Consider the following 56,388-nt stretch of genomic DNA (forward strand, 5'->3'; position numbering starts at 1 on the left):
GAGCCGCCCGTGGTGACGTACGAGCGGGCGATGGCCGCCGACGCGGTGGCTCGGGTGCTGACCGCCGAGGGGCGGCTGACCGCCGCGTTGGAGCGGGTGGCCGGCGTACCGGACCGGCTGCGGTCGATCGAGGCGTTCGGCGAGGCGGCCCAGGTCGAGGTCTTCACCGGTGAGCTGCTGCTGCGGGACGAACGGCCGGCCGAGGCGGAGCGCCTGCTGCGCCGGGTGCTCGGCGGTCTGCCGACCGGCTCCCGCCCGGCGGCCCAGGCCGCCTGGCTGCTGGCCCGCTCCCTCGACGATCTGGGCCGGTCCGCCGAGGCGGCGAAGATCCGCGCCGAATACGGCATCGAGGAGGATGACTGACTCATCCGGTTGACCGACTTGTTTCGGCCGGATGTGCCGCAACTGACGGGTAACCGAATCTCCACCACTTCGCGCCCGAGGTCTAGGCTGGCCGGGTGACGGTGGGACAGCGGTCGCGAGGTGCGGCGAACGGAGCGATGGGTACGGGTCGACGGTCCCGGCGGGACGAGATCCTGGAGATCGCGGTGGGCCTCTTCGCCGCTCGCGGCTACCACGGCGTGTCGATGGACGACATCGGCGCCGCCGCCGGGGTGACCGGTCCGGCCCTCTACCACCACTTCGCCGGCAAGGAGGCCATGCTGGTCGCCGCGCTGATCCCGGTCAGCGAGGGCCTGCTCGCCGGTGGGCAGGAGCGGTCGGCGAACCACCCGGACGACCCGCGCGGCACGTTGGAGTCGCTGATCGACTTCCACGTCGACTTCGCGCTGGCCAACCCGGCGGTGATCGCCCTGCACCTGCACGAGTTGGACCGCCTTCCCGACGAGCCGCGCCGCCGGATCCGCCGGCTCCAGCGGATGTACGTCGAGGAGTGGGTGACGGTGCTGACCGCGCTGCACCCCGGCCTGCCGGACGGCGAGGCGCGGGTGCTCGCCCACGCCGCCTTCGGCCTGATGAACTCCACCCCGTTCCTCGGCGGCGAGGTGGACCGCCGCCGCCGTGCCGCGCTACTGCGCGGCGCCACCCTCGCCGCCCTGCTTGCGCCGACCGACTCGTGATTCCCTAGCATCCGTCCCAAAGTTTGGACGCCGGGAGGAAACATGATCGAGTCACTGCTGGTCGCCAACCGGGGCGAGATCGCCCGCCGGATCATCCGTACCGCGCGGCGGCTCGGGGTGCGCGCGATCGCGGTGCACTCCGAAGCCGACGCCGGCCTGCCGTTCGTGGCCGAGGCGGACGAGGCGGTCTGCGTGGGCCCGGCCAATCCGGCGCAGAGCTACCGGAACGTCGAGGCCATCCTCGCCGCCGCCAAGAAGACCGGCGCTCAGGCGATCCACCCCGGCTACGGCTTCCTGTCGGAGAACGCCGACTTCGCGCGTACCGTCGAGGCCAGTGGCCTGATCTGGGTCGGACCCGGCGCGGACGCGATCACCGCGATGGGCGACAAGATCAATGCCCGGAACCTGATGGCGGCGGCCGGGGTGCCGGTCGCGCCCGGCACCACCGACCCGGCGGCCGACCTGGACGCGGCGGTCGCCGCCGCCGCGGCGATCGGTTACCCGGTGATGGTCAAGGCCGCGGCCGGTGGTGGCGGCATGGGCATGGGCGTCGCCGTCGACGAGGCCGCGCTGCGCACCGAGTACGACAAGGTCCGCTCGTTCGCCGAGCGGATGTTCGGCGACGGCTCGGTGCTGATCGAGCGTTACTTCCCCCGGGTACGCCACGTTGAGGTGCAGATCCTCGGCCTGGCCGACGGCCGGGTGGTCGCCCTCGGCGAGCGGGAGTGCTCGGTGCAGCGCCGCAACCAGAAGCTGGTCGAGGAGTCGCCGTCCCCGGCGGTCTCCCCGGAGCTGCGCGAGCGCTTCCTGGCCGCCGCCGTGCGCGCCGGTGAGGCGGTCAACTACCGCAATGCCGGCACGGTCGAGTGTTTGCTCGATCCCGCGACGCAGGAGTTCTTCTTCCTGGAGATGAACACCCGGCTCCAGGTCGAGCACCCGGTCACCGAGTACGTCTACGGCGTCGACCTGGTGGAGGAGCAGTTGCGGGTGGCCGCCGGCCTGGCTCCGACGTTCGACCCGGACGCGCTCGCCCCGCACGGGCACGCCATCGAGCTGCGGATCAACGCCGAGGACCCGAAGCGCTTCCTCCCCGGCCCGGGTGCGATCGCCACCTGGAACGAGCCGGCCGGCGAGGGCGTACGGGTCGACTCCGGCTACGTCGCCGGCAACACGGTGACCCCGTTCTACGACAGCCTGATGGCCAAGCTGATCGTCAGCGGCAGGGACCGCACCGAGGCCGTGGAGCGGGCGCGGGCGGCGGTGGCCCAGTTCGAGATCGCCGGCCCGAAGAACAACCTGCCCTTCTTCGCCGAGCTGCTGGAGAACGAGGAGTTCCTCTCCGGCGACTACGACACCGGCATCGTCTCCCGCATGCGCTGACCGCCGGGGGTGACATGCTGGGGGGACCCCATCGCGTAACACCGTCACAGTGAGGTGACCCCTTATGGCGGAACTGCCGGACTTCGTGTCGATCCGGGAGGTCGGACCCCGGGACGGACTCCAGAACGAGGAGCCGATCCCCACCGACGCCAAGGTGCGGCTGCTCGACGCGCTGTCGCGTACCGGCGTGCGGCGGATCGAGGCGGTCTCCTTCGTGCACCCGAAGGCGATCCCGCAGATGGCCGACGCCGACGAGGTGTGGCAGCGGGCAACCAGGGTCGAGGGCGTACGCTACTCGGCCCTGGTGCCCAACACCCGGGGTGCCCAGCGCGCCCTGGCCGCCGGCTTCACCGAGATCGAGGTGGTCGTCTCGGCCAGCGACACGCACAACCGCCGCAACGTCAACCGTTCGACGGAGGAGTCGCTGGACGACATCGCCGAGCTGATCGACCTGCTGCACGGTGCCGGCGCGCGGGCCGAGGTGATCATCGCGACCAGCTTCGGCTGCCCGTACGAGGGGGACGTCGATCCCCAGCGGGTCGCCGGCATCGTCGACCGCGTGGTCCGCGACGGCGCCGACCGGGTTGCCTTCGGCGACACCACCGGCATGGGTACGCCCCGACGGGTCCGTGAGCTGATCACCGCGGTACGCGACCGCAACGCCCACATCCCGGTGCTGCTGCACTTCCACAACACCCGGGGCACCGCCCTGGCGAACCTGCTGACCGCCATGGAGCTGGGCGTCACCGAGTTCGACGCCAGCGTTGGTGGCCTCGGCGGCTGCCCGTACGCCCCGGGAGCCAGCGGCAACCTGGCCACCGAGGAGGCCGTGCACATGCTGCACGACATGGGCATCGACACCGGGATCGACCTGGACGCCCTGGTCGAGGCGGCCGAGCTGGCCGAGGAACTGGTCGGCAAGAAGCTCCCCTCCGGGGTCCTCCGGGCCGGCCCTCGTACCCGCCTCACCCCCCTTCCCGCCTGACTCCGTCGTACCCCGACCGGCCGGCCGCCACCCCCACGGCGGCCGGCCGTCCGCGTCTCGGCCGGCCCGCGCCCGCGCCCGTGTCGCTGGTCGGGATCGGGCCCGGAGCCGGTGCAGACTTCCTGATCAACCGTTCGGGTGGGCGGGGAGGCGCCGGGTCGCCGGGACGGGCGCCGGTGCGCTAGCCTAACGATCGTTCAGGTCGGTGGGCGCGCTCACGAGGCGCGGGTGGCGAGGGAGTCGGCGTGACGCTCGACGGTGAGGCTCTGGAGCAGCTGCGCAAGCGGGCCAAGGCCGGTGGCGCGGACAAGTACCACGCGGCGAACGCCGCCAAGGGCAAGCTCTTCGCCCGCGAGCGGGTCGCCCTCCTGGTCGACGAGGGCTCCTTCGTCGAGGACGGCGTCTACGCGAACGCGATGGCCGAGGGGCTGCCCGCCGACGGCGTGGTCACCGGCACCGCCACCATCGACGGCCGCCCGGTCTGCCTGATGGCGAACGACTCCACGGTGAAGGCCGGCAGCTGGGGCGCGCGTACCGTCGAGAAGATCATCCGGATCATCGAGCGGGCGTACTCCACCAGCGTGCCGATGGTCTACCTGGTCGACTCGGCCGGGGCCCGGATCACCGACCAGGTCGAGCTGTTCCCCGGCCGGCGCGGCGCCGGCAAGATCTTCTGGAACCAGGTACGCGCCTCCGGCTCGATCCCGCAGGTCTGCGCGCTGTTCGGGCCCAGCGCGGCCGGCGGGGCGTACATCCCGGCGTTCTGCGACGTGGTCGCCATGGTGGACGGCAACGCCAGCATGTACCTCGGCTCGGACCGGATGGTCGAGATGGTCACCGGCGAGAAGACCACCCTGGAGGCGATGGGCGGGGCCAAGGTGCACTGCGCCGAGTCCGGCGTCGGGCACTTCCTCTGCAAGACCGAGGCCGAGGCGCTCGATGTCGTCCGGCGCTACCTGTCGTACCTGCCGGCCAACTGGACGCAGGCGCCGCCGGCCGCCGAGGCCGTACCCGCGTCGGAGAAGGCCGACCTGGCCGCCCTCGTACCGGCCAGCGAGCGGCAGGCGTTCGACATGCGCCGGTACGTCAAGGGCCTGCTCGACGAGGGCAGCTTCTTCGAGATCCAGGCGCTCTGGGCCAAGGAGCTGACCATCGGCTTCGGCCGGCTGAACGGCGAGGTCGTCGGCGTGGTCGGCAACAACTCGATGTTCAAGGGCGGCGTGCTCTTCGTCGACTCGGCCGACAAGGCGACCCGCTTCGTGCAGCTCTGCGACGCGTTCAACGTGCCGCTGCTGTTCCTCTCCGACGTGCCCGGGTTCATGGTCGGCAGCGCGGTGGAGAAGCAGGGCATCATCCGGCACGGCGCCAAGATGATCACCGCGATCTCCGAGGCGACCGTACCCAAGATCTGCGTGGTGGTCCGGAAGGCGTACGGCGCCGGCCTCTACGCGATGGCCGGCCCCGGCTTCGAGCCGGACGCGACGATCGCGCTGCCCACCGCCAAGATCGCGGTGATGGGCGCGGAGGCCGCGGTCAACGCGGTGTACGCCAACAAGATCGCCGCGATCGAGGACGAGTCGGCGCGGGCCGCCTTCGTCGCCGCGAAGCGCGAGGAGTACGAGCGCGACATCGACATCGTCCGGCTCGCCAGTGAGCTGGTGGTGGACGCCATCGTCGAGCCGCACGAGCTGCGCGCGGAACTGGTGCGCCGGTTCGCCGCGGCGCGCGGCAAGGACCGCCGGTTCTCCCGGCGTCGGCACGGCGTCACCCCGGTCTGACCCGGCCGCGAACCGGCCCGAGCCAGCGATTCCGTCCCGGCGTCACGAGCGCCCGGCGGCCCACACAGGAGGATCAGATGGACTTCCGGCTCAGCGAGGAACAAGAGGCGCTGCGGGAGAGCGTGCGGGACTTCGCCCGTGAGGTGGTGGCGCCCGCCATCGCCGAGCACTACGAGCAGCACACCTTCCCGTACGAGATCATCCGTCAGATGGGCAAGATGGGCCTGTTCGGCCTGCCCTTCTCCGAGGAGCACGGCGGCATGGGCGGCGACTACTTCGCGCTCTGCCTGGCCCTGGAGGAACTGGCCCGGGTCGACTCCAGCGTGGCGATCACCCTGGAGGCGGCGGTCTCCCTCGGCGCGATGCCGATCTACCGGTTCGGCACGGACGAGCAGAAGGCGCAGTGGCTGCCGAAGCTGCTCAGCGGCGAGGCCCTGGCCGGTTTCGGGCTGACCGAGCCGGGCACCGGCTCGGACGCCGCCGGCACCCAGACGCGGGCGGTCCTGGACGGCGACGAGTGGGTGATCAACGGTTCGAAGGCATTCATCACCAACTCGGGCACCGACATCACCGCGCTGGTCACCGTCACCGCGGTCACCGGGACGAAGCCGGACGGTTCGAAGGAACTCTCCACCATCATCGTCCCGTCCGGTACGCCCGGCTTCACCGTCGCCCCCGGCTACTCCAAGGTCGGCTGGAACGCCTCGGACACCCACGAACTGACCTTCGACGACTGCCGGGTGCCCTCGGCCAACCTGCTCGGCGAGCGGGGCCGGGGTTTCGCCCAGTTCCTGCGCATCCTCGACGAGGGGCGGATCGCCATCGCCGCCCTGGCCGTCGGCCTCGCCCAGGGCTGCGTCGACGAGTCGATCAGGTACGCCAGGGAGCGCCAGGCCTTCGGCCAGCCGATCGGCAACTACCAGGCGATCCAGTTCAAGATTGCCGACATGGAGGCGAAGGCGCACACCGCCCGGCTGGCGTACTACGACGCCGCCGCCCGGATGCTCGCCGGCGAGCCGTTCAAGCGACAGGCCGCCATCGCCAAGTTGCACGCCAGCACCATCGCGGTGGACAACGCCCGCGACGCCACCCAGATCCACGGCGGCTACGGCTTCATGAACGAGTACCCGGTGGCCCGGTTCTGGCGGGACTCCAAGATTCTGGAGATCGGCGAGGGCACCAGCGAGGTGCAGCGCATGATCATCGCTCGCGACCTCGGCATGTGAGCCCGGGCCGGCGCGACCAGCCGGACCAGGGTGGCCGGCGAGCCGGGTGATTGTGTCGGATATCCGCGCGGGACGGTCAGTTGGGCGACGATCGGCTGTGTACGGTCGCACCCCGTCCGTACTCTTCGTGGCCATGACTCCGGATCATGATCCTTCAGGGAGCCCGGATCGTCGTACCCTTCTGCCCGATCTGCTGCGTGGGCACCGGCTCGCCGCCGGCCTCACCCAGGCCGAGCTGGCCGGCCGGGCCGGCGTCGGGGTGCGGACCGTCCGTGATCTGGAGCGGGGCCGGTCGGCGCGGCCCCAGCGCACCACCGTCGACCTGCTCGCCGATGCCCTCGGCCTGGCCGACGACGCCCGGCGGGCGTTCCGCGCCGCGGCCCGGCCGGCCCCGGCCGGGCCGCACCTCGCAGCCGCCGCGCCGCGCCCGGCCGCACGGCAACTCCCGGTGACCGGCTCCGCCACCACCGGATCCGGTACGTCCATAGCGCTGCCGCAACCGGTCCCGCTGATCGGCCGGGACCGGGACGTCGCCGAGGTGGCCGCCCTGCTGGGCGCGGAGCGTCCGGTGGTGAGCCTGGTCGGGCTGGCCGGCGTCGGCAAGACCGCGCTCGCCCTCACCGCCGCGTACGCGGTGGCCGCCGAGCATCCGGCCGGCGTCGCCGGGGTGCTGGTCGGCGAGGGCTCGGACGCGGCCGACGTCCTCGCCGCGTCGGTGGCGGTGCTCGGCGTGAACCGGCTCGCCGATCTTGCCGGCTGGCTCGGTGACCGGCCGGCGTTGCTGCTGGTGGACGCGGTGGAACGGGCACCCGGGCCGGTGGCGGAGGCGCTGCGCGCGCTGGTCGGCGCGGCACCCACGCTGCGCGTGCTGGTGACCGGTCGGCGCCCGGTCGGCCTCCCCGGCGAGCTGGTTCGGCCGGTCGCGCCGCTCGACGTGCCGCCGGTCGGGGCGGTGCCGGCGGACCCGACCGAGCTGGCCCGTTGGCCGGCGGCGGCGCTGTTCACCGCCCGGCTCGCCCAGGTCCGCCGGGAACCGCCGACCCCGGCCGAGCTGCCGGCGCTCGCCGCGCTGGTCCGTCGCCTCGGCGGCCTGCCACTGGCCATCGAGCTGATGGCCGCACGCGGCCGGATCCTCGACGTCACCGAGCTGCTCGACCGGTACGGCGACCGGGTTCTCGACCTCGCCACGGACGGCCGCCCGGGCTGGACGCCCGCCGACCGCGCGGCGGGCACGGTGACCCTGCGCGAGGCGGTGGCGACCAGCTACCGCCTGCTCGCGTCCGGGGAACGGGCGGCGCTTCGCCGGCTCTCGACGTTTCGTAACCGCTGGTCGGTGGAGCTGGCCGAGGACCTGCTCGCCGACGGCGGCCAGCCCGAGGACGCCGTACCGTTGCTGGACCGGCTGCTCGAACTCGGCCTGCTCAGCATCCGGGGCAGCGGACCGTTCCGGTTCCGCCTCCTGGACGCGGTACGCGACTTCGCCGCCGAGCAGGCCGTCGGGGAGGGCGAGCTGAGCCGGATCCGGCACCGGCACGCGCTCGTGGTCACGGCGATGGTGGTCCGCGTCGCCCCGAACCTGGCCGGCGCGGACCTGCCCGCTGCGGCGCACCTGCTGGACGAGGCGACCAGCGACATCACCGCCGCCCTGACGCACACCGCCGAGGACGATCCGGTGACCGCGCTGCGGCTGGCGGCGGCGCTGCCCCGGTGGTGGCGGCTGCGGGGCCGGGACATCGCCGGACGCCGGTGGCTGCGCCGGCTGTTGGCCGACCCGCGTACCGCCGATGTGGACCCGGTGCTGCGGGCCTGGGCCCAACTCGGGGCGGCTCAGCTCGCCGTAGAGCACGATGCCGGCGCGGAGGAACTGCCCGGGGCCCGCGCCGCGTTGGCCACCTTCCGGTCCGCCGGGGAGGTGGCCGGGGAGTTGTCGGCCCGTACGGCGCTCGGTGCGCTGCTGCCCGCCGTCGGCGGCCACGACGAGGCCCGGCAGCAGGCCGAGGCGGTGCTGGAACTGGCCACCCGGCACGGCCGGATACGCGACATGGCCGTTGCCCAGGCGTACCTGACCTGGCACGACGTACGGGTCGGTGACCTGGCTGGGGCCCGGCGTCGACTGGCCACCATGGAACGGCTGGCCGCTCAGTCCGGGGAGCAGCGGTTACGGGTGCTGGCCCGGGCCAACCTCGCCGAGGTGACCCGCCTGGAGGGCCGGTACGTCGACGCCGTGGAGCAGGGGCGGCGGGTGGCGGTGGCCCTCGTCGAGCTGGGCGACCCGGGGCACCGCCGTCGGGTGCTCGGCACGGTGGGGCTGGCGCTCGCCCAGGAGGGGCGGGCCGCCGAGGCGCTGGAGGTGGCCGCCGAACTGCGGCCCGCCCGGCCGGTGCCCGGGCAGCGCCCGCCATCGGACGGGTCCGGTGCCGGCTCGGCCGGGGAGGGGCGGGACCGGCCCGGCTCCGGGGAGGAGCCCGACCGCCGGCCGGAGGACGCGGTGTGCGCGCTGATCGAGGGGCATCTCGCGCTGCACCGGGGCGACCGCGAACTGGCGACCGAGTGGTACGCGGCGGCGGCCGACGCGGCGGTCGACGGCCGGAACCGGCGGGACGTGATCGAGGCGCTGGTCGGGCTGGCGGCGAGCACGGCCGACCTGGCGGTGCTGGACCGGCTCGACCGGGCGCGGCGATCCAGCGGGATCGGGTTGCTGCCCCGGGAGGAGGCCCTGCTCTACGCGTTGGTGGCCCGGCGCGGGCTGCGCAGCCGGCAGGGCTGACCGGGGACGAGTGGGGCGGGGGTGGCGCGAGCGAAGAAGCCCCCTGTTACTGCCCCTCGCTCATCGCTCGCGCCGGCACCCCCCGGTGCGCCCCCCGCTTGCCGAAAAGCCTATCCGGGGAGCTTGGGCCCTTAGTACGGTTATGCAGTGGTTTGTCCCCGCTGTTCGCTGCTTCTGCCGGTCTTTCTGCCGGTGCCCGGCGTGTGATCGACAACGCCGTCGACGCCCGGGGCGCTTCGTGCCTCCGGGGTCGCCGCGCTCGTGCCTCAGCAGCCGGCCGCGGTGGTCTCGTCGGCCGGCGCGGGGCAGTTGCTCCCGGCGGTCGCCCCCGGGTGGACGGCGTCGCGAACCCGGCGCAGGCCGTCGAGGAGGGCCTCCAGCGCGGCAGGTTCGAGCTGGCCGGTGAACCACTGTTCGATGATCTGGAGGTGCCCCGGCAGGGTCTCGTCCAGCCGGGCCAGGCCGGCGGCGGTCACCACCGCGTACGAGCTGCGCCGGTCGGACGGGCAGGCCCGGCGCCGGAGCAGGCCGTCGCGCTCCATCCGGTCGACGACCCGGGTCACCCCGCTGGTGGAGAGGGACGTCTGGGCGGAGAGGTCGGTCATCCGTAGCTGATTGCCCGGCGAGCGGGCGAGCCGCGTGAGCACCTCGAACTCGACGGGCGAGAGGCCGTGCTCCTCGAACTGGGCGGCGAACCGGGCCGACAGCCCGGCGTGCGCCTCGACGAGGAGGCCGACGGCGGTGATCCGGGGATCGTCGAACACGTTCTGGTCCACGCTGTCATCCTAGCAATACTTGACACGGGAAATATTGCCGTGCCTATAGTTGCTTAGTCAGTCGTTGGGCTACTAAACAATCTTCCCCTGGAGGACAGCACCATGACCAGCAGCACCGAAGCGGTTACCCGCGAGTGGGACGGCCTCACCATCCCCGCTGCCGGCACGTACCAGCTGGACGCGGCTCACAAGCGCGTCGGGTTCGTCGCGCGGCACATGATGGTCAGCAAGGTACGCGGTGAGTTCGGCGACGCGACCGCCACGATCACCGTCGCGGAGGACCCCCTGCAGTCCTCGGTGACCGCCACCATTCAGGCGGCGAGCATCGACACCACCCAGGCCGACCGCGACACGCACCTGCGCAGCGGCGACTTCCTCGACGTCGAGAAGTTCCCGACGCTGGAGTTCCGCAGCACCGGCGTGAAGTCCCACGCCGGCAACGAGTTCGTCCTCACCGGCGAGCTGACCGTGAAGGACGTCACCCGCCCGGTGGAACTCAAGGTCGAGTTCGAGGGGGTCGGCCGCAGCCCGTTCGGCCAGGACATCTTCGGCTTCTCGGCGAGCACCGAGATCGACCGCGAGGACTTCGGCCTGACCTGGAACGTCGCCCTGGAGACCGGTGGCGTCCTGGTCGGCAAGAAGGTCAAGATCGAGATCGAGGGCGAGGCCATCCGCCAGGGCTGACCGCCCACACGACCCCACGGGCCCGCGTCGTCGACGACGACGCGGGCCCGTTCGTCGTACGTGCACCAGGTGCGAGATCCGTCACGTTCTGCTCCCCCGCCGACCCCGGGTCCGGCGGTAACCGGCGGGGTAGGAGAACAGACCTGTGCCCGGCCCTGGTACCGATGGCCCGGGCGCACTTAACGTGAAGGTTCACTATGCGTTCCGGAACGGTACGGTTCCGTCGCGCCTCGCGCCGGGAGGGCACATGGGCAGAGACGTCGAGCAGAGCGCCTACTCCCGGGAGGACCGGGTCCGCTACCGGCAGAAGGTGCGGCGATGCCTGGATGTCTTCGCGCTGATGCTGGACGACTTCGGCTTCGACGCCGACCGCCCGATGACCGGGCTGGAGATCGAGCTGAACCTGGTCGACTCCGCCGCCGAGCCGGCCATGCGCAACGAGAAGATCCTCGCCGACATCGCTGACCCGCTCTTCCAGACCGAGCTGGGCCAGTTCAACCTGGAGCTGAACACACCGCCCCGGCTGATCGAGGGCACCGGCCTCGGTGACTACGAGCGGGATCTGCGCAACAGCCTCGCCCGCGCCGACGAGCGGGCGTCCCGGTCGGACGCCAAGATAGTGCTGGTCGGCATCCTGCCCACCCTCACCGAGCGGCACCTGATCGTCGACAACCTCTCCACCGACGAGCGCTACCGGGCGCTCAACGACCAGATCGTCGGTGCCCGGGGCGAGGACTTCGAGCTGGACATCCGCGGTGTCGAGCGGTTGCAGACGCACAACGACTCGATCGCCCCCGAAGCCGCCTGCACGAGTCTCCAGTTCCACCTCCAGGTCGCGCCGGACAGCTTCGCCGACTACTGGAACGCGTCCCAGGCCATCGCCGGCCCCCAGGTCGCGGTGGGCGCGAACTCACCGTTCCTCTACGGTCGACAGCTCTGGGCGGAAACCCGGATCGCCCTCTTCCAGCAGGCCACCGACACCCGGCCCGACGAGCTCAAGGCCCAGGGCGTACGCCCCCGGGTGTGGTTCGGGGAACGCTGGATCACCTCGATCTTCGACCTTTTCGAGGAGAACGTCCGCTACTTCCCGCCGCTGCTGCCGATCGTCGAGGACGAGGACCCGGTCGAGGTGCTGCACGCCGGCGGGGTGCCCACGCTGCCCGAGCTGCGGCTGCACAACGGCACGGTCTACCGCTGGAACCGGCCCGTCTACGACATCATGGGCGGCCGTCCGCACCTCCGGGTGGAGAACCGGGTGCTGCCGGCCGGGCCGACGGTGGTCGACATGCTGGCCAACGGCGCCTTCTACTTCGGGCTGGCCCGAGCCCTCGCCGAGGCGGACCGTCCCATCTGGAGCCAGCTCACCTTCAGCGCCGCCGAGGAGAACTTCCAGGCCGCCGCCCGACGGGGCCTGGACGCCGTCATGTACTGGCCCCGGCTCGGCGAGGTGCCGGTGGACAAGCTCGTGCTCGACCTCCTGCTGCCCATGGCCGCGCAGGGGCTGGACGGGTTCGGCGTCGCCCCGGCCGAGCGGGACCGCCTCCTCGGCGTCATCGAGCAGCGCTGCCGTACCGGCCGCAACGGCGCCACCTGGCAGACCGAGACGGTGTGGGCGGCCGAGCGGCACCGGGGCCTGGACCGGCGGGCCGCCCTGCACTACATGCTCCAGCGCTACGCGCAGCTCCAGCGCAGCAACGAGCCCGTGCACACCTGGCCGGTCGACTGACACCGCCGATGCCGGGTCAGCGGCCGCGGCGGCCCTTCGGCGCGGGCCCACCGTCGCCCGGATCACCGGTCGCGGTGGTGCCGGCCGGCGCGTCCGTCGCCGGACCGCCGGATGCCCGGCTGGTGGCTGCCGGGCCGGTCGTTGCCGGGCGGCTCGCCGTCCGGGCGTCCGCCGTCGAGCCGCTGGAGGGCACCGCCGGCGGCCCGGCGTCGGCCGGGGCGCTCGCCCCGTCCGAGGAGCCGGAGGCGCGCCGGGGCGGAGCGGCCCGGCCCCGCCGGGCCGTGGCGGAACCCGACGAAGAAGCGTTTTTCGCCCCCCGGACCGGTTTCCCGTCCGAACCCGTGACGGCCGGATCTGACGACCCGCCGGCGACCGTGGTGTCCGACCCGCCGATCGCCGCCACATCGACGGTGGGCCGCCCGTCCCCCGTCGCCCCGTCCACGGCCGGACCGTCGGCTTCGGCGCTGACGAGGTCGTGCTCGCCGGTGCGTTGGCGGGGCAGGGACACCCCGGTGCGGGCGGCGACCCGGTGCTCGGCCCGCTGGGCCAGCGCGGCCACCAACACCGAGCCCCCGACCCCGGCGATCACCGCGTACGGGGCGATCAGGTGGGCCGACAGCTGCTCGGCGGCGATCGCGGCGAGCCTCGGCACGGCCAGCAGGTAGGCCAGCGCGACGAGGAGCGGCCCGGCCGCACCGGAGGCCGCCGTACCGACCCGTTGCTCCGGCACCCGGGCGGTACGCCGGGCCGCCAGCACTCCGATCACCAGGGCGGAGCCCAGCGCGAGCAGTGCCCCGGGCCAGTAGAAGTAGTCCCGGATCCAGAACCGTTCGCTGTCCGCGCTGATCTGCCAGATGCCGAGCTGGGCGGTGGTCAGGCCGCGGCCGGAGAGCACTCCGTCGACCACCGACACCACCGCGAGCAGCCAGAGCCAGCCGGTGGTGGCGACGAGGTTGGTGGCGACCGCCCGGGTGTGCAGCGCCCACATCGCCAGGAGCAGCCCGATCAGCAGCCCGACGGCGGCGTACCCGGCGGCGACGGTCTGCGGCGCGGACGTGTCCGGCACCCGTGCCGCGCGGGCCGGCACCGCGACCAGCAACACGGTGATCAGCGCGCCGGCCGTGGCACCGACCGCCAGGCCGAGTTTCCGCAGCGGGCCGCCGGGCTCCTGGGCATCCCCACCCCGCAGCCGGTGGGCGCAGATCGCACCGGCGACCACCGAGGTGGCGGAGATCCAGGTGGCCCAGGCGAGGCTCGCCACCCAGGTCGCTTCGACCTGGGCGGCACCGGCCGGCGTCCAGTTGATGATGCCCAGTCCGTAGCCGAAGCCCAGCTGCGCGGCCCCCGTACCGGCGGCGACGCCGAGCGCGGCGGTGATCGATACTCCCCAGCCCCGTCTGGCCATGCCGGGGAGCGTAGCGTCCCAGGGTCGGTGCGGCGAGTCGTGCGAGAACGATCGGCCGTGCGACGGCTGGGCGGCGCCGGATACGGTCGCCGGTGGATGAGGCGGTGGACGCGATGACGGACGACGGGTACCCGGACCGACAGCCCGGGGCGGGCGACGAACCGGGGCCGGACCGGACGAGGCTGCTCCTGGGTGGCGGCCTCGCGATGGTCCTGTTGGCGGTGATCGGGGCGAGCGGCGGCTGGATCCTCGCCGGGGAGGCGGAGCCGACCACGCCGCCGGATGCCGGCATGACCACCCTGGCGCCGCCGAGCGATGACGCCACACCGAGCGCCGCGCCGGCCAGCACGCCGCAGCAGCGCCCGACCGGCGTACGGACCACCACGGCCGCCGGACTGACCGTGCCCGAACTGGTCGGCACCGACTTCGCACAGGCCCGGCGGGAGTTGCGGGAACGCAGGCTCGGCTGGCGGCTCGTCTTCGGCGCCGGCTCGGGCCGGAGCGTCCAGCGCACCGCTCCCGAGCCCGGTACGCCGGTCCGTCGCGGCACCACGGTCACCCTCTGGGTCGCCGGTCCGGCGCCGGCCCTGCCCGTACCGGACCTGATCGCCCAGGACTGCGGCGACGCCGCCGACGACCTGGTCGAGGCGGGCCTCTACCCGCGTTACCGCACCAACCTGCGCCGAGGGCCGGTCACCGCCCAGGACCCGGTCGCCGGTGCGACCGCCCGGTGGAACGACCAGGTCACCCTGACCTGCGGTGACGAGCCGACGGCTCCGGACGCCACCCCCTCCGTGAAGCCGTGACCGGAGGCTCGCCGCGCTGATGCCTGCCGATGGCCCCCCGGACCGCTACCGTGGACGGTCGAGGGCCAGGGCGCCCGTCCCGGTGGGGAAAGGACGTGCCGTGAGCGACGACCACCAGGAGCCATCCGCCGGGGATGCCGACGCCACCCGCCCGCTGTCGTTCCGCCCGGCGAGCGGCGATGACGCGGACGCGACCAGAGCGGCCGACCCGGACGCGACCCGAGCCGTGCCGGGCCCCGGCGGCCCGGCCGGGCGCGACCCGGTGGACGTCACCCGTCCACTGCCCGGCGGCGGCGGGCCGGCTGTCCCGGCGGCCTGGTCGGGGCGGGCGGGGGTGCCCCCGCCACGGCCGGCCGGCTATGCCGAGCCCGGCACCGAGTGGTACGCCGAGGAGCAGGCCGATCGTCGCTGGTGGATGCCGATCCTGCTGGGCGTCCTCGCCCTGGCGCTGATCGCGCTGATCGGGTTGGGCGGCTGGCTGTCGTTGCGCGCGACGGAGCGGGACCCCGGGCCGGCTCCCACCTCCCCGGCCGTGCCGAGCACCGCCCCGGAGACCAGCGCCGCGCCGACCACCACCGCGCCGAGTACCTCGCCGGCGACCACCCCACCAAGTACCCCACCGGCGACAACGGCCACCCCGGTGGCGATGCCGCCGCTGGTGGGGCTGCCGGAGGCCACGGCCCGGGCGCTCCTCGACCGGCTGGACGTGCCCTACCGGGTGGAGCGGCGCACGTCGGAGCGGCCGGCCGGCACGGTGATCGAGAGCGACCCGGCGGCCGGCCAGCCGGTCGCCCCGGGTGATGAGGTCACGATCGTGGTGGCCGAGGCCGGTACGCCGACGACCGGCGCGAGCACCGCGACGCCGGGCCGGACGGTCACGCCGACCCCCTGACCGTCACCACTGGCGGCGTCTGGTGCCGACCAGACCCAGCCCGGCCAGCGAGATGGTGAGGCCGAGCAGCCCGGAGTAGAACAGCGACCGGCTCAGGCCCGTGGTGTCCCGTACGCCGCCGGCACCGGCCAGCGTCTCCTCCCCGGCACCGCCGCCACCCGCCTGGTGTGGGGTGGGCGTCGCGTCGGCGTCGTTGCCGAGGGCGGCGGAGCCCGGCGTACCGGCCCAGCCCGGTTCGTCCTCCGGGTCGGTGTCCGGCCCGGGGTTTTTGCCGGCCACGGTGATCTCGGGAGCCGGTACCGGCTCGGTCAACTGTTCGGTGGCGGAGAAGGCCGGGTGACGGACCACGAGCGCGAGTGCGGTCGCGGCGCCGAGGAGTGCGAGGAGCCCGAGGGCGTAGCCGACAGGGGACCGGTGGTGCCGCCGCGCGGCGGGCAGATTGACCATGACCATCCCAGGTTCAGGGTCCGGGACGCGCGGGGTGGAGACTTTGCCGGGGTGGGCGTACCGATTCTATGGCGGCGGCCCACTCCCCGGCCGGTCAATCGCGGGGTCAGCCCACCCGGACCGGGGTCCGGACGACCGGGCGTCGGGCCCGGACGGTGTGCTGACGCGGTGCCGGGGCGGCCTGCAACTGCCGCAGCCCCGCCTGCTGTACGAAGATCGACCGCCGGCTGACCGCGTCCCCCGCCGCGTTCAACTCGTAGCCGTCGAGCCAGAGCCAACCGTCGTAGGTCGGCCAGTCGATCACCCGGATCACCCGGAACATGATCGGTCGAAGGAACTGGACACTCGCCGCGCGATTCACGTGCAGTACGTCACCGGAGCGGGGAAGCACATGGGCTCCTGGAAAGGATCGGCCGGCGGGCGTGCCGGCGAAGGCTGATCGGGGGACAAGTCGGCCCTGGTGACGGGGGTCGCGCCTCGTGGACCGGCTGATCAGGTTGTTCGGTGGTGGTCGGGCCGTGCCCGCGGTCGCGGGTCGCCACCCGACCAACACCCGGCTGCTCCCGGTTACCGCTCCCGCCGCCGCAGCCAAACTGGCGTGCAGCGGCGAGGTCATTACCCCGGGGCAGGTCGCGGGGCGCGGGACGGCTCCCCTCCCGCCGTCCCGCGGCCCGTGGGGTCACCACGTCGAGAGATCATGCGGAGACGGTGAGTAACCCGTGCCATATCGACAGAGTGCACCAGGGAAGTGCTTCATGCAAGTTGCACGTCGAGTTTTGCCGATACGCGAGCATGACACGTGAACGTGACGCTTGAAGCCTCCGGTGCCGGGACGGCACACTGGACGCCGGTTTCGCCCGTCGCGGCCGGTCGACGACCGGCACCACCCCTGCCGCGAACGATCGCCCGCCGTAAGCCGGTCGCGCCCCCGGCGGGGGTCGAACCGGGCGCGGTCGACCGGAGGTAGTCGGGTGAGCGCGAGGAATCGTCATCCCCGTCCAGCAACCCGCGGAGCGGTGTCGTGACTGAGCGACGCAGCCCCACCATCCGGCGTCGACGCCTGGGGGCGGAACTCCGCCGCCAGCGGGAGGCCGCCCGCATCACCATCGAGACCGTGGCAGAGCAGTTGGAATGCTCGGCCTCGAAGATCTCCCGCATCGAGACCGGTCACACCACCGCCACCCCGAGGGATGTGCGGGACATGCTCCGCATCTACGGGGTGGTGGGCGCCGAGAGCGACGAGCTGGTGCAGATTGCCCGCGAGGCCCGGCAGAAGGGCTGGTGGCATCCGTACAGCACGGTGCTGGTCGGGGCGTACGTGGGGCTGGAGGCGGCGGCCAGCTCGATCCGGGCGTACGAGCAGCAGGTCGTGCCGGGCCTGCTGGAAACCGAGGAGTACGCCAGCGCAATGATCCGGGCCGCGCGGCCGGACTTCAGTGCGGATCAGGTCGCACAACGTGTCCGTGTCCGTCTGGGCCGTCAGTCGTTGCTGACTCAGAACGATCCGGTCGATCTGTGGGTGGTGCTCGATGAGGCGGTGTTGAGCCCAGGGCTACTGCAAGATCGAGATATGACCGGTCTGCCGGCTTCGGGGTAGTCACGCCGGTTGCGGCTGTTACATGAGGTAGAGCGCGGTCTTCGGCTGATCATTCAGGTGTCTAGGCCAAATGATCGAACTCGAGGACCGCGCTCGTGGAGCCATCATCGTTGATCGGCGGGCTGTCCGCACGCCTGCACCGCGTGTCGGATGATCCGCATCGTCATGCCGCCGGCCTGTTGCAGGCTCTGGCCCGGGTACCCGACCCGCGTGACCCACGTGGCCGGGTCCATTCGTTGCCCAGCCTGCTCACGGTCGCGGTGAGCGCGGTGGCTGCCGGGCAACGTTCGGTGTCGGCCATCGGTGAGTGGGCGGCCGACCTGCCGGTATCGACACTGGACCGGTTGCAGGTCGCTCGGGATCGGTTCACCAACGCCTATCTGGTGCCGAACGCGTCCACGATCGGGCGGGTCCTGGCGCGTGTCGACGCCGATGCTCTGGACACGGCGATCGGCCGGTGGCTGATCAACCGGACAGCCGTCACGCCGGCAGTGGGCCGTCGGGCCATCGCTGTGGACGGCAAGACGTTACGCGGCAGCGGCCGCCCCGGCGGTCAGGTCCACCTGCTCGCCGCGTTGGACCAGCACACCGGCGCGGTGCTCGCCCAGACCGGCGTCGACGGCAAGACCAACGAAATCACCCGGTTCCAGCCGCTGCTGGACGACCTCGACCTGACCGGTGCCGTCATCACCGCGGATGCCCTGCACACCCAACGTGAGCACGCCCGCTGGCTGACCGAGACCAAACACGCCGCGTACCTGTTCACCGCGAAGAAGAACCAGCCGCGACTGTACCGGCAGCTCAAGGCCTTGCCCTGGGCCAAAATCCCGGTCCTGGACGAAACCAGCAGCCACGGTCACGGCCGCCGCGACATCCGAGCGCTGCAAGCAGTCACCTGCCTCGGTCCCCTCGCGATCGACTTCCCGCACGCCAGCCAGGCCCTACGAATTCGCCGGCGCCGGTACAACCAGGCCACAGGACGGTGGTCCACCGTCACCGTCTACGCCATCACCAGCCTCGGCGCAGCCGAGGCCCGGCCTGCCGACCTGGCCGACTGGCTACGAGGACACTGGCTGATCGAGGCCCTGCACTACCTGCGTGACGTCACCTTCGGCGAGGACGCCAGCCAGGTCCGCACCGGCAACGCCCCACAAGCTATGGCCGCCCTCCGCAACACCGTGATCAGCCTGCTCCGGATGGCCGGCGTCACCAACGTCGCCAAAGCCCTACGCCACAACAGCCGAAACCCGGACCGGCCACTACAACTCCTCGGAATCACCTGAACCGCTCAAATCCCTACCTTGCAGAAGCCCTGGTGTTGAGCCGGCCGGTGGGTGGCGACGTGGTGATGCGTGGCCAGCTCAAGCGGCTGGTGGAGGTGGCCGAACTGCCGAACGTGACGTTGCAGGTCCTGCCCTTCGAGGTGGGCGCGCACGCCGGCATGGACGGGACCTTCACGATCCTCAGCTTCCCCGAAGCGAGTGATCCCGATGTCGTGTACGCGGAGAACGCCACGGGTGGGCTCTTCCTTGAGAAGAGCGACGAACTACAGAAGTACAGCTTCATCTTCGATCACATTCGAGCAGCGGCCATACGCCCGGAGGAATCCATCGCTCACATCGCAAAACTGGCAGAGGAGCCGTTGTGGAAATGGCGACCAAGAAGTTCCCCGTAGACCTGACGCAGGCGACCTGGTTCAAGAGCTCGAAGAGCGGGCCGAACTGTGACAACTGCGTGGAGGTCGCGTACGTGACCGGGGCGGTCGGCGTTCGGGACTCAAAGGACAAGACGGGCCCGGCCCTGGTCTTCGCCCCCGGCGACTGGCACGCTTTCGTCGCCGGTGCCAGGGACGGAGCCTTCGCCCGGGCTTGATCCGGCGACCCGGACCGTGAACGTGGTCCCGCCCGGCAACGTGGCCGGGCGGGACCATTTCGTGTGCCCCGGCCGGGTCGGTCGGGCCCACCCGTCGCCACTTCCGTTCCGCCTCGTTGAACCGCACGGATCGGCAACCGAATGAGGTAGGCGAGACGGATGACGACGATCGGTTCAGAGAATCTCACCAACGGCCCGGGAAAGCCGGAGCGGTTCGGCGGCAAGTACCGCGGGGCGCGCCGGGACACCGTCCTCACCGAGGTGGGCTCGGCCGACGCCGAGATCGGCGGTCGGGAGGCCAGTCCGGAGCAGGCATCCCCGCCGCTCACCCTGCCGTCCCTGGATCCCAATCCGCTCACCGAGCCGTCGTTCCCGCCGACCGGCTGGCCGTTGGAACAGGGCGAGTCCCTGATGGACCATCCGCTGCTGCGCGGCCTGCTGATGGAGTTGCCGCCGAGGGGCAGTGTGCCGCCGCCCGGCTGGCTGGACCGCTGGTTCGAGGCGACCCGGGCGATCCTCGAACTGCTATACGTGCAGGGGGCCGGCCGGTCGCGTTGACCCGGTGCTCGCCGGCGGCATGGCACGCTCGGCGAGCCGGTTGTGCCGCAGCGCGTGGCGTACTCCGATCGCGGTGACGCCGAGCACGCCGACGGTGATGGCCGGGCCGGTCACGGCCGGTGCCGTGAGCAGGTCGACGCCCGCCGCCGAGACCACCGCCGGCAGGACGGCGAGCGCGGTCACCTGGATCGGCAGCCCGATCAGCGGGTGCGCCGCGGCGGCCCGTAGCCCGTGCGGTGCCGGGGTCTCGGGCGCGCTGGCGAAGGCGCCCGCGCCGGCCCGCAGGCGCCCGATCCGTCGGACCGTGCAGGCCGTGACGACCAGCGCCGGGCCGGTCGCGAGGGCGAGCCCGCCAGCGGCCCGGTCGACCGCCGTCGTTCCGGCGCTCTGCAGGCCCAGGACCAGGACGGCCGCCGTCAGGACGAGGCCGGTCAGGGTCAGCACGGACAACCATCCGGTACGCCGACGCAGCGCGCGGGCGCGGTCCAGCCGAGGCAGTCCGTCCGCCACGACGCCGGCGGCGGTCCACACGGCGGCGACGGGGAGCAGTACGACGAGCTGGTCGGCCATGTCCCTCAGCCTTGCCCGGATCGACGCTTTCCGAATCCGGGGCGGCACCCCGATTCGTCCCGTACGCCTCCCCGTAGGGGCCATCCCACCGGTGTTATTGAGAAATCGACATGTTCACCCTGTCGAGGTCCTGATCTAGCCTCTTGTCGAATCGGCAAACGTCGATCTTCCTGTGCCTCATCAGGTGGACGGCCGTGCGCCGGTCGGAGGGAGGTAGGGAGATGGGTCTCCCACACAGGTCCGTACTCGTCGGCGTGGCCACCCTGACCATGCTCGCCGCCGCCAGCCCCGCCCTGGCGGCCGAGCCGAGCGGAGTCGTCCGGAACGCCGGTGGCGCCACCGCGGTGACCGACAGCTACCTCGTTGTGCTGAAGGACAGCGCGGTCGCCCCCGGCCGGGTCCCCGAGGCCGGGCAGCGGCTGACCACCCGGCACGGTGGCGTCGTCGCCCGCACCTGGAGCACCGCGCTGCGCGGCTTCGAGGTCCGGGTCGGCGCGGCAGCCGCCGCCCGGATCGCCGCCGATCCCGCCGTGGCGTACGTGGAGCAGAACCACACCGTGTCGATCACCGGCACCCAGGCGAATCCGCCGTCCTGGGGGCTGGACCGGATCGACCAGCGGAACCTGCCGCTGGACAGCTCGTACACCTACCCGAACACGGCCTCGAACGTCCGGGCGTACATCATCGACACCGGCATCCGGACCACGCACGGCGACTTCGGTGGCCGCGCCTCCTGGGGTACGAACACCGTCGACACCAACAACACCGACTGCAACGGCCACGGCACCCACGTCGCCGGCACCGTCGGCGGATCGTCCTACGGGGTGGCCAAGGGCGTGCGGCTGGTCGCGGTCAAGGTGCTCAACTGCTCCGGCAGCGGCACCACGGCCGGGGTCGTCTCCGGCGTCGACTGGGTTACCCAGAACGCGGTCAAGCCCGCGGTGGCCAACATGAGCCTCGGCGGCGGTGCGGACAGTACGCTCGACACGGCGGTCCGCAACTCGATCGCCGCCGGCATCACCTACGGCCTGGCCGCCGGTAACGACAACGGTGCGAACGCCTGCAACACCTCGCCGGCCCGGGTCACCGAGGCGATCACGGTCGGCTCGACCACCAGCACCGACGCCCGGTCCTCGTTCTCCAACATCGGCACCTGCCTGGACATCTTCGCGCCGGGCTCATCGATCACCTCCGCCTGGAACACCAACGACACCGCGACCAACACGATCAGCGGCACGTCGATGGCGACCCCGCACGTGGTCGGCGCGGCGGCGCTGGTGGCCAGCGCCAACCCGTCCTGGACCCCGCAGCAGGTTCGCGACTACCTGGTCGACAACGCCACCAGTGGCGTGGTGACCAGCCCGGGGACGGGCTCGCCCAACAAGCTGCTCTACGTGGTCAACGGCACGTCGAGCAACGACTTCTCCGTCTCGGTCTCGCCGACGTCCGGTTCGGTGACGGCGGGTTCCGCGGTCTCCACCACCGTGTCGACGGCGACCACCAGCGGGACCGCGCAGACCGTGACGTTCTCCGCGTCCGGCCTGCCGACCGGCGCGAGCGCGTCGTTCAGCCCGGCGTCGGTGACCTCGGGCGCCTCGTCGACCCTGACGATCAGCACCTCGGCCAGCACCCCGTCCGGCACCTACCCGGTGACGATCACCGGCACCGCGACCTCCGGCGCCAAGACCACGACGTACACGCTGACCGTGAACGGCACCGGCGGCGGCTGCACCGGCGCCGGCCAGAAACTGGGCAACCCCGGCTTCGAGTCCGGCAACACCGTCTGGACCGCCACGACCGGCGTCATCGGCCAGTACGGCTCCAGCGGCCAGCCCACCCACGGCGGCACCTGGAACGCCTGGATGGACGGCTACGGCAGCACCCACACCGACACCCTGTCCCAGTCGGTGAGCCTGCCGGCCGGCTGCACCACCTACAACTTCAGTTTCTGGCTGCACATCGACAGCTCGGAGACGACCACCACCACCGCCTACGACAAGCTCACGGTGCAGGTCCTCAACTCCTCCGGCACCGTCCTGACGACCCTGGCCACCTACTCCAACCTGAACAAGGCCACCGGCTACAGCCAGAAGACGTTCTCCCTGGCCGCCTACGCCGGCCAGAACGTCACCCTGAAGTTCACCGCCACCGAAGACGTCCTCTACCAGACGTCCTTCGTCATTGACGACACCGCGGTCAACGTGTCCTGAGCCAACCCCTTCCCACCGGCGTCCGGCGGTCACCACTCGGTGGCCGCCGGACGCCGTTGCCGCCCGGGAGGCGCAGGTTTCGGCGTCAGACGTCGAAGGCGGCGGGGCGCTGGGTGGCCGGGGGCGGCGGGGCGGCCTTCCACAGGCCGGTCTTCTGCGCGGCCAGCCGGGCCAGGTAGGCCGGGTTGAGGATGACGTAGCGCCGCCAGAGGCGCTTCGGCTCCAGGCCGAGCCGCCAGAACCACTCCAGCCCGGCGCGCTGCATCCACGGCGGCGGGTTGCGCAGCAGCCCGGCGTGGTAGTCGAACGCGGCCCCGACCGCCATCAGCGGCAAGTCCAGCAGCGGCCGCATGGCGTACGCGAAGACCTCCTGGCGGGGGCAGCCCAGCCCGACCAGGACGAGCCGCGCGCCGCTGGCCCTGATCCGGTTGGCGATCTCGACGTCCTCGCCCGGTTCCATGGACCGGAACTTCGACGGCTCGACGCCGGCGATCTTCAGCGCCGGGAACTTCCGCTCCAGCGCCGGGATCAGCCGGGACAGGGTCTCCTCGGTGGAGCCGTACAGGTAGACCGGCAGGCCCTCGTCGGCGAAGCGGGCGAGCACCCGCAGCGTCAGCTCCGGGCCGTAGACCCGGTCGGTGAGGCCGGCGCCGTGCAGCAGGTTGAGCGCCCAGCGGACCGGCTGTCCGTCGGGGGTGACCACGTCGAACGAGTTGAGCCGGGCGTTGTGCGCCGGGTCGAGCACCCCGGTCATCACGCCGTGCACGGCCAGCGCGGTCAGCGCCAGCGGGTGGCGCTCGTGCGCCGCCGACACGACCGCCTCGGTCGCCCGGGCGTAGTCGGTCGCGTCGACGAGGACGCCGAGCACGTTCCGCTTGGTGCCGGTGGTCATGCCTTCGGCACCCACTTGTCGACGTTCGCCTCGTAGATCTCCCGAAGGATCATCGGTACGTCGTAGGTGATCTTCCAGTCGGGGTAGTGCTCCTCGAACCGGGCCATGCTGCTGACGTACCACTGGTGGTCGCCGGTGCGGGCCTGCTCGACGTAGTTGATGTTCGCCGCGCGGCCGGTGATCTCCTCGGCGATCTGGAACGCCTCGATGTGCGAGGTGTTCGAGTGACGGCCGCCACCCAGGTTGTAGACCTGGGCCGAGCGCGGTGCGCGGAAGAACGCCTCGAACGCGGTCAGCACGTCCCGGGAGTGGATCGCGTCCCGGACCATCTTGCCCTTGTAGCCGAAGAGGTTGTACGTCCGGCCCTCCATCACGCAGCGCATCAGGTACGCCAGGAAGCCGTGCAGCTCGGCGGCCGAGTGGGCCGGGCCGGTCAGCGTGCCGCCCCGGAAACAGGCGGTCCTCATGTCGAAGTACCGGCCGTACTCCTGGACCATCACGTCGGCGGCCACCTTCGAGGCGCCGAAGACCGAGTGCAGCGACTCGTCGATCGACATGTCCTCGGTGATGCCCTGGTGGTAGGGGTGGTCCTCGGGCAGCTCGTACCGGGTCTCCAGCTCGACCAGGGGCAGGCTGTTCGGGCGGTCGCCGTACACCTTGTTGGTCGAGCAGTGGATGAAGGGCGCGTCGATCGCGTGCCGGCGGGTGTTCTCCAGCATGTTGAGGGTGCCGCCCGCGTTGACGTCGAAGTCCGTGTACGGCTCCTTGGCCGCCCAGTCGTGGCTGGGCTGCGCGGCGCTGTGGATCACCACGCCGATGTCCGAGCCGTACTTCTTGAAGACCTGTTCCAGGCCGTCCCGGTCCCGGATGTCGACGGAGAAGTGGGTGTAGGCGTGACCGAGGTCGGCGGCGAGCCGTTCCAGGCTCCAGGAGGTCGAACCGTCCTCGCCGAAGAAGTACCGCCGCATGTCGTTGTCGATGCCGACCACGTCGAGCCCGAGGCCGGCGAAGTGCCGGGCCGCCTCGGAACCGATCAGACCGCCCGAACCGGTCACCAACGCGACAGTCACACGCCACTCCTGGTCCTTGTGAGGCAGGGAAACCACCGGAGCATAACGTGACGTCCGGCACGCCCCGATATGGCGCGAGGGCCCCGCAACGTGCGGAGCCCTCGTGATGGTGGGGAAGGGGGGAGTTGAACCCCCACGCCCTTTCGGGCACACGGACCTGAACCGTGCGCGTCTGCCATTCCGCCACTTCCCCGTGGCTTGACCTGGAACACCGTATCTCATCCCGCTCCCGCCATCTGCGGCGGGGGCGCGAACATATTACGCTGTTCCTGGTCATCGCCACGAGCGATCACCGTTCGTGGCGGACGAAACTGTAGCACGGTCGCAGGGCCGCCCACGAACGGGCCGCCAGCGGCCGGCCGAGCGGCGTGTGAGCTGCGGAGGCGGTGTCCGGATACCATCATTGCCTCGGGACCCGAGGAGGAGCCGGTGAGCGTGCTGCAACGCTTCGAGAAGCGTCTGGAAGGCCTGGTCGAGGGGGCCTTCGCCAAGGTCTTCAAAGGGGTGGTCCACCCCGTGGAGATCCTCAACGCCATGCAGCGGGAGGCCGAGGCGCACAAGGCGATCCTGGCCGGTGGGCGTACGTTGGTGCCCAACCGCTACGTGATCGATCTCTCGCCATACGACCACAGTCGGCTGGCGCCGTACGCTGCGGCGTTGGCCCAGGAGCTGGCCCAGTCGCAGGCGGAGTTCATCGGCGAGCAGGCCTGGACGGTCTACGGCGACGTCATCGTCGAGGTTGAGCGCGGCGAGGGGCTGGACACCGGCATGTTCCGGGTCACCGCGGAGGTCTACACCGGCGGCGACGTCGCCCCGGTCTCCGCGCCCGGCGGCTACGACGCCGGACCGGCCTACCCGTCCTACGACCAGGGCGGCGGCTACGGCCCGCCGCCGGGCCACGGTGGTGGCCGCAACGTCCGGCTGGTCTCCGGCGACGGCCGCACCTACCCCCTCCAGATGGGCTCGACCGTGATCGGTCGCGGTGACCAGGCCAACCTGCGCCTGCCCGACGTCGGCATCTCCCGCCGACACGCCCGGCTGGACTTCGACGGCGGCCAGGTCGTGCTGACCGACCTCGGCTCCACCAACGGCACCATGGTCAACGGCCAGCGCGTGTCCGCCGTCGCGCTCAACCCGGGCGACATGATCCAGCTCGGCACCACCACCCTGACCTTCCGCGTGGACGGCTGACCGTTGCCGGAACTCGTCATCACCGTCGCTCGGTTCGGGTTCCTCATCCTGCTGTGGATCTTCGTGTTCACGGTGGTCGGGGTGATTCGCCGGGACCTCTTCGCGGGGGCCAGGTCGGGTCGGTTGGTGGCCGCGCCACGCGCGGTCGGCGCCTCGACCGGGCAGGCGGCGAAGCCGGCGAAGGTGAAACGGGGCAGGGCCGCGCACCAACTGGTGGTCACCGCGGGCCAGTTGGCCGGCACCCGCATCACCCTCGGGGAATCCCAGATCACGATCGGTCGGGCCGAGGATTCGACGCTGGTGATCACCGACGACTACGCCTCGGCGCGGCACGCCCGGCTCGTACCGCGGGACGGCCAGTGGTTCGTCGAGGACCTTGGTTCGACTAACGGCACGTACCTGGATCGCGCTAAGGTCACCGGACCGACCCCCGTCCCCCTCGGCGTGCCGATCCGGATCGGCCGCACTTCTCTCGAATTACGGCCATGACTCTGACCCTGCGCTATGCGGCCCACAGTGACCGCGGTCTGATCCGAGACGGTAACCAGGATTCCGTCTACGCCGGGCCGCGGCTGCTCGCCGTCGCCGACGGCATGGGCGGCATGGCCGCCGGTGACGTCGCCAGCAACATCGTCATCGGTGCCATGGCGCCCCTCGACGAGGACGTCCCAGGTGACGCCCTCGTCGACGCGCTGCGTTCCGCCGTCGGCACCGCCAACCAACAACTCCGCGACACCGTGGACGCCAACCCGCAGTTGGAGGGGATGGGCACCACGCTCACCGCGACCCTCTTCTCGGGCAGCAAGCTCGGCATGGTTCACATCGGTGACTCGCGGGCCTATCTCCTGCGGAACGGTGAGTTCGCGCAGATCACGAAGGACGACACGTACGTCCAGATGCTCGTCGACGAGGGCCGCATCAGCGCGGAGGAGGCGAGCAGCCACCCCCAGCGCTCGCTGCTCACCCGAGCGCTGGACGGCCGCGACATCGACCCCGAATACAGCGTCCGGCAGGTGCTCCCCGGCGACCGCTACCTGATCTGCTCCGACGGCCTGTCGGGCGTGGTCAGCGCGGACACCATCGCCGACACCATGCGCGAGTACGGCGACCCGCAGCAGTGCGTGGAGCGCCTCGTGCAGCTCGCCCTGCGCGGTGGCGGTCCGGACAACATCACGGTGATCATCGCCGACGCCACCGACCAGGACATCGTCGAGGCGACCCCGATCGTGGGCGGCGCCGCCGCCCGGGACCGGGGCATGGCCACCTCAGCCGACGTCTCCACCCCGGCGGCCCGCGCCTCGGCGCTCTCCGCGCCACGACCGGCCGCGCCCGAGGAGCCGGTCGACCGCGAGGACGAGCCGGAACGCGGGCGGCACCGGCCGCTGCGTACCGCCGCGATGCTGCTCGCGCTGCTGGTCATCCTCGGCGGTGGCGTCTTCGGCGGGTGGAGCTACACCCAGCGCCAGTACTACGTCGGCGCCACCGAGGACGGCCAGCTCGCCGTCTTCCGTGGGGTGCCGGGCCAGATCGCCGGGCTCGACCTGTCGAGCGTGCACTCCAGAAGCACGGCCAAGCTGGACGACCTCACCCTGGCCGCCCAGGAACAGGTCAAGCAGGGCATCCAGGCCAAGAGCGAGCCGGACGCCGAGCGCCGGCTGGCCGAGTTGACGATCGACGACCCGACCAACCCCAACCTCAAGCCGATCTGCCCGCCGAGCCCGACGGCCACGGCGGTCAGCCCGAGCCCGACCCCGAACACGACCGCCGGCACTCCCACGCCGGCGGCCAGCACGGGCGGCAGCCTGTCGGTCACCGCCACGGCGGAACCGACCGGCACGCCCGCGCCGACCACCACGCCCGACGCCGTCGCCTCCGACACCGTTCCGCCGGTCGACCCGGCGGGCTGCCGGTCGGGGGAGTGAGCGTCGGCTCGACCCCGAGGATCCGACCGTGACCGCAGCCGCCGTACCGGCCAGCTCGCCCGCCTCGACGGGCGAGCAGCCGGGCGTACGCCTGGCCCGGTCCCGGCGTAACGCGGAGCTGTCGCTGCTGCTGCTCGCCATGGTGCTGGTGGCGGCGTACGGGGCGACGGTCGAGGCGAACGTGCTGGACACCGTCACCCCCGACTTCTGGGTTCCGGCCGCCGTGCTGGGGCTGGTCTTCCTCGGCCTGCATCTGGTGATCCGCTGGCTGGCACCCTTCGCCGATCCGGCGCTGCTGCCGGCGGTCGCCCTGCTCAACGGCATCGGGGTGGGCTTTCTGCGCCGCTACGACCTGGCGAAGGCCGACCCGGCCGACCGGGAGAGCCTGACCATCTTCGCCGGCACCGGTGGCCGGCAGTTGGCCTGGACGCTCGCCGCGGTGGTCCTGGCCGCCGGGCTGCTGGCGATCATGCGGGACCACCGCTCGCTCTCCCGGTACGCGTACACGCTGGGGCTGGCCGGCGTCGTGCTGGTGATGATCCCGGCGGTGCTGCCGGCCCGCTTTTCTGAGATCAACAACGCCAAGCTGTGGATCCGGTTCGGCGGGTTCCAGATCCAACCGGGTGAGTTCGCCAAGCTCGCCCTGCTCGCCTTCTTCGCGTACTACCTGGTCCGCAAGCGTGAGGTGCTCTCGTTGGCCAGCCGGCGGGTGCTCGGCATCGACTTCCCGCGCGGCCGGGACCTCGGCCCGGTCCTCGTGGTCTGGATGATCAGCATCCTGGTCCTGGTCTTCGAGAAGGACCTGGGCACCTCGCTGCTCTACTTCGGCATGTTCGTGGTGACGCTCTACATCGCCACCGAGCGGGTCAGTTGGCTGCTCATCGGCCTGGTCCTCTTCTTCGGCGGTGCCTACCTGGCGTACGTGCTGGGCAGCACGGTGGGCGGCCCGTTCGCCAACTTCTACCTCCGGGCCGAGATCTGGCTGGACCCGTTCGGCGACCCGTACGACAAGGGTTACCAACTCGTCCAGGGCCTGCTCACGCTCGGCACCGGCGGCCTCTTCGGGGCGGGGCCGGGTGGCGGCCAGCCGACGCTGCTGCCCGAGGTGCAGACCGACTTCATCTTCGCCGGCATCGGTGAGGAGATCGGCCTCTTCGGCCTCTCCGCGCTGCTGGTGATCTATCTGCTGATCGTCGAGCGGGGGCTGCGGGCCGCGCTGGCGGTGCGGGACTCGTTCGGCAAGCTCCTCGCCGGCGGCCTGGCCTTCACCCTGGGTCTCCAGGTGTTCGTCATCGTCGGCGGGATCAGCAAGCTCATCCCGCTGACCGGCCAGACCACCCCGTTCCTCTCCGCCGGTGGTTCGTCGCTGATGGCGAACTGGCTGCTCATCGCGACCCTGCTCCGGGTCTCCGACGGCGCCCGCCGGCCGGTGGCCCCCAGCGGCGCGGCGGCCCGGCCGAGCGGAGGTCCGCCGGAGCAGCTGCACGGTGCCCTCACGGAGGTGATCCGGCCGTGAACGCACCCCTGCGGCGCGTCGGTGTGGTCGTGATGATCCTCTTCGGGTTGCTCTTCGCGAACCTGAACTGGATCCAGGCCTACAAGGCGGACGAATACCGCAACAGCGACTACAACGGTCGGGTCCAGGTCGCCGAGTACGAGCGCAAGCGCGGCAACATCGAGGTCGCCGGCACCGCGGTCGCGATCAGCAAGGACACCGGCGGCAAGCTCCGGTTCCAGCGCACCTACCCGGGCGGCGAGACGTACGCGCACGTACTCGGCTACAAACCGGTCAACAACGCCGACACGGGCATCGAGCGGCTGGAGAACGAGTTCCTCGCCGGGACCAGCGACCAGCTCATCGGTGACCGGATCAAGGACATGTTCACCGGCGAGCAGACCGGTGGCGGCAACGTGCTGCTGACCCTGTCCAAGCGGGCCCAGGAGACGGCGTACAAGCAGCTTGGAGACAACCAGGTCGGGGCGAAGCGGGGCGCGGCCATCGCGATCGACCCACGTACCGGGGCCGTGCAGGCGCTGGTCTCCATGCCCAGCTTCGACCCGAACCCGCTGACCAGCCACGACACCACGGCGGCCGGGGCGGCGTACAACAAGCTGGAGCAGGACCCGAACCGGCCGCTGGCCAACCGGGCGCTCTCCGAGACCCTGCCCCCGGGTTCCACCTTCAAGATCGTGGTTGCCGCGGCGGCGCTGGAGAACGGGGTCACCAAGGAGACCGAGATCCCGGCCGGGCCGAGCTGGACCCCGCCGACCGCGGGCCGGCCGATCAAGAACGCCGCGGCGTCGATCTGCCCCACGGCCCAGGTGACCCTGATGGAGGCGGTCACCAAGTCGTGCAACACCGGCTTCGCCCAGCTCGGCGTCCGGCTCGGCGCCGACAAGGTGAAGGAGAAGGCCCGCCAGTTCGGTTTCGAGCAGGACGACCTCACGGTCGGGCAGCTCGGCAAGGGCGGGCTGCCGGTGGCGGCCAGCCGTACCGGCGACATGCAGAACCCGGACGGCGGCACCGACCCCGCGGCGCTGGCCCAGTCCTCCATCGGGCAGAACAACGTCCGGATGACCCCGTTGCAGGGCGCGCTGATCGCCGCCTCGGTGGCCAACGGCGGCAGCCAGATGCGGCCGTACCTGGTCAAGCAGCTGCTTGCACCGGACCGCACCACCAGCTACTACAACGCCGACCCGCGTGAGTTGCGCCGGCCGGTCAGCGGCCAGGTGGCCAGCGATCTGCGGGACATGATGGTCAGCGTGGTTCGCAACGGCACCGGCCGGAACGCCGCGATCGGCGGCTACACCGTGGGCGGCAAGACCGGCACCGCGGAGTCCGGCCCGGACACCCCCGACCACGGCTGGTTCATCGGCTTCGCACTGGACAAGAACGGCACCCCGGTCTCCGCCGTCTGCGTGGAGCTGGAGCAGGCGGGCAGCGGCGGCAGCGCCGAGGCGGCCCGGATCGCCGGCCGGATCATGGCGGCGGTCATCGCCGACTCCGGGGGCCGCTGACATGCTCAGCCCTGGGGTGCAGCTCGGTAACCGCTACCGCCTCGACGAGCGGATCGCCAGCGGTGGCATGGGTGACGTCTGGCGCGGCACCGACCAGGTGCTCGGCCGTACGGTCGCGGTGAAGAGCCTGCTGCCCGCCCTGCTCGACGAGCCCGGTTTCGCCGAGCGGTTCCGGGGCGAGGCGCGGACCATGGCCACCATCAACCACCCGGGCGTGGTGGACGTCTACGACTTCGGCAGCGACCAGCAGATCGCCTTCCTGGTCATGGAGTACGTCGAGGGCGACGCGCTCTCCTCGACCCTCAGCCGGGTCGGCCGGCTCACCCCCGCCCGGACGATGGCCCTGCTGGCGCAGGCCGCCGACGCCCTGCACGCGGCCCACGAGAAGGGCATCGTGCACCGGGACGTGAAGCCGGGCAACCTGCTGGTCCGGCCGAACGGCACGCTGGTGCTCACCGACTTCGGCATCGCCCGCTCCGACCTGGTGGGTCAGCTCACCGCCGCCGGATCGGTGCTCGGCACCGCCTCGTACATCTCGCCCGAGCAGGCGACCGGTGCGGTGGCCACCCCCGCGTCGGACGTGTACGCGCTCGGTGTGGTCGCGTACCAGTGCCTCGCTGGCCGGCGGCCCTTCGAGGGGGACAATCCCCTCGAAATCGCCATGAAGCACGTACGCGAGACGCCTCGGCCGCTTCCCGCCGACATCCCGCCGCCGGTCAAGGCGATCGTGGAGCGGGCCCTGGCCAAGGATCCCGCGGCCCGCTGGCCCAGCGCCGCCGCCCTGGCCAGCGTCGCCCGGCAGACCAAGCTCGCCCTGTCCCAGCAGGCACGCGGCGGCGGCCAGCCGCACCCGATCTCCGGCGTACCGGCCTCGCCGGCCGCGCCGGCGGCCCGGGCGCAGGTCCCGCCGGCGGCGCGACCGCAGCCCCGCCCGCCCGTGGGCGCGGCCCGCCCACCGGTCGCGCCGCGCCCGACCGCGATGCTGCCGCCCACCCCGCAGCCCCGCCCGCCGGTCGCCCCGCGCGCCGCCGTGGCCGTCCCACCACCCGGGCAGCAGAACCCGCTCGGGTACGCCCGACCGCCGGCCGCCCCGGCCCGTCCCCTGCCGGCCCCGCGTCGGTCCGGGGTCGGCCTGTGGCTGACCGCCATCGTGCTGGCCGTACTGGTCGTGCTCTGCTCTGGCGTGATTTCGTACAACTACCGGAAGAACGCGTCGGCCGGTGCCGGCGCGCTCGCTCCGGTGAGCGTGACCTCCGGCGCGGTGCGGGCGCGCGGAGGGGACGATCTGGTTCGGGCGTCGTACCGTCGTGGGGTACGGCTCCAGTTGGCTGGCGGCGAGACGACGACGAGCGAAGGACGAGAGACGCGATGACAGCGCAGGCCCGCCTGCTCGGTGGCAGGTACCAGGTCGGCGAGCTGCTCGGCTACGGCGGCATGGCGGAGGTGCACCGTGGTCGCGATCTCCGGCTTGGTCGGGATGTCGCGATCAAGATGCTTAGGGCGGATCTGGCCCGGGATGCCACCTTCCAGATGCGGTTCCGCCGGGAGGCGCAGAACGCCGCCTCGCTGAACCACCCGGCCATCGTCGCCGTGTACGACACCGGCGAGGAGACCGCGCCGACCGGCGAGACACTGCCGTTCATCGTGATGGAGTTCGTCAACGGGCGGACCCTCAAGGAGGTGCTGGGCGGCGAGGGCCGGCTCCAGCCGCGCCGGGCGCTGGAGATCTGCGCCGACATGTGCGCGGCGCTGGAGTTCAGCCACCGGCACGGGATCATCCACCGGGACATCAAGCCCGGCAACGTGATGCTCACCCAGACCGGCCAGGTCAAGGTGATGGACTTCGGCATCGCCCGGGCGCTGGCCAGCGGGGCCACCACGATGACCCAGACCAGCGCGGTCATCGGCACCGCTCAGTATCTTTCCCCCGAGCAGGCGCGCGGCGAGGCGGTCGACGCCCGCTCCGACGTCTACGCGGCCGGCTGCGTGCTGTTCGAGCTGCTCTGCGGGCACCCGCCGTTCGTCGGGGACAGCCCGGTCAGCGTCGCGTACCAGCACGTACGGGAGGCGCCGCCGACGCCGAGCAACATCAACCCGGACGTCAACCCGGCGGTGGACGCCATCGTCCTCAAGGCGTTGTCGAAGAACCCGCTGAACCGCTACCAGAGCGCCGGCGAGATGCGGGCGGACCTGCTCCGCGCCGCCGCCGGCCGCCCGGTGCTGGCCACCCCGGTCATGCCGGCCGAGGAGACCATGCCGATGGCGCCGGCCGCCGGGGCGGGTGGCTACCAGACGCAGGTGATGGGGCCGCAGACCCGGCAGCAGATCCCGGCCCGGGTCGGCGACCCGCGCAAGCGCCGGAGCTCCTCCTGGGTGATCGCCACCTTCGCCGGGCTCGGCGTGCTCGCGGTGATCGCCCTGGTCGCCGCACTGCTGCTGAACCAGAAGGGCACCGACAGCGTGCATGTGCCCGGCCTGGAGGGCAAGAGCCAGGCGGAAGCGGTCGCCGCGATCCAGGAGTTGGGGCTCGTCCCGGTGCCCGGCGAGCCGGTGCTCAACAACACCTGCCAGAAGGACACCGTGGTCAGCCAGTCCCCCGGCCCGAATGCGACCCTGGAAAAGGGTCAGAACGTGACCTTCCAGCTCTGCGGCGGCAAAAAGATGGTCGCCATCCCCCCCGTGAACGGCAGCCGGTTCGACAACGTCAAGCAGCAGTTGGAGGGCCTGAACCTCAGGGTCGAACGGGAGGACGTCGACGACAGCCAGGCCGAGGGCACGGTGGTCGATACCAACCCCAAGCAGGGCGCCGAGGTCGCGGAGGAGACCACCATCAAGGTGAGGGTCTCCAAGGGCAACATCGTCAAGGTGCCGGACGTCGTCGGCTGGCCGAAGGACGAGGCGGCGAAGACGCTGAAGAACGCCGGTTACGAGGTCAGGATCCTGGACGGCGACGACGTGCCGCCGGACCAGGCCGGCAAGGTCAGCAAGCAGTCTCCTGATGCCGGCTCGAGCCTGGCGCGGGGGAAGAAGGTGACGATCTACGTGGACGTTCCGCTGCCGGAGGCCACCGAGACCCCGTCCCCGACCGATACGCCCACCGGCCAGCCCACCTCTCCGGGCACCGGCGGCGGTCTTCCCTTCCCGACCTCGCCGCCGACCCGGGAAGCCATCCGGTAGCGCCGAACGCAACATACGCGACGTTGCGGTGATCCGGTCACCCGGACACCGCAACGTCGCGTATGTGGAGTGGATCTCCTGTGGAGAGACCGGGACGATCGCCTCAAGCGGTGGCGAAGGCGGCCCGGCGGCGGGCGTCCACCTCGGCGGCCAGCTCCGGAGCCCGCTCCAGCGACTCCGGGAAGCCGCACGCGGCCAGCCAGTTAGCCAGCATGAGGTGCCCGCCCTCGGTCAGCACCGACTCCGGGTGGAACTGGACGCCCTCGATCGGCAGGGTACGGTGCCGCATGGCCATGACCACGCCGGAGCCGGTCCAGCCGGTCACCTCCAGCTCCTCGGGCAGCGTCTCGGGCAGCACGGCGAGCGAATGGTAGCGGGTGGCGGTGAACGGGTCGGGCAGCCCGGCGAGCACGCCCACCCCGTGGTGGCTCACCTCGGAGGTCTTGCCGTGCAGCAGCTCCGGCGCCCGGGTCACCGTCGCGCCGAACGCCTCGCCGATCGCCTGGTGGCCGAGGCAGACCCCGAAGAGGGGCAGCTTGCCGGCGTACTCGCGGATCACGTCGAGGCAGATGCCGGCGCGGTCCGGGCTGCCGGGCCCGGGCGAGAGCAGTACGCCGTCCGCGCCGAGCCGACCCACCTCGGTGACGTCGATCTCGTCGTTGCGCCGGACCTCGCAGTCCACGCCGAGCTGGCCGAGGTACTGCACGAGGTTGAAGACGAAGGAGTCGTAGTTGTCGATCACCAGGACGCGCATCGGGTCACCTGTTCGGGGTGGAGGGCGGGGCGTTGTTGGTTTCCGTGTCGTACGGGATCTCCTCCTGGGTGGGTGACCCGCTGGGCACGGTGAGCTGCCCGCCGTTGTCGCCGCCCGGTACGCCCGAGTCGTCGGTGATCTGGCTGTCGTAGAAGGGGAGGAGGGGTTCCGCCCACGGGAAGACCACGAACCAGAGCAGGGCGACCGTCGCCGCGGTGAGCAGCATCGAGCCGACGAGCTTCCCGACCAGCCCGAACGGCAGCTTGCGCCAGATCCACGCGTACATCGTCAGCTTCCCAACTCGGCCGGGCGACCCTCGGACTTCGCCGTCTCCTTGACCAGCCGGGCGTGGATGATCAGCCGCTGGTAGTTGTCGAACTTGGGGTTGCAGGTGGTCAGCGTGAGCACCTTCTCGGTCGGCTTCTTGCCTGGCTCGCCGGGCACCGGCGCCACCACCTCGACCTGGGACGGCCTGACGATCCGCTGCTGGTAGACCTGGTAGACGAGCCACTGGGTCTGGGTCTCGACGATGATGTAGTCCCGGTCGGGCACCAGCTCGTCCAGCCGCCAGAAGGTGGCCCGGATGCGGTGCCCGGCGACGGCGAAGTTGCCCATCTCGCCCGGCATGGCGCTCTTCGGGTAGTGGCCCGGGGCGTACCGGATGTCGGCCGGGCTGACTCCCTCGACCACGACCCAGTGCTTGTCGAGCTTGGGAATGTAGAGCCCGGCGACGGGCTTCCCCTCCGCCGGTGGCTTGGGCTTGGGGGTGGGGCCGGTGGTCGGGCCGACCGTCGGGTCGCTGCCTCCCCACTCCTGGGCGAGCTGGCTGTTCAGGTCGTTCTGGTGGGCGTCGACGATCACCGTCTTGCCCCAGATCTCGTACCCGGCGAAGAGCAGCACCACCAGGCCGAAGGTGATCAGCACCTCGCCGGCGGCCCGCACGCCGGTGCGCAGCCGGGAGCCGACCGTGGGCCGGGTCAGCTCGGAGTAGACGCTCCGGTAGCCCTCGCCGGTCTGCTCGGGGCGGAGCTGCACCACCCGCTCGCCGCGCCGGGGGCGTGGCGGCTCGGCCGCGGAGTCGGCCACGTCGCCGTCGGCGGCATCCTGGCGCGGGGGCACGGCACCCATCAGCGCGGTCGAATCGAGGGCCGGGTGGCTCGCCGGCCGACCGGTGACGGCCGGAATCAGGGCGGTCGCCGCCGGATCCGCTGGCGGGACGCCGGGCGGCCCCGACCGGTCCGGGCCGCCGTCGGCCGGGCCGGCCCCTCGGGGTACGCCGGCAGCCGGGGTGCCGGCTCCCCGCGTATCGGCCCGGTGCGCGCCGCGGTCCTCGGCAGGGTGCCCGGTGGCCCCGCGCTCCGGCCGGTTGCCCAGCGTCGGCAGGAAGGCGGTCGGCGCGTCCCCCGGAGCGGGCGGTCGTACCGAGGCGGGCGGGCCGCCGGACGGCCGGGCGGCGGGGTTGCCGGCGGCCCGGCGGCCCGGCGCCTCCCCGAAGGTTTTCGGTCCGGCCGGATCGGCACGGTGGTGCAGTCCCGGCCCGGCGGGATCCGCGCCGATTCCGGGCGCGGGCGGCTCCGGCCGCTGGTCGAATCTCGACGTGGCCGGCTCCGCGCCGAATCCCGGGGCGGCCGGGTCCGGCCGGCGGTCGAAACTCGGGGCGGCCGGGTCCGGCCGGCGGTCGAAACTCGGGGCGGGCGGCTCCGGCCGGCGGTCGAACCGCTCTCCGGGCGCGTCGGCGCGCGGGCCGGGCGCCTCCTCGGGCCAACGGCGGGGCTGCCCGGCCGAGGAGGCGGTGCCAGCGGGGCGCGGGTTCTGCTCCGCGCCCGTCCAGCCGTTCGGCACGGACCGCGTGTCGTATCCGGTGGCGAACCGCTCCCCGGAGGCCGGAGTCGACTGGTGGCGCTCCGCCGGGGCGGGGGCCGTAGCGGGTCGCTCCGCCGGAGCCGGACTCGACGGGTACCACTCGGGGCGCTCCGGCCTGGCGGACGCCGGCGGGCGTGCCTGGGCGCCGGGCCACGGCGGCGGTGGGGCCGGGAAGGAAGTCGCCGGGTCGGTGGCGGGTGGCCGGTACCCGGGCGAGCGCGGTGCGTCCGGTTCCGGCCAGGGCAGGTCGAGCGCCGGGCGGGGCGGGGGCGGCGGGCGGTCGGCGGGCGGGTTGAAGGCAGGTGCCTCACCGCCGGGGTCGTGGTGGCGACCGTCCCGCTCCCGGGAGCCGTCCGGCGTCACCGAAGCGCCTTCGCGGACTGGAGGGCCGTCGAGTCCTCGAACGCCGGCACGGTGACCGTGGTCACGGTCTCCTTGTAGCCGAGCTGGTAGTGGTCGGCCGCTTCCTTGAACACCCGGACTCCCTGGGAGGCGGCGAGCGCCCCCTGGAGGGCGCCGGGGTCACCAATTGCCACGATCTTGAAAGGAGGGGAGTACACCCGGCCATGCAGCAGCAGGGTGTTTCCGACGCAGCGTACCGCGCTGGTGCTGAGCACGCGGACGTTCATGATTGACATGGCCTCGGCCCCGCCCGCCCAGAGTGCGTTCACGACCGCCTGGACGTCGCCTTGATGGACGACCAGGTCATCGTTGCTGGCACCTTTGGGCAGGGGCTGGTCGGCCCGCCGGGCCGCGTCGTTCAGCTCGACGATGATCCCGGTGCCGGTGAGCGCGGTGAAGCCGGCGGCCTCCCGGCTCGCGGCGGCCCGGTCCCGCTGCGCCTTGATCGGGCCGTCGGTGTCGGCCAGGGTCGCGGTCTGCTCCTCGACGTCGGCGCGCAGCTGGGCGGCCTTCGCCTCACTCGCCGCGACCTGCTCGCGCCGGTCCTCGATCAATTGGGTGAGCTGCGGTCGGCGGTCCTCCCGCAGCGGGGTGCCGCCGGCGATGGTCGCGGTCGTGGTGAAAAGCAGCCCCGCCGCAGCGGCGATCAGGGGTACGCCGAGCGACCAGCCGGGCCGGCGCTGCCATGCCCGCCTGGGCAGCAGTACGCTGACCGCCCGCCGGAGGACCTTCCGCCAGGAGGCGGCACCGGACGTGTACTCCACCGGGCGTTCCCTTCCCGTCGTCTCGTTCCGGCTCAGGACGACGCCAACTGGTGGGCTCGACCTGAAAAGTCCCACCCATTTCGGTCACTCCGTGCACCGGCCTGACCCCATTCATGGCCTGGACGGTCAGTCCGGACTACGCTAGCTGTCGAACATTATTGGCCATGGACCGTCGCCCCCGCGCCCGGTTGTCAGGCCGGACGAGGTCGTACCCCCCTCTGGAGAGCGTCGTGCCCAAGTCTCAGGTCCGCAAGAAGAAGGTGTACACCCCCCCGACGGACGTACGTCCGACGGCAACGGCGGCAACGCGCAAGCCTAGCCCGGTCTGGCTGCCGATCACCGCCGTCACGCTGATCGTCGCCGGGATCGCCTGGCTGGTCGTGTACTACCTCTCCGAGCAGGCGTATCCGGTCATGTCGTGGGGTTACTGGAACCTCGCGGTGGGCTTCGGCGCGATGGTCGCCTCGCTGATCCTGCTCTCCCGCTGGCGCTGACCCGGTCGACGGTCGGCCCGGTTCCCAGGCTTCGGCCCGTCGCGCCCGACAGCGCGTACGGGTCTGAGGCCGTCGCGGAGCCGGGCCGCTGACCTGTCTCACCCCGATCGGCCGCCGCTGGGCGGTTCACCACCGCCCGGACATGGACGTAGGTCACGCCCGGACGCCCCTGCCCGGCCGGCGGCGTCCGGTGCACCTAAGGTGTCGGCAGGGCGGCGTGGCCAGGTGCGAGATGTCTCACGTTACTGGTGGGTAACCTTGCGCGTAGGCTGCACTGCATGACCGAGCGGAGCGAGGTCATCGACCGGTCGGGTCGGGGTGGCGGTAGCGGCGGTACGCCGGCCGCGCCCTGAGCCGGTCCCGGCCGCCGAGCCGCTCGACCAGGCAGCAGACCGGGAGGCCAACTCGATGGGCAGCGTCCAGATCGTCACCACGATCCTCGCGGCCGCCATCACCGCGGTGGCGGTGGGGCTTGCGGTACGCGCGGTCATGAAGATGGTGGCCGTCATCCGCCTCGGGCAACCCGCACCGGAGCGGTTCACCGACAAGGGTGCCCGCACCACGAAGATGCTGGTGGAGACCGCCGGTCACACCCGCATGCTGAAGTGGAGCGTGATCGGTGCCGCGCACTGGTTCGTGATGGTCGCGTTCATCGTGCTGTCGCTGCTGGTGCTCGAGGCGTACTTCGAGGTGGTCACGCCGGGCGGCGGGCTGCCGATCATCGGTCCCTGGACGGTCTTCGGCCTGGCCACCGAGATCATCGGCGTGTTCGGCCTGGCCGGCATCCTGGTGCTGATGGCGATCCGGCTGCGCAACCGACCCGCCCGACCCGGCAACCGGTCCCGGTTCACCGGCTCCACCATGTGGCAGGGCTACTTCGTCGAGTGGGTCGTGCTGCTGGTCCTGATCTTCGGCTTCCTGATCCGCGGCTTCAAGGTCGCCACCGACCACTTCGAGTACCCGGTCTGGGCCACCCCGGTCAGCCACGCCCTCGGCAACGCCCTCCCGGCCTGGGCGGCCGGCGTCAGCGTCGCCGCCCTCATCAAGATCGTCATCTCGATGACCTGGCTCATCGTGATCTCGCTGAACGTCACCATGGGCGTCGCCTGGCACCGCTTCCTGGCCTTCCCCAACATCTTCTTCAAGCGCGAGCCGGAGAAGGCGGCCGGGTCCGGCCTCGGCCCGCTCCGGCCGATGACGAGCGACGGCAAGCCGCTCGACTTCGAGGAGGCCGACCCGGAGAAGGACCAGTTCGGCGTCGCCCAGGTCGAGCAGTTCACCTGGAAGGGCCTGCTGGACTTCAGCACCTGCACCGAGTGCGGTCGCTGCCAGTCGCAGTGCCCGGCCTGGAACACCGGCAAGCCGCTGTCGCCGAAGCTGCTCGTGCTGAGCCTGCGCGACCACGCGTACGCGAAGGCCCCGTACCTGCTGGCCGGTGGCGGCAAGGACCTGACCGGCGAGGAGAAGGCCAGCCAGGAGCAGCTCGCCAACGTCGATGTGCTGGCTCTCGCCGAGGCGGACCGGCCGTTGATCGGCACCGCCGAGGAGGGCGGTGTCATCGACCCGGACGTGCTCTGGTCCTGCACCACCTGCGGCGCCTGCGTCGAGCAGTGCCCGGTGGACATCGAGCACGTCGACCACATCGTCGACATGCGCCGCTACCAGGTGCTGATCGAGTCGAGCTTCCCGTCCGAGGCCGGCGTCATGCTGCGCAACCTGGAGAACAAGGGCAACCCGTGGGGCGCCCCGCAGAACACCCGGGAGGACTGGACCAAGGGCCTCGGCTTCGAGGTGCCCCGGGTCGGCGAGGTCGAGGACTTCGAGTACCTGTTCTGGGTCGGCTGTGCCGGCGCGTTCGAGGACCGGGCCAAGAAGACCACCCGGGCGGTCGCCACGCTGCTCAACGAGGCGGGCGTGACGTTCGCCATCCTCGGCGAGGGCGAGACCTGCTCGGGTGACCCGGCCCGCCGGATCGGCAACGAGTTCGTCTTCCAGATGCTCGCCCAGCAGAACGTCGAGACGCTGAACGAGGCGTTCGAGGGCCGGGAGAAGAGCAAGCGCAAGATCGTCGCCACCTGCCCGCACTGCTTCAACACCCTGGGCAACGAGTACGGCCAGCTCGGCGGCGAGTTCGAGGTGGTGCACCACACGCAGCTCCTGGCCCACCTGGTCGCCACCGGCAAGCTCACGCCGGTGCAGCCGGTCGACGGTGGCGTGACCTACCACGACCCCTGCTACCTGGGCCGACACAACCGGGTCTTCACCCCGCCGCGCGAGGTACTGGGCAGCGCCATCGCCGGCGGAGCCGGTGGTGGCCAGGGCGGCTCGGCGCCGGGTTCCGGTGCGGGGCGCGACAGCGGCCTCATCGAGATGCCGCGTAACAGTGAGCGCTCCTTCTGCTGCGGCGCCGGCGGTGCCCGGATGTGGATGGAGGAGAAGATCGGCAAGCGGATCAACGTGGACCGGGTCGAGGAGGCCATCTCCACCGGGGCGAAGACCATCGCGGTCGGCTGCCCGTTCTGCTCGACGATGCTCACCGACGGGGTCAACGGCAAGGGCGCCGGCGAGCAGGTCGAGGTGATCGACGTTGCCAGCGTGCTGCTCCGCTCGGTCAAGCCGGAGGCGCCCACGGGCGACAAGGAGGCCGAGCCGGTCGCCGGCTGAGGCGTACGCCGGGACGACCTGGACCACGACGGCGGTGGCGCCCCCTGAGGGGGTGGCCGCCGCCGTCCGCGTCTGTCAGGTGCTCGCCACGAAGGCGGCCGTGGTGGCCGCGGTGGTGGCGATCAGCAGCGCGGCCTGCGTCTGCTCGATCGCCTTCTTCGTCGCCGCCGACGCCCAGTCGCCCGCGGCGATCTCGTCGAGGCGGGACCTCAGCCGATCCTTCGGCACCTCCGGGAAGAGACGGCGGTCCAGGCCCACCGCCCGGGTCAATGCCAGCAGCCCCGCCGTGTGGGCGTCCACCGGGCCGTCGCCCAGCAGCGCGGCCGTCATCCGCTGCCGGGCCGCCGCCTCCGCGGGCGGCTGTCCGCCGTCCGGGGACGGATAGCGGGTACGCGGGAAGACCCAGAGCACCCGGTCCGCCTCCCGGCGCAGCACGCCCGCCGCGACGAGGCCCGTCAGCACCTCGTCGGCCAGGCTCTTGGCCAGCCGGGGGATCCAGTCCCTCGGGCTGCGTCGCCGACCGTCCGCGCCGATGGTGGCGAGAGCGGCGTCGAGCAGTGGTTGCCCGGTCGGGGTGGAGTCGCGGACCACGAGCCGGTCGTCGGCCAGGTCGACGCGCCGGGCGAGCGTCAGCTCGACCAGCACCGCGCCGGCCAGGCCGTGGTCGAGGGCGGGGCGGCCGAGCCGGTTCACCCCGGCGTCGTCGTACGCGAGCAGGACGAGTTCGTCGGCGAGGGTGAGTCTTTCCATGCCGACCACGCTACGTCCGGGTCGCCAGGGCGCCCGTCGGCGTACTCGTGCCCTGGGCGGACCCGTGGGAGAATCCCGTCCGAGGTGAGGCGATCATCGATGCCCTGTTGGTCACCGCGGTGTTGCCCCTGGTCGGCTTCGTCCTGCTGACCGTCGGCAACGCGTTCTTCGTCGCGGCCGAGTTCGCCCTGGTCACCGTGGATCGCGCGGAGATCGACCGGCGGGCCGGCGAGGGGGACGGCCGGGCCGCCACGGTACGCCGGGCGCTGCGCGAACTCTCCTTCCAGCTCTCCGGCGCCCAGCTCGGTATCACCATCACCGCACTGCTCACCGGTTACCTCGCCGAGCCGGCCCTGGCCCGGCTCTTCGCCCCGGTGCTGCGCCCGCTGGGCGCGGACCGGTTCGACGGGCTGCTCGCGCTGGCCCTGGCCACGCTGATCTCCATGCTCTTCGGTGAGCTGGTGCCGAAGAACCTGGCGCTGGCCCGGCCGATGCCGGCCGCGCTCGGCACCGCCGGCCCGATGCGGACCTTCTCCCGGACGTTCGGCTGGCTGATCCGGTTGTTGAACGGCGCGGCCAACCGGTTGGTCCGCCGGCTCGGGGTGGAGCCGCAGGAGGAACTGGCCAGCGCCCGGTCCCCCGAGGAACTGGGGCTGCTCGCCGCGATCTCGGCCCGCGCCGGCGCGCTGCCGCCCGACACCGCGATGCTGCTGCGCCGCACGATCCGCTTCGGCGACAAGCGGGCCGCCGAGGCGATGACCCCCCGGGTGGACGTGGTCGCGCTGCGCGCCACCGCCACGGTCGCCGAGCTGCTGGACCTGTCCCGGGAGACCGGCCGTACCCGGTTTCCCGTCTACGAGGAGACGCTGGACCTGGTCACCGGGGTCGCGGGGGTGCCGGACGCGCTCGGCGTGCCGCTGGCGGACCGGGCGACGACGACCGTCGCCGCGGTCGCCCGCGAGCCGGTGTTCGTCCCGGAGAGCCTCGACCTCGACGGCGTGCTCGCGGCGCTGAAGGGCGCGGGCGCGGACCTCGCCGTGGTGGTTGACGAGTACGGCGGCACCGACGGGGTGGTGACCGTGGAGGACCTGGTCGAGGAGTTGGTCGGCGAGATCGCCGACGAGTTCGACCCGGACGCGGTGGACGACCTCGGGCCGGTCGAGCTGACCGTGCCGGGCGGTGAGCGCACCGTCCTGGTGGACGGCGTGCTGCGCGCGGACGAGCTGGTCGAGCAGACCGGCTTCCGGCTGCCCGAGGGGCCGTACGAGACCCTGGCCGGCTTCCTGATGGCCCGGCTCGGGCACATTCCCGCCGCCGGCGAGACCGTCGAGGAGGGCGGGTACGAGTTCACCGTGGTCGAGGTCGAACGGCACCGGATCGAGCAGGTCCGGGTGGTCCGCCCCGAGGAGCCCGGCGACGATGCGTGAACTGCTGGTCGCGGTCCTGCTGCTGCTCGGCAACGCCTTCTTCGTGGGCAGCGAGTTCGCCCTGATCGCCTCCCGGCGTACGGTGATCGAGCCGCTCGCCGCGGGCTCCAAGCGGGCCCGGTGGGCCCTCGCCGCGATGAACCAGATCCCGCTGATGATCGCCGGGGCGCAGCTCGGCATCACGGTCTGCTCGCTCGGCCTCGGCGCGATCGCCGAGCCGGCGCTGGCCCACCTGCTGGAGACGCCGTTCGAGGCGCTCGGCCTGCCGGCGTCCGGGGTGCACCCGGTGGCGTTCGTGATCGCCCTGGGTGCGGTGGTCTTCCTGCACACCGTGGTCGGCGAGATGGTGCCGAAGAACATCACGCTGGCCGGTCCCGAGCCGTCGGCGCTCTGGCTCGGCCCGGCGATGCTGGCGTTCTGCCTGGCCACCAAGCCGCTGCTGCTGGCCATGAAGTGGTCGGCCCGGCAGGTGCTGCGGCTGTGGCGGGTCGAGGCGACGGACGCGGTGAAGACGGTGTTCACGGCGGAGGAACTGGCCGGTCTGGTCTCCCAGGCGCGTACCGAGGGGTTGCTGGACGCCGAGGAGCACGCCCGGATCACCGGTGCGCTGGCCCTGCACAGCCGTACCGCGGCGGACGCGCTGCAACCCTGGTCGACGGTCACCACCGTGGCCGAGGACGTCTCTCCGGCCTCGCTGGAGGTGCTGGCGACCCGTACCGGCCGATCGCGCTTCCCGGTGGTGCAGCGGTCCACCCGGCGGGTCCTCGGCTTCGTCCACGTCAAGGACGTGCTCGGGTACGCGGGCGCGAGCCGCCGGACGCCGGTGCCCGCCGAGGTCTACCGGCCGCTGGCGGTCGTGCCGCCCGACCGTACGCTGGCCGACCTGCTGCTCTCGATGCGCCGCGAGCGACGGCACATGGTCCTGGTGAGTGACGGTCGCCGACCCCTGGGCGTGGTGACCCTCGACGACGTATTGACGGCGATTGTTGGCAGTTGAATGAATACCCTTGGTGTGCAATTGATTGCGCACACGTGATTGAGTGAAACCTCGCCTTGATTCCACCCGGTCGCCTTCCCTAATGTGGGGCACCGACCGCTGTGGTCGTCTGCCTCGACCTTCCCTCTCGCGAGGCGCCCGGCGGTCGGTTGCAAAGGAGTCCGTGCCGGTGGCAACCATGCCCCCTGATCGTCACGCCCGGCGCCAACCCCCCCTCCGACCGGTCGGAGCGCGCCGGGTCGTACGCCGTCTCCTCACCCTGGTCGCGGCCGTCGCGGTCGGCGCCGGGCTGCTGGCGGCTCCGGCGCACGCGGAGCCGTCGGTGGACGAGATCGACGCTCAGATCGACAAGCAGTGGGAACAGCTCGAACCCACCATCGAGAACTACAACAAGGTCCGCGCCCAGCTCAAGGTCAACATGAAGAAGTCGGCGGATCTCGAACAGAAGATGGTGCCGCTGGAGCTGGAGTCCGCCCTGGCGATGAACCGGGTCGGCGACATCGCCGCCCGCTACTACATGACGGGCCCCTCGCAGGAGCTCGGCGCGCTGCTGGTGAGCACCAAGCCGGGCACCCTCGGCGAGCAGCTCGTCATCCTCGACCGGCTGGCCCAGCAGCAGCGCCAGCAGGTCGCCGGCGTGCTCGCCGTCCGCGACAAGTACAACGCCCAGAAGCAGAAGCTGGACGCCCTGATCGCCACCCAGACCAAGCAGAAGGAAGAGCTGGAGGCGAAGAAGAAGCAGATCAACGCCGAGATCAAGCGGCTGACGGCGATGCTGCCGAAGACGTCGATCCGGGCCGAGGGCTGCCCGAACATCGACGGTGTGGTGAGCAACGCCGCGCGTACCGCGATCAAGACGGCCTGCGGCAAGGTCGGCCGCCCGTACGTGTGGGGCGCCACCGGCCCGAACTCGTTCGACTGCTCCGGCCTCACCCAGTACGCGTACAAGGCGGCGGGCATCTATCTGACCCACTTCACCGGCGCGCAGTGGAAGGAGGGCAAGCCCATCTCCCGCGACGAGGCTCGCCCCGGTGACCTGGTCTTCTTCTACAGCGACCTGCACCACGTCGGGCTCTATCTCGGCGGCGGTCTGATGGTGCACGCGCCACGGACCGGAAAGCCGGTCCAGGTGAGCCAGATCAGCTACCAGCCGGTCGCCGGCTTCCGCCGGCCCTACTGACCCGGGTCGCCGGCTACTGACCCCTTTCGCGCTGCACGAAGGCCCCCGGTCCACGCGGACCGGGGGCCTTCGCCTCGTACCGGGTGCCGCTACCGGGGCGCGTCGACCGCCCCCGGCAGGATCTGCACGTCGTCGAGGTTCACGTACATGACCCGGTGACCGAACTGGATCTGCACGTACTGGTTCGCGCCGCGGACGACCGTCCGGTCACCCGGCACCGAGCCGTCGAACGAGACGGCCCGGTAGTATTCGCCCGGCAGGACGCCGCCGACCGCGTACCGCTGGCCCGCCCGGAGGGTGTACTGCAGCGGGGAGATGGCCTGGTACGGGATGGTGGACGGGTACGCCGCCTGCTCCGGGTAGGCGCGCCCGTACACCGGGATGGTGGTCCTGCCCGCCTTGGGGGTCACCACGAAGCCGTTCGCCCACTTCGCCGTCGGCGCCGAGGCCGGGTTGTGGAACCACGCCTTCTGGCCGAGGTACCAGATCGCCGTCCAGTCACCCTGGACGTCGGCGAGGGCGTACGTCTGACCGGCCGAGGCGCGGGCGCCGTGGTCGGAGATGTACATGGTGTTCGGCGCGCCGTTCGGTTGCAGCCCCAGGTCGTTGACCAGCGGCGCGTCGATGCTCGGGGCGGTACGCAGGATCACCGAGGAGGAGCCGCGCAGCGGGCAGGGCGCGGCCGGCGGCGGCGGAGTCGGGACGCCCGGGGGCTGCCGGTTGCAGCCGGTGAAAGCGGGCTGGTTGCTGGCGTAGTCCGGGTCGATGGTCACCAGGCCGGTGTGCGGGGTCCCGGTTCCCTTGAACGGCGCCTTCATCAGGTCGAAGTAGTGCGACCAGTCCCAGTACGGGCCCGGGTCCCAGTGCATCCCGGCCACGTTTCCGGCGGTGATGCCGGGGACGTTGTCGTGGCCCAGGATGTGCTGACGGTCCAGCGGGATCTGGAAGCTCAGCGCCAGGTGCCGGACCAGCTTGGCCGACGTCCGGTACATCGCCTCGGTGTACCAGGTGCCGTGGCCGGCGAAGCCCTCGTGCTCGATGCCGATCGACTTGGCGTTGACGTACCAGTTGCCGGCGTGCCAGCCCACGTTCTTGGCCTTGATGTGCTGGGCGACGTAGCCGTCCACCGAGCGCAGCGTGTAGTGCCAACCCAGGTAGGTCTTGTCCTGGACCAGGCCCACGCTCGGGCCGAAGTAGCCCTCGGTGTCGTGGATGATGATGTACTCGATCTTCTGCTGGGCCGGCCGGTTGCCGAGGTCGTGGTTGCCGTAGTCGCCGGAACCCGGGCCGTACTTCGCGTAGGGCGCGGGGATCCACTCGCAGGCGAGGCGGACCGGGCACTCCAGGCCGTCCGGGCGCTCGGCGCGACGCAGCCCGAGCTTGTGCAGCCCGGACTGGTCCGGCGTCACCGCCGTGGCGGCGAGGGCCACCCGCTGGCCGTCGTCGGTGGTCCGGCTGGCGCCCTGGCCGATCTGGTCGTACACCTCGTCGGCGAAGGCCGCCGCGGCGTCCTCGGTGTCCGCGCCGGAATACCGGGCCACCGCGCCGTACCAGGCCGCCGGCTCGCTGCCGGCACCGACCGGCCCGCCCAGCTCCTGTTGGTACGAGGCGAGTAGCGCCGCGCCGCCCCGGATGTTGGCGAGGGCGTCGGTGCGCAGCGTCTCCTTCGACTCGCCGGTGAGGTCGGCGGCGGCGTCGAGGGTTTGCAGCGACGCCTGCGGCAGCAGGTCGCCGCTCGGTCGCGCCGCGATCGCCGGGTCGAGAGCGAGCGGCCGGGACTCGTCGCCGCGCGGGTCCTCGTCCTCGTCGACGTGGGCGCTGGACGGCGTCGAGGCGACCTGGGCGGCGTCGGTCAGGTGCATCGGGCCGTAGCCGCCACTGGTGCTGGGCTGGCCCGGGTGGGTGTCCCAGCGGGACTCCAGGTACGAGACGCCCAGCAGGACGCTCTGCGGCACGCCGTACTCCGCTGCCGCGGCGGCGTACTGCTGCTGGCGGTCCTGGTTGTCGGTGGTCCCGGCGGTGAGGGGCGCCGCCGCGGTGGGACCGCTGGTCGCGAGAGCGGTGGCCGCCGCGACGGCGGCGGCCAGCAGTATCCGTCTGCGCGATGGCAGGGCTGAGAGGTGCATCGAACCTCCAGATCAGGATGGGGGTCACTGCGTCCTCACCCTGGCCCCGCGTATGGGCTCCGGTCAATAGCTTTCCAGATAACGATGCGTCCCGAAAGAAACCTTCATAGGAGGGTCACGGCGTCGCGGGTTGCGGATTGATAACGACGATCTCTACTCTGATCTGTCGTCGACCGGTAGGTTCACCGCCCAGCCCGGGTGGTGGCGGTCGGACACCGCCGAGTCGCCTCCGGGCGAGCCGGGGACCCAGGTACGTGGGGTGAATCCGCACCGTGGTGCGGTAGGGCGGCTCCCTTCCCGCCCGAACCCGTCAGCTAACCCGGTAGGCGGTCAGGAAAGAAGGAGTACGGAGCCCGGTGGCACACCATGCCCCGCGGCGACCGTCGGTCCGGTCAATCGACCGGTCGGCGGCTACGCCGCGTCCACGCTGGTCCCGCTTCACCACCGCCCTCGCCGCACTGGTCGGCACCGCCGTCGTCCTGACCGGCGGCGCCACGGCCCACGCCGAACCGTCGGTCACCGAGATCGAGCGCCAGATCGATCAGGACTGGAACAAGCTCGAACCGATCATCGAGCAGGTCAACGCCACCCGCGAAGAGCTTGCCGCCAAGCGCAAGCAGGCCGCCGCGCTGGCCAAGCAGATCACCCCGTTGCAGGCCCAGGTCGACGAGGCCCTCGGGCAGGTCGGCGGACTCGCCGCCGACGCGTACAAGGGCAACAACATCTCCACGGTCAACGCGCTGCTGGGCAGCCGGTCGCCCGGCGAGATCGTCGACAGCCTTGAGCTGCTCGACCGCTTCGCGCACCGCCAGCAGCAGCAGGTGCAGGCCGTGGCCGAACTGCGCGACCAGTTGGCCGCGAAGAAGAAGCCGCTGGACGACATGATCGCCCAACTGGCCCGTACCGAGGCCCAGCTCGCGGCCAAGAAGAAGCAGATCGACGCTGAGATCGCCCGGCTGCAGAAGCTGCGGCTCAAGGTGTACGGCAACGGTGGCGGCGGCCCGCTGCGCCCGGCGCCCTGCCCCGCCGGTTACCCGGGTGGCCCCGCCGGGGTCGCGGTCAAGTTCGCCTGCGCCCAGATCGGCAAGATCTACGTCTGGGGTGCCGCCGGCCCGGACCATTACGACTGTTCCGGCCTGACCATGGCCGCCTGGGCCAAGGCCGGCGTCTCGCTGCCGCACAACGCCCGGCAGCAGCACGACGTCACCCGGCGGGTGAGCCGCGGCGAGTTGCGCGCCGGTGACCTGGTCTTCTACTACGGCGACCTGCACCACGTCGCGATGTATGTCGGCGACGGCTGGGTGGTGCACGCCTCCCAGGCGGGCAAACCGATCACGATGAAACGCGTCGACGACGGCCAGATCAACAGCTACGGCCGCCCCGGCTGACCGGTCCGCGAGGGCTCCCACGTTCGCGGGAGCCCTCGCGCCGTGCTCAGCGGGTGGGCCAGGTGCGCCAGTTCTGCCACGACCGGCTCGGCGTGGGTCCGCGCTGCCCCTGGTAGCGCGAGCCGTAGACCGCCGAGCCGTACGGGTGCTCGGCCGGCGACGAGAGCCGGAAGATGCAGAGCTGCCCGATCTTCATGCCCGGCCAGAGGGTGATCGGCAGGTTCGCCACGTTGGACAGTTCCAGCGTGACGTGCCCGGAGAAGCCCGGGTCGATGAAACCGGCGGTCGAATGGGTGAGCAGCCCGAGCCGGCCCAGGCTCGACTTGCCCTCCAGCCGCCCGGCGAGCTGGTCGCCGAGCGAGATCACCTCAAGCGTGGAGGCGAGCACGAACTCGCCCGGGTGCAGCACGAACGGCTCGCCCTCGGGCACCTCCACCATCGAGGTCAGGTCGTCCTGCTGCACGGCCGGGTCGATGTGCGTGTAGAGATGGTTGTTGAAGACCCGGAAGAGCCGGTCGAGGCGTACGTCGATGCTGGACGGCTGCACCAGCGCGGGCTCGAAGGGCTCCAGCGCGAGCGTGCCCGCCTCGATCTCGGCGGCCAGGTCGCGGTCGGAGAGCAGCATCCGAACACCATAGCGACCGGTACGGGTGACCTGCGTGTCGGACTGCACACTCGTACACGTGTTCGATAGAATGTCCGCATGGCTTCCTGGTCCGAATTCGCCGCCGACGAGCCCCGACTCGCCGACGAGATCCGCCTTCTCCTGCAGCAGTACGGGCCGGGCTTCGGCTACCTCGCCACGGTCCGCGCCGACGGCGGTCCCCGGGTCCACCCGGTCTCCCCGGTCATCACCGACGAGGGGCTCTACTGCTTCGTCATCGAGTCGCCCAAGCGCCGCGACCTCGAACGCGACGGCCGCTACGCGCTGCACTCGTTCCCGCCGGAGGAGCGCGACGACGAGGCGTACGTCGCCGGCTGGGCCCTTCCGGTTACCGACCCGGTCACCGTGGCCCGGGTGGCCGCGCTTGGCCGGGCCGCGCCGCAGGTCGACTGGCGGCTGTTCGAGTTCACCGTCGACGTGGCGATGCTGACCCGGCGCGACCAGGCGACCCACCTCGGGGCGACCCACCTCGGGGCGGGCCGGCCGCAGGTGCGGGTCTGGCTCGACCCGCGGGCGGCCGGCCCGACGCGGCGGTCCGACGTGGCGTCGTCCGAGGCCCGGCGTGGCCGCCACGGCTTCGACACCCGTCGCCCGGCCGCCTGAGCCCCCCAAAAGCCGGTGCCGGCCCCGTCGTCGGACGGGACCGGCACCGTTTTGCCGTGCTGTGCTGGAGCCGTTACGCCGCGCGGTAGGCGTTCCAGGCGCTCAGCATCCGGCTGGCCTGCCCGGGCGTGAACTCGTACATGCACGAGTCGTAGGTGTAGTCCATGAAGTTGTGGATCGGGTCCAGGCCGGGTGCGGTGCAGGTGTCCCGCCCGGTCGGGCACTGGTACGCCGGCGACGCCTCGGCCGGGGTGTCGCTGACCTGGTCACCCTGGCCGCTGCAGCCGCCCTGGAAGGTGTGGTAGAGGTTCAGCCAGTGGCCGATCTCGTGGGTGCCCGTGTCGCCCTGGTTGTAGTTGGTGGCGGTGCCGCCCGGCAGCGACTCGCTCAGCGCGACCACACCGTCCATCTTGTCCAGGGTCTTCTTCGGGAAGGTCGCCCAGCCGAGCAGGCCGTCGCTCAGCTCACCCAGGTACATGTTCAGGGTGTTCTTGCCGCCCTCGCGCAGCGTGGTCTTCATCGACCGCTCCGCAGTCGAGCCGGAGACGATCGGGTACCAGGACGGGTTGGTGACTCGGTTGATCTTCTGGAGCTGGAAGCCGAAGGCGGTCGGGGCGCCGCCGGTGGCCCCGCTGTAGGCCTGGTTCAGCACGCTGATCTGCTGGGTGATCATCGAGTCCGGGATGTTGCCCCCGGCCCGGGTGCTGTCCCGCTGGATGACGTGGACGACGACCGGGATGGTCACGGTCGCCAGCGGCGCGACCCCGGCGCCGACGCGGAACCTGGACCGCTCGGCCAGCGCGGCGGTGAGGTCCGCCTCCCGCTCACGCACCTGCGCGGCGGTCAGCTCGTTCGGGTCGTGCTTGACCTGCGCCCCGGCCTTCACCCGGGCGTCCGAGTGGACGTCGGCCGGCTCTGCGCAGCTTCCCGCCGGGGCGGCGGAGAAGGCCGAAGCGGCCGGGACGACCCCCACCGCGGCGGTGCTGAGCAGCAGCGCGAGGGTCGTCGACGCGACGCCGGCGGTACGCCGGGTCAGCAGGTTGGGACGGAGTCCCATGGGCCCACCTCTTTCTGGCGGCGTGACAGGGGGTGTGTCACGCCGTAGCTGAGAACGTGGAGGTGACGTTACAACCGATCGACACATTTGAAAACGGCCATGTGTTGCGGCCGTGAAACTTCTTCCCGGTTCGATGGGATGCCGTGGTTGCAAGATCGTGTCGGGGGTGGGTTCGCGGCTCGCCGGGTACCTGGGTGCGCGGCGGCGGTGACCTCAGGTACAGTGGTGCCGCCTGCGGGTGTAGTTCAATGGCAGAACATCAGCTTCCCAAGCTGACAGTGCGGGTTCGATTCCCGTCACCCGCTCCACGCGAAAGGCCCTGATCGGGACGCGGATCCCGGTCAGGGCCTTCGGTATTCCGTGCCCAGCGGACCGTGGCCCTGGTGGCCCGATGAGGCCCACCAGGGCTGTCGGCGAGGGGCAACTCCTCGGAACTCACCCGGCGGGCGTCAGGTCGCGTACATGCCGCAGGCCGGGCTGCCCGCCGAGCAGCACCTCGCCGACCGGAACGAACCCGGTACGCCGCAGCACCGCGAGCGAGGCCGGGTTCGCCAGCGCGGCCGATGCGACCAGCCGGTGTAGCCCGTACTCGTCGCGGGCCAGCGCGCAGACGCGGCGTACGCCGTCCTGTGCCACGCCCCGCCCGGCCGCGTGCTCGGCCACCCGGTAGCCCAGCTCGGCGCTGCCCTCGGCGACGTCGACCAGGTTGAACCGTCCCAGCACGGCACCTTCGTCGTCCACCAGGACGTGGAAGTGGCACCCGCCGGTGGCCTGCTCGGCGAGCAGTTTCGCGTGCCGGGCGGTGAACTCGGCGAAATATTCGTCGCCCCGGTCCGGCACCGACCGGGCGAAGTACGCCCGGTTCTCCCGCTCGAAGCGGAACAGGGCGGGAGCGTGGTGGACGTCGAGCCGCTGGAGTTCAGGCATCGCGCCACGCTAGTGGAAACCGCTGTCGCCTACGGCCCCGGCGGGTACCAGCGCAGTTCGACGGTGTTGCCGTCCGGGTCGCGTACGTAGATCGAGGTGGCGTTGCCCCGCGCGCCGAAGCGCGGCACCGGCCCGGTCAGCACGGTGAACACCCCGGAGTCGATCACCTGCTGCCAGTCGAGCGGCTCCACCACCAGGCAGAAGTGGTCGACGTTCGATCCGCTCGGCTCGCCGCGTACCAGGTCGATGATGGTTTCCGGGCTCACGCGTACCGACGGGAAGGGCACCTCCCCGGCCCGCCAGCGGTCGACCCGTACCGGCTCCAGGCCGAGGGTGTCGCAGTAGAAGCCGAGGGAGCGTTCCACGTCGGCGACGGCGAGGACCAGGTGGTCGAAGGCCGTCACCCGTACCGTGCTCATCGCGCCCTCCACGGCGTGGTGGTCCATGGATGCTCCTGTTCTCGAAGGGTCACCCGTCCAGCCTCGTCGTGGTCGTACCGCGGACCAAGCCGCGATCGGACTACGATCGTTGACCCGGATTCAACGGTGGGGGTCGGCGTGCTGGAGCGGTACGAGGTCGAGACGTTCCTGACCCTGGCCGAGGAGCTGCATTTCGGGCGTACCGCCGAGCGGCTGCGGGTGACCACCGGGCGGATCAGTCACGTGGTGCGCAAACTGGAACGCCGGATCGGCGCGCCGCTGTTCGAGCGAACCAGCCGGGTGGTCCGGCTCACGCCGATCGGTGCCCGTCTCGCCGACGATCTGCGTCCGTTGGTGGCCGCGATGGAGGAGGCTGTCGGGCGCGCCGTCGAGGCCGGGCGGGGGCTGACCGGGGAGCTGCGGGTGGCGTTCGTCGGTGAGTCGACCGCGCCGATCCTGCTCCGCGCCGTCGCCCTGTTCTCCGAGCGTCACCCGGACTGCGTGGTGCACGTGCACGAGGCGCCGTTGGCGACCACCCGGTCGAGCCTGCGGGACGGCACGATCGACGTGCTCATCGCGTCGTACCCCTTCGACGGCATGGCGAACGGCCCGGCGCTGCTCCACGAGCAGCGGGTGCTCGCGGTGGCCGCGGACCATCCGCTGGCGGGCGCGGAGTCGGTGTCGCTGGAGGCGCTGGCCGAGCACCCGGTGGTGCAGTACCCGGCGGTGACCTCGGCGGGGTTCAAGCGGGACCGCACCCCGGACCGGACCCCGTCGGGCCGGCCGGTGCCGAAGGGTCCGGTGGGCAACACTTTCCCCGAACTGCTGTCGCTGGTGGCGATGGGCCGGGGGGTGCTGCCGGTGGGCGAACAGACCCGGCGTTACCACCCCCGGCCCGATCTGGCGTACGTGCCGATCCGCGACGCGCCGCCGATCCGTCGCGGACCGGTGTGGCTGGCCAGCAACACCACCGCCCGGGTACGCGAGTTCGTCCGCGCCGCGGTCGACGCCAACCCCGCGCCCGTGGACTGAGCGGCAGCCGCGAGCACTCAACTTACGTTGACGATCAGTGGTTGGAGGTCCTTGCGGGGGAACAGCGCGACGACCAGCAGGGCCAGCGCGCAGGCGGCGCCGATGAGGAACAGCAGCGAGCAGGTCGGCTGCCCGAGCCACTCCCAGAGCGGATGCCAGTTGGGGTGCGGCTCGCCGAGGTGGTGCGGGAACAGCGAAGCCGTGGAGAGCAGCGTCGGCGCCCACCAGAGGAAGAGGGCGATCCCGAGTAGCGGGACCACGCCCCGGCGATCCTCGGTGCGCCGGCTCGCCCAAGCGAACACCAGCCAGGTGAGGACGCCCCCGGCCAGGCCGGCCAGTACGGCGGCGGGCAGGACCGCCGGCGGCGCCGCCCGCTGCACCTCCACCCCGAGGTACGAGTTGTAGCTCGCGTCGTGGAAGGTCGCCCGGAGCACGGTGTCACCCCGGCGGGCCACCAGGGTGGTCTGGACCGGTTGGCTCGCGGTGTCGCAGCTCGCCGAGGCACAGATCTGGAGGATCTCGGTGATCGGCTCGTACACCTGCCAGCCGGCGGCCCGGAGGCGCTGCTGGGCGGTCGCCAGGCTCTCCGCCTCCGGCATCGGTGCGGGGCCGACCGCCGACGCGCTGGCCATTCCCTCCTGGTACTCGCCGCCGTCGCCGATCAGCACCGGCTTCAGCGACTGCCAGGTAAGCGGACTGTTGTAGAAGACGAAGAGGGCCGGGGCGGTCATGATGTCGTCGTCGAGCCGATGGCCCGGGAACGCCTCGGCGAAGACCGCCGCGACCTCGGCCCGGTCCGGTTGCGGCCGGGAGGTCTCCCAGGCGATCCGGGCGGCCAGCGACGCGGTGAACAGGCCGCAGATCAGCGCGGTGAGGACCGCCCAGACGCCGACCGTGCTGCTGGCCGGCCGGCCGAGGCGGCAGCGCAAACCGCCCCGGATCAGGTCGAGCGCCTCCCGTACGGTCGGCCGGGTCCGCCCGGCGGGCGCGGTGTCGAGGAGCAGGCCGAGGATCTCCTCGCCGCGTTCCCGCCGGTACGCCCGGGGATACGCGAGCAGTAATCGGCGGTAGTGACGGGTGAGTGACATGGCCTCCCCTTCGGTCGGAGCGCGGGCGGGCGGAAGCTGGTCAGGCGGTGTGCGGGCGCAGCGCGCGCAGCCGGGTCTCGGCCGCGGTGGCGAGCTGGCGCATCCGGGCGGTCTCGGCTTGGAGCGCGTCGAGCCCACCGGGGGTGAGCCGGTAGTACCGGCGCAGCCGGCCGTCGACCACCTCTTCCCGGTCCAGCTCTACGAGCCCCTGCGCGGTCAGCCGGTCGAGCGCGGTGTAGAGGGTGCCGGGCAGCAGGGTGCCGCGCTGCGCGGAGAGCACGGCGACCTCCTGGATGATCCCGTAGCCGTGCCGGGGGCCGCCCGCGAGCGCGGTGAGGATCAGAAACGTCGGCTCGCGCATCTGGGTCACGCCGACAAGATATATAAATGATCGATACATGGTCAACGCCTTGACCCTGCCCCTGGGGCAAGGCCGAGCGTGGTCCGTGCCGGTCGCCGTGACCGGTACGAGGAGGATGCGTCCGTGGAGCTGCTGACCATCGGGGCGTTCGCCCACGCGGCGCGACTGACGCCCAAGGCGCTACGGCTCTACGACGGGTTGGGCCTGCTGCCGCCCGCCGCCGTCGACCCGCACTCGGGCTACCGCTACTACGAGCCGGCGCAGCTCGACCGGGCCCGGCTGATCGCCGCGCTGCGCCGGACCGGGATGCCGCTCGCCGACATCCGGGCCGTCTGCGCCCTGCCGTCGGGGGCGGCAGCCGAGGCGGTCGGCGCGTGGTGGCGTGGGGTCAGCGCGGACACGGCGGCTCGCGGTAGGGCCGTCGCGCTCCTCGTCGACCAGCTCGCCGAAAGGGGATCCATCATGTCCGAAACCACCTTCCGGTACGCGGTGCGCTGCGAGACCGGCGCGGTCCGGGACTCCAACGAGGACACCGCGTACGCCAGCGCCAACCTGCTCGCCGTGGCCGACGGCATGCGTGGCCCGGGTGGCGCCGCCGCCAGCACCGCCGCCGTCGACGCGCTCCGGCCGCTGGAACTGGCCGACGCGCCGGCCGCCGAACTGCTCGCCGCGCTGGCCGACGCGGTGACGTCGGCCGACCGCACGGTACGCGCCGCCGTCACCGAGGGGCACCAGCCGGTCACCACCCTGACCGCGATCCTGCGCCGCGGCTCGCAGTTGGCCCTGGTGCACGTCGGGGACACCCGGGCGTACCTGCTGCGTGGGGGCGAGCTGTTCCGGCTGACCCAGGACCACACGTACGTGCAGTCGCTGGTCGACCAGGGCCGGCTCGGCCCGGCCGAGGTGGCCGGGCACCCGCAGCGGGCCCTGCTGGTGCGGGCGCTCGGGGCCGGTGCCCCGGTCGAGGCCGATCTGGCGCTGCGTACCGCCCTGGCCGGCGACCGCTATCTGCTCTGCTCCGACGGGCTCTCCGCGGTGCTCGGGCCGGAGGTGCTGAACGACGCGCTCGCCGGCGCCGACGACCCGGAGAGCGCCGTCGGGCGCCTGGTCGACCTCGCGTACGCCGAGGGCGCGCCGGACAACGTCGCCTGTGTGGTCGCCGACGTGGTGTCGGCGTAGCCCGTCCCGGGCCGGCCGACGCCGGCCGGCCGGCCGGCCCGGCCGTACCCTGGCGATCATGCGGATTGGCATCGTGATCCTGCCCGACCAGCGCTGGTCGGAGTCGCGGCGGCGCTGGCGGCAGGCGGAAGAGTGGGGCTTCGACCACGCCTGGACGTACGACCACCTGGGCTGGCGGGATCTGGTCGACGGCCCCTGGTTCGACTCGACGACCACGTTGA

Annotated in this window: 51 protein-coding genes, 2 tRNA genes, 2 pseudogenes and 1 riboswitch (2 of these 56 only partly in view); of the genes and pseudogenes, 35 read left to right on the top strand and 20 right to left on the bottom strand. The window is 71.9% G+C overall.

All coding sequences use genetic code 11. The annotated features are described in order from the left end of the window. From GA0070621_RS23685 to GA0070621_RS23715, 7 genes are all read left to right on the top strand, one after another. On the top strand, positions 1-363 hold the final stretch of the coding sequence (locus GA0070621_RS23685) for an aldehyde dehydrogenase family protein (protein ID WP_091199831.1). The gene continues 2,484 nt to the left of window position 1, outside the view; only the last 363 of its 2,847 coding nucleotides appear in the window; its start codon lies off the left edge, out of view; the stop codon is at positions 361-363. A 137-nt stretch (positions 364-500) separates the two neighbouring features. Beyond that, positions 501-1,079 carry a TetR/AcrR family transcriptional regulator gene (locus GA0070621_RS23690; RefSeq protein ID WP_091199833.1) on the top strand — a complete coding sequence of 193 codons (579 nt, stop codon included), beginning with the start codon at positions 501-503 and terminating at the stop codon, positions 1,077-1,079. A 42-nt stretch (positions 1,080-1,121) separates the two neighbouring features. Then, positions 1,122-2,459, top strand: a complete 1,338-nt coding sequence (locus GA0070621_RS23695) for an acetyl-CoA carboxylase biotin carboxylase subunit (RefSeq protein WP_091199835.1) — start codon at positions 1,122-1,124, stop codon at positions 2,457-2,459. Positions 2,460-2,523: 64 nt separating this feature from the next. Next, a complete protein-coding gene (locus GA0070621_RS23700; RefSeq protein WP_091199837.1) occupies positions 2,524-3,444 on the top strand; it encodes a hydroxymethylglutaryl-CoA lyase in 921 nt (306 codons plus the stop codon). A 245-nt stretch (positions 3,445-3,689) separates the two neighbouring features. Beyond that, a complete protein-coding gene (locus tag GA0070621_RS23705) occupies positions 3,690-5,222 on the top strand; it encodes an acyl-CoA carboxylase subunit beta (protein ID WP_091199839.1) in 1,533 nt (510 codons plus the stop codon). Between the two features lie 77 nt (positions 5,223-5,299). Further along, positions 5,300-6,448 carry an acyl-CoA dehydrogenase family protein gene (locus GA0070621_RS23710; RefSeq protein WP_091199842.1) on the top strand — a complete coding sequence of 383 codons (1,149 nt, stop codon included), beginning with the start codon at positions 5,300-5,302 and terminating at the stop codon, positions 6,446-6,448. 133 nt (positions 6,449-6,581) lie between these two features. Continuing rightward, positions 6,582-9,215, top strand: coding sequence for an ATP-binding protein (locus GA0070621_RS23715; RefSeq protein ID WP_091202770.1), 2,634 nt, complete (start codon positions 6,582-6,584; stop codon positions 9,213-9,215). Between the two features lie 266 nt (positions 9,216-9,481). Here GA0070621_RS23715 and GA0070621_RS23720 read toward each other — a convergent pair whose 3' ends face one another. Beyond that, positions 9,482-9,991: a MarR family winged helix-turn-helix transcriptional regulator gene (locus GA0070621_RS23720; RefSeq protein WP_091199843.1), complete on the bottom strand. Its 510-nt coding sequence runs from the start codon at positions 9,989-9,991 to the stop codon at positions 9,482-9,484. A gap of 102 nt (positions 9,992-10,093) precedes the next feature. Between GA0070621_RS23720 and GA0070621_RS23725 the strand changes: the two genes are divergently transcribed. Both GA0070621_RS23725 and GA0070621_RS23730 read left to right on the top strand, forming a co-directional pair. Beyond that, the gene (locus tag GA0070621_RS23725) at positions 10,094-10,675 is read left to right on the top strand and encodes a YceI family protein (RefSeq protein WP_091199845.1); all 582 of its coding nucleotides are present in this window, start codon (positions 10,094-10,096) and stop codon (positions 10,673-10,675) included. Between the two features lie 247 nt (positions 10,676-10,922). Continuing rightward, a complete protein-coding gene (locus tag GA0070621_RS23730; protein WP_091199847.1) occupies positions 10,923-12,401 on the top strand; it encodes a glutamate--cysteine ligase in 1,479 nt (492 codons plus the stop codon). A 16-nt stretch (positions 12,402-12,417) separates the two neighbouring features. Here GA0070621_RS23730 and GA0070621_RS23735 read toward each other — a convergent pair whose 3' ends face one another. Then, positions 12,418-13,806 (bottom strand): hypothetical protein, encoded by a 1,389-nt coding sequence (locus GA0070621_RS23735; RefSeq protein ID WP_167667239.1) that lies wholly within the window; start codon positions 13,804-13,806, stop codon positions 12,418-12,420. A 92-nt stretch (positions 13,807-13,898) separates the two neighbouring features. Here GA0070621_RS23735 and GA0070621_RS23740 point away from each other — a divergent pair, with 92 nt between their 5' ends. Both GA0070621_RS23740 and GA0070621_RS23745 read left to right on the top strand, forming a co-directional pair. Continuing rightward, on the top strand, positions 13,899-14,612 hold the full coding sequence (locus GA0070621_RS23740; protein WP_167667241.1) for a PASTA domain-containing protein: 714 nt from the start codon (positions 13,899-13,901) through the stop codon (positions 14,610-14,612). A 100-nt stretch (positions 14,613-14,712) separates the two neighbouring features. Further along, positions 14,713-15,504, top strand: coding sequence for a Stk1 family PASTA domain-containing Ser/Thr kinase (locus GA0070621_RS23745; protein ID WP_091199849.1), 792 nt, complete (start codon positions 14,713-14,715; stop codon positions 15,502-15,504). Positions 15,505-15,507: 3 nt separating this feature from the next. Here GA0070621_RS23745 and GA0070621_RS23750 read toward each other — a convergent pair whose 3' ends face one another. Both GA0070621_RS23750 and GA0070621_RS23755 read right to left on the bottom strand, forming a co-directional pair. Next, the gene (locus GA0070621_RS23750) at positions 15,508-15,957 is read right to left on the bottom strand and encodes a hypothetical protein (protein WP_091199851.1); all 450 of its coding nucleotides are present in this window, start codon (positions 15,955-15,957) and stop codon (positions 15,508-15,510) included. Between the two features lie 100 nt (positions 15,958-16,057). After that, complete coding sequence (locus GA0070621_RS23755) at positions 16,058-16,342, bottom strand: hypothetical protein (protein ID WP_091199853.1); 285 nt, start codon at positions 16,340-16,342, stop codon at positions 16,058-16,060. 630 nt (positions 16,343-16,972) lie between these two features. Here GA0070621_RS23755 and GA0070621_RS23760 point away from each other — a divergent pair. The 5 genes and pseudogenes from GA0070621_RS23760 to GA0070621_RS23780 all read left to right on the top strand — a co-directional run. Next, positions 16,973-17,530: pseudogene (locus tag GA0070621_RS23760) on the top strand (Scr1 family TA system antitoxin-like transcriptional regulator); the annotation flags it as partial. A gap of 161 nt (positions 17,531-17,691) precedes the next feature. After that, positions 17,692-18,831, top strand: a complete 1,140-nt coding sequence (locus GA0070621_RS23765) for an ISAs1 family transposase (protein ID WP_269455359.1) — start codon at positions 17,692-17,694, stop codon at positions 18,829-18,831. A 32-nt stretch (positions 18,832-18,863) separates the two neighbouring features. After that, a pseudogene (locus tag GA0070621_RS23770) lies at positions 18,864-19,223 on the top strand (DUF5753 domain-containing protein); the annotation flags it as partial. Then, the gene (locus GA0070621_RS23775; protein ID WP_091199855.1) at positions 19,199-19,420 is read left to right on the top strand and encodes a DUF397 domain-containing protein; all 222 of its coding nucleotides are present in this window, start codon (positions 19,199-19,201) and stop codon (positions 19,418-19,420) included. The pseudogene GA0070621_RS23770 and the gene GA0070621_RS23775, both read left to right, overlap by 25 nt. A 159-nt stretch (positions 19,421-19,579) precedes the next feature. Next, positions 19,580-19,978, top strand: coding sequence for a hypothetical protein (locus tag GA0070621_RS23780; protein ID WP_091199858.1), 399 nt, complete (start codon positions 19,580-19,582; stop codon positions 19,976-19,978). On the opposite strand, the gene GA0070621_RS23785 is transcribed toward GA0070621_RS23780, so the two are convergent. Continuing rightward, on the bottom strand, positions 19,946-20,548 hold the full coding sequence (locus GA0070621_RS23785) for a hypothetical protein (protein WP_091199860.1): 603 nt from the start codon (positions 20,546-20,548) through the stop codon (positions 19,946-19,948). The two genes, GA0070621_RS23780 and GA0070621_RS23785, sit on opposite strands and share 33 nt — an antisense overlap. 221 nt (positions 20,549-20,769) lie before the next feature. Between GA0070621_RS23785 and GA0070621_RS31215 the strand changes: the two genes are divergently transcribed. After that, positions 20,770-22,758: a S8 family peptidase gene (locus GA0070621_RS31215; protein WP_167667253.1), complete on the top strand. Its 1,989-nt coding sequence runs from the start codon at positions 20,770-20,772 to the stop codon at positions 22,756-22,758. Between the two features lie 85 nt (positions 22,759-22,843). On the opposite strand, the gene GA0070621_RS23795 is transcribed toward GA0070621_RS31215, so the two are convergent. From GA0070621_RS23795 to GA0070621_RS23805, 3 genes are all read right to left on the bottom strand, one after another. After that, complete coding sequence (locus GA0070621_RS23795) at positions 22,844-23,650, bottom strand: WecB/TagA/CpsF family glycosyltransferase (RefSeq protein WP_091202772.1); 807 nt, start codon at positions 23,648-23,650, stop codon at positions 22,844-22,846. Beyond that, positions 23,647-24,720: an NAD-dependent epimerase/dehydratase family protein gene (locus GA0070621_RS23800; protein WP_091199862.1), complete on the bottom strand. Its 1,074-nt coding sequence runs from the start codon at positions 24,718-24,720 to the stop codon at positions 23,647-23,649. Before GA0070621_RS23800 ends, GA0070621_RS23795 begins: the two co-directional genes overlap by 4 nt. A 107-nt stretch (positions 24,721-24,827) precedes the next feature. Beyond that, positions 24,828-24,913: transfer RNA gene (locus GA0070621_RS23805), tRNA-Leu, on the bottom strand. Between the two features lie 209 nt (positions 24,914-25,122). On the opposite strand from GA0070621_RS23805, the gene GA0070621_RS23810 reads away from it, so the two are divergent. From GA0070621_RS23810 to pknB, 7 genes are read left to right on the top strand one after another with little or no spacing between them, the layout of a single operon-like run. After that, positions 25,123-25,911 carry an FhaA domain-containing protein gene (locus GA0070621_RS23810; RefSeq protein ID WP_091126795.1) on the top strand — a complete coding sequence of 263 codons (789 nt, stop codon included), beginning with the start codon at positions 25,123-25,125 and terminating at the stop codon, positions 25,909-25,911. A gap of 3 nt (positions 25,912-25,914) precedes the next feature. Next, positions 25,915-26,400 carry an FHA domain-containing protein FhaB/FipA gene (locus GA0070621_RS23815; protein ID WP_091199864.1) on the top strand — a complete coding sequence of 162 codons (486 nt, stop codon included), beginning with the start codon at positions 25,915-25,917 and terminating at the stop codon, positions 26,398-26,400. Then, the gene (locus GA0070621_RS23820) at positions 26,397-27,833 is read left to right on the top strand and encodes a PP2C family protein-serine/threonine phosphatase (RefSeq protein WP_091199866.1); all 1,437 of its coding nucleotides are present in this window, start codon (positions 26,397-26,399) and stop codon (positions 27,831-27,833) included. Before GA0070621_RS23815 ends, GA0070621_RS23820 begins: the two co-directional genes overlap by 4 nt. Positions 27,834-27,861: 28 nt before the next feature. Next, positions 27,862-29,349, top strand: coding sequence for an FtsW/RodA/SpoVE family cell cycle protein (locus GA0070621_RS23825; RefSeq protein WP_091199868.1), 1,488 nt, complete (start codon positions 27,862-27,864; stop codon positions 29,347-29,349). Continuing rightward, positions 29,346-30,851 carry a peptidoglycan D,D-transpeptidase FtsI family protein gene (locus GA0070621_RS23830; RefSeq protein WP_091199871.1) on the top strand — a complete coding sequence of 502 codons (1,506 nt, stop codon included), beginning with the start codon at positions 29,346-29,348 and terminating at the stop codon, positions 30,849-30,851. Before GA0070621_RS23825 ends, GA0070621_RS23830 begins: the two co-directional genes overlap by 4 nt. Position 30,852: 1 nt before the next feature. Continuing rightward, entirely contained in the window at positions 30,853-32,223 is a 1,371-nt protein-coding gene (locus GA0070621_RS23835; RefSeq protein WP_091199873.1) for a serine/threonine-protein kinase, read from the top strand. Beyond that, positions 32,220-34,028 carry a Stk1 family PASTA domain-containing Ser/Thr kinase gene (gene pknB, locus GA0070621_RS23840; RefSeq protein ID WP_091199875.1) on the top strand — a complete coding sequence of 603 codons (1,809 nt, stop codon included), beginning with the start codon at positions 32,220-32,222 and terminating at the stop codon, positions 34,026-34,028. Before GA0070621_RS23835 ends, pknB begins: the two co-directional genes overlap by 4 nt. 103 nt (positions 34,029-34,131) lie before the next feature. On the opposite strand, the gene GA0070621_RS23845 is transcribed toward pknB, so the two are convergent. Genes GA0070621_RS23845 through GA0070621_RS23860 form a run of 4 tightly spaced genes read right to left on the bottom strand, consistent with a single transcriptional unit; the run spans position 34,132 to position 37,811 of the window. Further along, complete coding sequence (locus GA0070621_RS23845) at positions 34,132-34,782, bottom strand: aminodeoxychorismate/anthranilate synthase component II (RefSeq protein ID WP_091199877.1); 651 nt, start codon at positions 34,780-34,782, stop codon at positions 34,132-34,134. 4 nt (positions 34,783-34,786) lie between these two features. Next, the gene (locus GA0070621_RS23850; RefSeq protein ID WP_091199880.1) at positions 34,787-35,068 is read right to left on the bottom strand and encodes a hypothetical protein; all 282 of its coding nucleotides are present in this window, start codon (positions 35,066-35,068) and stop codon (positions 34,787-34,789) included. A 2-nt stretch (positions 35,069-35,070) separates the two neighbouring features. After that, the gene (locus GA0070621_RS30995; protein ID WP_167667256.1) at positions 35,071-37,008 is read right to left on the bottom strand and encodes a class E sortase; all 1,938 of its coding nucleotides are present in this window, start codon (positions 37,006-37,008) and stop codon (positions 35,071-35,073) included. Next, positions 37,005-37,811 carry a DUF881 domain-containing protein gene (locus GA0070621_RS23860; RefSeq protein WP_091199883.1) on the bottom strand — a complete coding sequence of 269 codons (807 nt, stop codon included), beginning with the start codon at positions 37,809-37,811 and terminating at the stop codon, positions 37,005-37,007. Before GA0070621_RS23860 ends, GA0070621_RS30995 begins: the two co-directional genes overlap by 4 nt. Positions 37,812-38,041: 230 nt before the next feature. Here GA0070621_RS23860 and GA0070621_RS23865 point away from each other — a divergent pair, with 230 nt between their 5' ends. Both GA0070621_RS23865 and GA0070621_RS23870 read left to right on the top strand, forming a co-directional pair. Continuing rightward, entirely contained in the window at positions 38,042-38,305 is a 264-nt protein-coding gene (locus GA0070621_RS23865) for a cell division protein CrgA (RefSeq protein ID WP_091199885.1), read from the top strand. A gap of 408 nt (positions 38,306-38,713) precedes the next feature. After that, positions 38,714-40,969, top strand: coding sequence for a (Fe-S)-binding protein (locus tag GA0070621_RS23870; protein WP_091202776.1), 2,256 nt, complete (start codon positions 38,714-38,716; stop codon positions 40,967-40,969). 75 nt (positions 40,970-41,044) lie between these two features. On the opposite strand, the gene GA0070621_RS23875 is transcribed toward GA0070621_RS23870, so the two are convergent. Further along, complete coding sequence (locus GA0070621_RS23875; RefSeq protein WP_091202778.1) at positions 41,045-41,719, bottom strand: GOLPH3/VPS74 family protein; 675 nt, start codon at positions 41,717-41,719, stop codon at positions 41,045-41,047. Between the two features lie 122 nt (positions 41,720-41,841). Here GA0070621_RS23875 and GA0070621_RS23880 point away from each other — a divergent pair, with 122 nt between their 5' ends. From GA0070621_RS23880 to GA0070621_RS23890, 3 genes are all read left to right on the top strand, one after another. Continuing rightward, positions 41,842-43,146: a hemolysin family protein gene (locus GA0070621_RS23880; protein ID WP_091202780.1), complete on the top strand. Its 1,305-nt coding sequence runs from the start codon at positions 41,842-41,844 to the stop codon at positions 43,144-43,146. Next, positions 43,139-44,143 (top strand): hemolysin family protein, encoded by a 1,005-nt coding sequence (locus GA0070621_RS23885; protein ID WP_091199887.1) that lies wholly within the window; start codon positions 43,139-43,141, stop codon positions 44,141-44,143. The genes GA0070621_RS23880 and GA0070621_RS23885 overlap by 8 nt, the downstream gene beginning before the upstream one ends. Before the next feature lie 169 nt (positions 44,144-44,312). Then, positions 44,313-45,323: a C40 family peptidase gene (locus GA0070621_RS23890; protein WP_407940310.1), complete on the top strand. Its 1,011-nt coding sequence runs from the start codon at positions 44,313-44,315 to the stop codon at positions 45,321-45,323. Between the two features lie 89 nt (positions 45,324-45,412). Here the strand turns inward: GA0070621_RS23890 and GA0070621_RS23895 are convergent, their stop codons facing one another. Next, a complete protein-coding gene (locus tag GA0070621_RS23895) occupies positions 45,413-47,449 on the bottom strand; it encodes an N-acetylmuramoyl-L-alanine amidase (protein ID WP_091199962.1) in 2,037 nt (678 codons plus the stop codon). Between the two features lie 206 nt (positions 47,450-47,655). Beyond that, positions 47,656-47,793: riboswitch (cyclic di-AMP (ydaO/yuaA leader) on the top strand. Positions 47,794-47,805: 12 nt separating this feature from the next. Here GA0070621_RS23895 and GA0070621_RS23900 point away from each other — a divergent pair. Further along, the gene (locus tag GA0070621_RS23900; RefSeq protein WP_091199965.1) at positions 47,806-48,837 is read left to right on the top strand and encodes a C40 family peptidase; all 1,032 of its coding nucleotides are present in this window, start codon (positions 47,806-47,808) and stop codon (positions 48,835-48,837) included. 46 nt (positions 48,838-48,883) lie between these two features. Here GA0070621_RS23900 and dcd read toward each other — a convergent pair whose 3' ends face one another. Beyond that, complete coding sequence (gene dcd, locus GA0070621_RS23905) at positions 48,884-49,462, bottom strand: dCTP deaminase (RefSeq protein WP_091202782.1); 579 nt, start codon at positions 49,460-49,462, stop codon at positions 48,884-48,886. 78 nt (positions 49,463-49,540) lie between these two features. Here dcd and GA0070621_RS23910 point away from each other — a divergent pair, with 78 nt between their 5' ends. After that, positions 49,541-50,104 (top strand): pyridoxamine 5'-phosphate oxidase family protein, encoded by a 564-nt coding sequence (locus GA0070621_RS23910; RefSeq protein WP_091199967.1) that lies wholly within the window; start codon positions 49,541-49,543, stop codon positions 50,102-50,104. A 73-nt stretch (positions 50,105-50,177) separates the two neighbouring features. Here the strand turns inward: GA0070621_RS23910 and GA0070621_RS23915 are convergent, their stop codons facing one another. Further along, a complete protein-coding gene (locus GA0070621_RS23915) occupies positions 50,178-51,161 on the bottom strand; it encodes a zinc metalloprotease (protein ID WP_091199969.1) in 984 nt (327 codons plus the stop codon). Positions 51,162-51,395: 234 nt separating this feature from the next. Between GA0070621_RS23915 and GA0070621_RS23920 the strand changes: the two genes are divergently transcribed. Next, positions 51,396-51,469: transfer RNA gene (locus GA0070621_RS23920), tRNA-Gly, on the top strand. Between the two features lie 127 nt (positions 51,470-51,596). On the opposite strand, the gene GA0070621_RS23925 is transcribed toward GA0070621_RS23920, so the two are convergent. Both GA0070621_RS23925 and GA0070621_RS23930 read right to left on the bottom strand, forming a co-directional pair. After that, positions 51,597-52,088, bottom strand: a complete 492-nt coding sequence (locus GA0070621_RS23925) for a GNAT family N-acetyltransferase (RefSeq protein WP_091199971.1) — start codon at positions 52,086-52,088, stop codon at positions 51,597-51,599. A gap of 29 nt (positions 52,089-52,117) precedes the next feature. Beyond that, positions 52,118-52,534 (bottom strand): VOC family protein, encoded by a 417-nt coding sequence (locus GA0070621_RS23930; protein WP_231920971.1) that lies wholly within the window; start codon positions 52,532-52,534, stop codon positions 52,118-52,120. 111 nt (positions 52,535-52,645) lie between these two features. Between GA0070621_RS23930 and GA0070621_RS23935 the strand changes: the two genes are divergently transcribed. Beyond that, complete coding sequence (locus GA0070621_RS23935; RefSeq protein WP_091202785.1) at positions 52,646-53,539, top strand: LysR family transcriptional regulator; 894 nt, start codon at positions 52,646-52,648, stop codon at positions 53,537-53,539. Between the two features lie 17 nt (positions 53,540-53,556). On the opposite strand, the gene GA0070621_RS23940 is transcribed toward GA0070621_RS23935, so the two are convergent. Both GA0070621_RS23940 and GA0070621_RS23945 read right to left on the bottom strand, forming a co-directional pair. Further along, entirely contained in the window at positions 53,557-54,627 is a 1,071-nt protein-coding gene (locus GA0070621_RS23940; RefSeq protein WP_091199973.1) for a hypothetical protein, read from the bottom strand. 40 nt (positions 54,628-54,667) lie between these two features. Continuing rightward, a complete protein-coding gene (locus GA0070621_RS23945) occupies positions 54,668-54,988 on the bottom strand; it encodes a PadR family transcriptional regulator (RefSeq protein WP_091202787.1) in 321 nt (106 codons plus the stop codon). Between the two features lie 123 nt (positions 54,989-55,111). Here GA0070621_RS23945 and GA0070621_RS23950 point away from each other — a divergent pair, with 123 nt between their 5' ends. Beyond that, entirely contained in the window at positions 55,112-56,167 is a 1,056-nt protein-coding gene (locus GA0070621_RS23950) for a MerR family transcriptional regulator (RefSeq protein ID WP_091202788.1), read from the top strand. Between the two features lie 58 nt (positions 56,168-56,225). Further along, a protein-coding gene (locus GA0070621_RS23955) for an LLM class flavin-dependent oxidoreductase (RefSeq protein WP_091202790.1) crosses the window boundary here: on the top strand, positions 56,226-56,388 show its start. The gene runs 716 nt beyond the window's last position; 163 of the gene's 879 nt are visible here — the first part of the coding sequence; it begins with the start codon at positions 56,226-56,228; its stop codon lies beyond the right edge, outside the window.

The organism is Micromonospora narathiwatensis (genome assembly GCF_900089605.1).
Lineage (GTDB): Bacteria > Actinomycetota > Actinomycetes > Mycobacteriales > Micromonosporaceae > Micromonospora > Micromonospora narathiwatensis.

Coding starts and splice junctions, on each gene's coding strand:
- GA0070621_RS23690 (WP_091199833.1), top strand. CDS start 501: ATGGGTACGGGTCGACGGTCCCGGCGGGACGAGATCCTGGAGATCGCG.
- GA0070621_RS23695 (WP_091199835.1), top strand. CDS start 1,122: ATGATCGAGTCACTGCTGGTCGCCAACCGGGGCGAGATCGCCCGCCGG.
- GA0070621_RS23700 (WP_091199837.1), top strand. CDS start 2,524: ATGGCGGAACTGCCGGACTTCGTGTCGATCCGGGAGGTCGGACCCCGG.
- GA0070621_RS23710 (WP_091199842.1), top strand. CDS start 5,300: ATGGACTTCCGGCTCAGCGAGGAACAAGAGGCGCTGCGGGAGAGCGTG.
- GA0070621_RS23715 (WP_091202770.1), top strand. CDS start 6,582: ATGACTCCGGATCATGATCCTTCAGGGAGCCCGGATCGTCGTACCCTT.
- GA0070621_RS23725 (WP_091199845.1), top strand. CDS start 10,094: ATGACCAGCAGCACCGAAGCGGTTACCCGCGAGTGGGACGGCCTCACC.
- GA0070621_RS23730 (WP_091199847.1), top strand. CDS start 10,923: ATGGGCAGAGACGTCGAGCAGAGCGCCTACTCCCGGGAGGACCGGGTC.
- GA0070621_RS23735 (WP_167667239.1), bottom strand. CDS start 13,806: ATGGCCAGACGGGGCTGGGGAGTATCGATCACCGCCGCGCTCGGCGTC.
- GA0070621_RS23750 (WP_091199851.1), bottom strand. CDS start 15,957: ATGGTCATGGTCAATCTGCCCGCCGCGCGGCGGCACCACCGGTCCCCT.
- GA0070621_RS23775 (WP_091199855.1), top strand. CDS start 19,199: ATGGCGACCAAGAAGTTCCCCGTAGACCTGACGCAGGCGACCTGGTTC.
- GA0070621_RS23780 (WP_091199858.1), top strand. CDS start 19,580: ATGACGACGATCGGTTCAGAGAATCTCACCAACGGCCCGGGAAAGCCG.
- GA0070621_RS23785 (WP_091199860.1), bottom strand. CDS start 20,548: ATGGCCGACCAGCTCGTCGTACTGCTCCCCGTCGCCGCCGTGTGGACC.
- GA0070621_RS31215 (WP_167667253.1), top strand. CDS start 20,770: ATGGGTCTCCCACACAGGTCCGTACTCGTCGGCGTGGCCACCCTGACC.
- GA0070621_RS23795 (WP_091202772.1), bottom strand. CDS start 23,650: ATGACCACCGGCACCAAGCGGAACGTGCTCGGCGTCCTCGTCGACGCG.
- GA0070621_RS23820 (WP_091199866.1), top strand. CDS start 26,397: ATGACTCTGACCCTGCGCTATGCGGCCCACAGTGACCGCGGTCTGATC.
- GA0070621_RS23835 (WP_091199873.1), top strand. CDS start 30,853: ATGCTCAGCCCTGGGGTGCAGCTCGGTAACCGCTACCGCCTCGACGAG.
- pknB (WP_091199875.1), top strand. CDS start 32,220: ATGACAGCGCAGGCCCGCCTGCTCGGTGGCAGGTACCAGGTCGGCGAG.
- GA0070621_RS23845 (WP_091199877.1), bottom strand. CDS start 34,782: ATGCGCGTCCTGGTGATCGACAACTACGACTCCTTCGTCTTCAACCTC.
- GA0070621_RS23850 (WP_091199880.1), bottom strand. CDS start 35,068: ATGTACGCGTGGATCTGGCGCAAGCTGCCGTTCGGGCTGGTCGGGAAG.
- GA0070621_RS23870 (WP_091202776.1), top strand. CDS start 38,714: ATGGGCAGCGTCCAGATCGTCACCACGATCCTCGCGGCCGCCATCACC.
- GA0070621_RS23875 (WP_091202778.1), bottom strand. CDS start 41,719: ATGGAAAGACTCACCCTCGCCGACGAACTCGTCCTGCTCGCGTACGAC.
- GA0070621_RS23885 (WP_091199887.1), top strand. CDS start 43,139: ATGCGTGAACTGCTGGTCGCGGTCCTGCTGCTGCTCGGCAACGCCTTC.
- GA0070621_RS23895 (WP_091199962.1), bottom strand. CDS start 47,449: ATGCACCTCTCAGCCCTGCCATCGCGCAGACGGATACTGCTGGCCGCC.
- dcd (WP_091202782.1), bottom strand. CDS start 49,462: ATGCTGCTCTCCGACCGCGACCTGGCCGCCGAGATCGAGGCGGGCACG.
- GA0070621_RS23910 (WP_091199967.1), top strand. CDS start 49,541: ATGGCTTCCTGGTCCGAATTCGCCGCCGACGAGCCCCGACTCGCCGAC.
- GA0070621_RS23915 (WP_091199969.1), bottom strand. CDS start 51,161: ATGGGACTCCGTCCCAACCTGCTGACCCGGCGTACCGCCGGCGTCGCG.
- GA0070621_RS23925 (WP_091199971.1), bottom strand. CDS start 52,088: ATGCCTGAACTCCAGCGGCTCGACGTCCACCACGCTCCCGCCCTGTTC.
- GA0070621_RS23930 (WP_231920971.1), bottom strand. CDS start 52,534: ATGGACCACCACGCCGTGGAGGGCGCGATGAGCACGGTACGGGTGACG.
- GA0070621_RS23940 (WP_091199973.1), bottom strand. CDS start 54,627: ATGTCACTCACCCGTCACTACCGCCGATTACTGCTCGCGTATCCCCGG.
- GA0070621_RS23945 (WP_091202787.1), bottom strand. CDS start 54,988: ATGCGCGAGCCGACGTTTCTGATCCTCACCGCGCTCGCGGGCGGCCCC.